General features: G+C 64.5%; 59 protein-coding genes (2 of these 59 running past the window's edge). 35 read left to right on the top strand and 24 right to left on the bottom strand.

The annotated features are described in order from the left end of the window. The 8 genes from tkt to XH79_RS13615 all read left to right on the top strand — a co-directional run. Window positions 1–1,928: the 3' portion of a transketolase gene (gene tkt, locus XH79_RS13650; RefSeq protein ID WP_271582007.1), read on the top strand. Its footprint begins 91 nt before the window's first position; the window shows 1,928 of its 2,019 coding nt (coding positions 92–2,019); the start codon falls outside the window, past its left edge; the stop codon is at window positions 1,926–1,928. A gap of 12 nt (window positions 1,929–1,940) precedes the next feature. Continuing rightward, entirely contained in the window at window positions 1,941–3,026 is a 1,086-nt protein-coding gene (gene fba, locus XH79_RS13645; RefSeq protein ID WP_212347940.1) for a class II fructose-bisphosphate aldolase, read from the top strand. Window positions 3,027–3,057: 31 nt separating this feature from the next. After that, window positions 3,058–4,518, top strand: coding sequence for a form I ribulose bisphosphate carboxylase large subunit (locus tag XH79_RS13640; protein ID WP_212347943.1), 1,461 nt, complete (start codon window positions 3,058–3,060; stop codon window positions 4,516–4,518). An 11-nt stretch (window positions 4,519–4,529) separates the two neighbouring features. Further along, window positions 4,530–4,937: a ribulose bisphosphate carboxylase small subunit gene (locus tag XH79_RS13635; protein ID WP_212347946.1), complete on the top strand. Its 408-nt coding sequence runs from the start codon at window positions 4,530–4,532 to the stop codon at window positions 4,935–4,937. A gap of 99 nt (window positions 4,938–5,036) precedes the next feature. Then, window positions 5,037–5,972, top strand: coding sequence for a CbbX protein (cbbX, locus tag XH79_RS13630; RefSeq protein ID WP_271582006.1), 936 nt, complete (start codon window positions 5,037–5,039; stop codon window positions 5,970–5,972). Continuing rightward, complete coding sequence (gene rpe / locus XH79_RS13625; RefSeq protein ID WP_271582005.1) at window positions 5,969–6,706, top strand: ribulose-phosphate 3-epimerase; 738 nt, start codon at window positions 5,969–5,971, stop codon at window positions 6,704–6,706. Before cbbX ends, rpe begins: the two co-directional genes overlap by 4 nt. 257 nt (window positions 6,707–6,963) lie before the next feature. Then, complete coding sequence (locus XH79_RS13620; RefSeq protein ID WP_271582019.1) at window positions 6,964–8,814, top strand: putative bifunctional diguanylate cyclase/phosphodiesterase; 1,851 nt, start codon at window positions 6,964–6,966, stop codon at window positions 8,812–8,814. Window positions 8,815–8,986: 172 nt separating this feature from the next. After that, window positions 8,987–9,181 (top strand): hypothetical protein, encoded by a 195-nt coding sequence (locus tag XH79_RS13615; protein ID WP_018648730.1) that lies wholly within the window; start codon window positions 8,987–8,989, stop codon window positions 9,179–9,181. A gap of 19 nt (window positions 9,182–9,200) precedes the next feature. On the opposite strand, the gene XH79_RS13610 is transcribed toward XH79_RS13615, so the two are convergent. Then, window positions 9,201–10,037: a universal stress protein gene (locus XH79_RS13610; RefSeq protein WP_212347958.1), complete on the bottom strand. Its 837-nt coding sequence runs from the start codon at window positions 10,035–10,037 to the stop codon at window positions 9,201–9,203. Between the two features lie 206 nt (window positions 10,038–10,243). Between XH79_RS13610 and XH79_RS13605 the strand changes: the two genes are divergently transcribed. Continuing rightward, on the top strand, window positions 10,244–11,791 hold the full coding sequence (locus tag XH79_RS13605) for a Do family serine endopeptidase (protein ID WP_271582004.1): 1,548 nt from the start codon (window positions 10,244–10,246) through the stop codon (window positions 11,789–11,791). Between the two features lie 244 nt (window positions 11,792–12,035). After that, a complete protein-coding gene (locus tag XH79_RS13600; protein ID WP_212348012.1) occupies window positions 12,036–12,398 on the top strand; it encodes a hypothetical protein in 363 nt (120 codons plus the stop codon). Window positions 12,399–12,410: 12 nt separating this feature from the next. Here XH79_RS13600 and XH79_RS13595 read toward each other — a convergent pair whose 3' ends face one another. Both XH79_RS13595 and XH79_RS13590 read right to left on the bottom strand, forming a co-directional pair. Beyond that, on the bottom strand, window positions 12,411–12,677 hold the full coding sequence (locus XH79_RS13595; RefSeq protein ID WP_271582003.1) for a DUF6496 domain-containing protein: 267 nt from the start codon (window positions 12,675–12,677) through the stop codon (window positions 12,411–12,413). Between the two features lie 87 nt (window positions 12,678–12,764). Next, a complete protein-coding gene (locus tag XH79_RS13590) occupies window positions 12,765–12,959 on the bottom strand; it encodes a DUF3072 domain-containing protein (protein WP_212347967.1) in 195 nt (64 codons plus the stop codon). A gap of 115 nt (window positions 12,960–13,074) precedes the next feature. On the opposite strand from XH79_RS13590, the gene XH79_RS13585 reads away from it, so the two are divergent. Together XH79_RS13585 and XH79_RS13580 are read left to right on the top strand one after the other, a co-directional pair. Further along, on the top strand, window positions 13,075–13,296 hold the full coding sequence (locus tag XH79_RS13585) for a hypothetical protein (protein ID WP_271582002.1): 222 nt from the start codon (window positions 13,075–13,077) through the stop codon (window positions 13,294–13,296). A gap of 18 nt (window positions 13,297–13,314) precedes the next feature. Then, the gene (locus XH79_RS13580) at window positions 13,315–13,524 is read left to right on the top strand and encodes a hypothetical protein (RefSeq protein ID WP_271582001.1); all 210 of its coding nucleotides are present in this window, start codon (window positions 13,315–13,317) and stop codon (window positions 13,522–13,524) included. A gap of 87 nt (window positions 13,525–13,611) precedes the next feature. Here the strand turns inward: XH79_RS13580 and XH79_RS13575 are convergent, their stop codons facing one another. Beyond that, entirely contained in the window at window positions 13,612–13,845 is a 234-nt protein-coding gene (locus XH79_RS13575) for a hypothetical protein (protein WP_212347976.1), read from the bottom strand. A 95-nt stretch (window positions 13,846–13,940) separates the two neighbouring features. After that, window positions 13,941–14,210 (bottom strand): hypothetical protein, encoded by a 270-nt coding sequence (locus XH79_RS13570; protein ID WP_212347979.1) that lies wholly within the window; start codon window positions 14,208–14,210, stop codon window positions 13,941–13,943. Between the two features lie 140 nt (window positions 14,211–14,350). On the opposite strand from XH79_RS13570, the gene XH79_RS13565 reads away from it, so the two are divergent. After that, window positions 14,351–14,572 carry a hypothetical protein gene (locus tag XH79_RS13565; RefSeq protein WP_212347981.1) on the top strand — a complete coding sequence of 74 codons (222 nt, stop codon included), beginning with the start codon at window positions 14,351–14,353 and terminating at the stop codon, window positions 14,570–14,572. On the opposite strand, the gene XH79_RS13560 is transcribed toward XH79_RS13565, so the two are convergent. Then, complete coding sequence (locus XH79_RS13560; RefSeq protein WP_271582000.1) at window positions 14,569–16,059, bottom strand: HWE histidine kinase domain-containing protein; 1,491 nt, start codon at window positions 16,057–16,059, stop codon at window positions 14,569–14,571. The genes XH79_RS13565 and XH79_RS13560 overlap by 4 nt on opposite strands. Window positions 16,060–16,072: 13 nt before the next feature. Next, window positions 16,073–22,369: a HAMP domain-containing protein gene (locus XH79_RS13555; protein WP_271581999.1), complete on the bottom strand. Its 6,297-nt coding sequence runs from the start codon at window positions 22,367–22,369 to the stop codon at window positions 16,073–16,075. 282 nt (window positions 22,370–22,651) lie between these two features. Between XH79_RS13555 and XH79_RS13550 the strand changes: the two genes are divergently transcribed. Then, on the top strand, window positions 22,652–22,948 hold the full coding sequence (locus XH79_RS13550; RefSeq protein ID WP_271581998.1) for a hypothetical protein: 297 nt from the start codon (window positions 22,652–22,654) through the stop codon (window positions 22,946–22,948). A gap of 6 nt (window positions 22,949–22,954) precedes the next feature. On the opposite strand, the gene XH79_RS13545 is transcribed toward XH79_RS13550, so the two are convergent. Then, entirely contained in the window at window positions 22,955–23,464 is a 510-nt protein-coding gene (locus tag XH79_RS13545) for a hypothetical protein (RefSeq protein WP_271581997.1), read from the bottom strand. 95 nt (window positions 23,465–23,559) lie between these two features. Between XH79_RS13545 and XH79_RS13540 the strand changes: the two genes are divergently transcribed. The 3 genes from XH79_RS13540 to XH79_RS13530 all read left to right on the top strand — a co-directional run bounded on the left by XH79_RS13540 (window position 23,560) and on the right by XH79_RS13530 (window position 24,292). Further along, window positions 23,560–23,754: a hypothetical protein gene (locus XH79_RS13540; RefSeq protein ID WP_271581996.1), complete on the top strand. Its 195-nt coding sequence runs from the start codon at window positions 23,560–23,562 to the stop codon at window positions 23,752–23,754. Window positions 23,755–23,873: 119 nt separating this feature from the next. Next, complete coding sequence (locus XH79_RS13535) at window positions 23,874–24,005, top strand: hypothetical protein (RefSeq protein WP_271581995.1); 132 nt, start codon at window positions 23,874–23,876, stop codon at window positions 24,003–24,005. A gap of 80 nt (window positions 24,006–24,085) precedes the next feature. Further along, entirely contained in the window at window positions 24,086–24,292 is a 207-nt protein-coding gene (locus XH79_RS13530; protein WP_271581994.1) for a hypothetical protein, read from the top strand. A 201-nt stretch (window positions 24,293–24,493) separates the two neighbouring features. Here XH79_RS13530 and XH79_RS13525 read toward each other — a convergent pair whose 3' ends face one another. Then, complete coding sequence (locus tag XH79_RS13525; RefSeq protein ID WP_212343317.1) at window positions 24,494–24,742, bottom strand: hypothetical protein; 249 nt, start codon at window positions 24,740–24,742, stop codon at window positions 24,494–24,496. A 172-nt stretch (window positions 24,743–24,914) separates the two neighbouring features. On the opposite strand from XH79_RS13525, the gene XH79_RS13520 reads away from it, so the two are divergent. After that, window positions 24,915–25,073 (top strand): hypothetical protein, encoded by a 159-nt coding sequence (locus XH79_RS13520; RefSeq protein WP_018648711.1) that lies wholly within the window; start codon window positions 24,915–24,917, stop codon window positions 25,071–25,073. Between the two features lie 148 nt (window positions 25,074–25,221). On the opposite strand, the gene XH79_RS13515 is transcribed toward XH79_RS13520, so the two are convergent. The 6 genes from XH79_RS13515 to XH79_RS13490 form a co-directional block, all read right to left on the bottom strand. Beyond that, complete coding sequence (locus XH79_RS13515; protein ID WP_212343318.1) at window positions 25,222–25,704, bottom strand: DUF3147 family protein; 483 nt, start codon at window positions 25,702–25,704, stop codon at window positions 25,222–25,224. Beyond that, a complete protein-coding gene (locus XH79_RS13510; protein ID WP_212343319.1) occupies window positions 25,704–26,051 on the bottom strand; it encodes a DUF3147 family protein in 348 nt (115 codons plus the stop codon). Before XH79_RS13510 ends, XH79_RS13515 begins: the two co-directional genes overlap by 1 nt. Next, window positions 26,048–26,617 carry a phosphatase PAP2 family protein gene (locus XH79_RS13505; protein WP_271581993.1) on the bottom strand — a complete coding sequence of 190 codons (570 nt, stop codon included), beginning with the start codon at window positions 26,615–26,617 and terminating at the stop codon, window positions 26,048–26,050. The genes XH79_RS13510 and XH79_RS13505 overlap by 4 nt, the downstream gene beginning before the upstream one ends. Before the next feature lie 71 nt (window positions 26,618–26,688). After that, window positions 26,689–27,579 (bottom strand): SDR family oxidoreductase, encoded by an 891-nt coding sequence (locus XH79_RS13500; RefSeq protein ID WP_271581992.1) that lies wholly within the window; start codon window positions 27,577–27,579, stop codon window positions 26,689–26,691. Window positions 27,580–27,627: 48 nt separating this feature from the next. Continuing rightward, window positions 27,628–28,179, bottom strand: a complete 552-nt coding sequence (locus XH79_RS13495; RefSeq protein WP_212343322.1) for a DUF4142 domain-containing protein — start codon at window positions 28,177–28,179, stop codon at window positions 27,628–27,630. 78 nt (window positions 28,180–28,257) lie between these two features. Next, on the bottom strand, window positions 28,258–28,485 hold the full coding sequence (locus XH79_RS13490; RefSeq protein ID WP_212343323.1) for a hypothetical protein: 228 nt from the start codon (window positions 28,483–28,485) through the stop codon (window positions 28,258–28,260). A gap of 144 nt (window positions 28,486–28,629) precedes the next feature. Between XH79_RS13490 and XH79_RS13485 the strand changes: the two genes are divergently transcribed. The 4 genes from XH79_RS13485 to XH79_RS13470 all read left to right on the top strand — a co-directional run bounded on the left by XH79_RS13485 (window position 28,630) and on the right by XH79_RS13470 (window position 32,183). Next, on the top strand, window positions 28,630–29,004 hold the full coding sequence (locus XH79_RS13485) for a PRC-barrel domain-containing protein (protein WP_212343324.1): 375 nt from the start codon (window positions 28,630–28,632) through the stop codon (window positions 29,002–29,004). Window positions 29,005–29,027: 23 nt separating this feature from the next. Then, complete coding sequence (locus XH79_RS13480; protein ID WP_212343325.1) at window positions 29,028–29,186, top strand: hypothetical protein; 159 nt, start codon at window positions 29,028–29,030, stop codon at window positions 29,184–29,186. 208 nt (window positions 29,187–29,394) lie between these two features. After that, window positions 29,395–30,573: an HlyD family secretion protein gene (locus XH79_RS13475; RefSeq protein WP_271581991.1), complete on the top strand. Its 1,179-nt coding sequence runs from the start codon at window positions 29,395–29,397 to the stop codon at window positions 30,571–30,573. Next, a complete protein-coding gene (locus XH79_RS13470) occupies window positions 30,570–32,183 on the top strand; it encodes a DHA2 family efflux MFS transporter permease subunit (protein WP_271581990.1) in 1,614 nt (537 codons plus the stop codon). The genes XH79_RS13475 and XH79_RS13470 overlap by 4 nt, the downstream gene beginning before the upstream one ends. A gap of 60 nt (window positions 32,184–32,243) precedes the next feature. On the opposite strand, the gene XH79_RS13465 is transcribed toward XH79_RS13470, so the two are convergent. Next, entirely contained in the window at window positions 32,244–32,708 is a 465-nt protein-coding gene (locus XH79_RS13465) for a winged helix-turn-helix transcriptional regulator (protein ID WP_212343328.1), read from the bottom strand. A gap of 161 nt (window positions 32,709–32,869) precedes the next feature. On the opposite strand from XH79_RS13465, the gene XH79_RS13460 reads away from it, so the two are divergent. The 4 genes from XH79_RS13460 (at window position 32,870) to XH79_RS13445 (ending at window position 36,898) form a co-directional block, all read left to right on the top strand. Next, complete coding sequence (locus tag XH79_RS13460) at window positions 32,870–33,607, top strand: SDR family oxidoreductase (protein WP_271581989.1); 738 nt, start codon at window positions 32,870–32,872, stop codon at window positions 33,605–33,607. 62 nt (window positions 33,608–33,669) lie between these two features. After that, window positions 33,670–34,671 (top strand): NAD(P)H-dependent flavin oxidoreductase, encoded by a 1,002-nt coding sequence (locus XH79_RS13455; protein WP_271581988.1) that lies wholly within the window; start codon window positions 33,670–33,672, stop codon window positions 34,669–34,671. Window positions 34,672–34,778: 107 nt separating this feature from the next. Continuing rightward, window positions 34,779–35,198: a hypothetical protein gene (locus XH79_RS13450; protein WP_212343331.1), complete on the top strand. Its 420-nt coding sequence runs from the start codon at window positions 34,779–34,781 to the stop codon at window positions 35,196–35,198. A gap of 125 nt (window positions 35,199–35,323) precedes the next feature. Then, complete coding sequence (locus tag XH79_RS13445; protein WP_271581987.1) at window positions 35,324–36,898, top strand: alkaline phosphatase D family protein; 1,575 nt, start codon at window positions 35,324–35,326, stop codon at window positions 36,896–36,898. Here the strand turns inward: XH79_RS13445 and XH79_RS13440 are convergent. Beyond that, complete coding sequence (locus XH79_RS13440; protein ID WP_271581986.1) at window positions 36,895–37,116, bottom strand: hypothetical protein; 222 nt, start codon at window positions 37,114–37,116, stop codon at window positions 36,895–36,897. The genes XH79_RS13445 and XH79_RS13440 overlap by 4 nt on opposite strands. A 253-nt stretch (window positions 37,117–37,369) precedes the next feature. Between XH79_RS13440 and XH79_RS13435 the strand changes: the two genes are divergently transcribed. Continuing rightward, complete coding sequence (locus XH79_RS13435; RefSeq protein ID WP_212343334.1) at window positions 37,370–38,188, top strand: aldo/keto reductase; 819 nt, start codon at window positions 37,370–37,372, stop codon at window positions 38,186–38,188. A gap of 70 nt (window positions 38,189–38,258) precedes the next feature. Here XH79_RS13435 and XH79_RS13430 read toward each other — a convergent pair whose 3' ends face one another. Both XH79_RS13430 and XH79_RS13425 read right to left on the bottom strand, forming a co-directional pair. Then, window positions 38,259–38,486 carry a hypothetical protein gene (locus XH79_RS13430; RefSeq protein ID WP_212343335.1) on the bottom strand — a complete coding sequence of 76 codons (228 nt, stop codon included), beginning with the start codon at window positions 38,484–38,486 and terminating at the stop codon, window positions 38,259–38,261. A 176-nt stretch (window positions 38,487–38,662) separates the two neighbouring features. Further along, complete coding sequence (locus XH79_RS13425; protein ID WP_271581985.1) at window positions 38,663–39,115, bottom strand: hypothetical protein; 453 nt, start codon at window positions 39,113–39,115, stop codon at window positions 38,663–38,665. Between the two features lie 157 nt (window positions 39,116–39,272). On the opposite strand from XH79_RS13425, the gene XH79_RS13420 reads away from it, so the two are divergent. Together XH79_RS13420 and hpaD are read left to right on the top strand one after the other, a co-directional pair. Beyond that, window positions 39,273–39,545, top strand: coding sequence for a helix-turn-helix domain-containing protein (locus XH79_RS13420; RefSeq protein WP_018648688.1), 273 nt, complete (start codon window positions 39,273–39,275; stop codon window positions 39,543–39,545). 18 nt (window positions 39,546–39,563) lie between these two features. Then, window positions 39,564–40,418, top strand: a complete 855-nt coding sequence (hpaD, locus tag XH79_RS13415) for a 3,4-dihydroxyphenylacetate 2,3-dioxygenase (RefSeq protein ID WP_271581984.1) — start codon at window positions 39,564–39,566, stop codon at window positions 40,416–40,418. A 353-nt stretch (window positions 40,419–40,771) separates the two neighbouring features. Here the strand turns inward: hpaD and XH79_RS13410 are convergent, their stop codons facing one another. Both XH79_RS13410 and XH79_RS13405 read right to left on the bottom strand, forming a co-directional pair. Beyond that, window positions 40,772–42,007, bottom strand: coding sequence for an aminotransferase-like domain-containing protein (locus XH79_RS13410; RefSeq protein ID WP_271581983.1), 1,236 nt, complete (start codon window positions 42,005–42,007; stop codon window positions 40,772–40,774). A 90-nt stretch (window positions 42,008–42,097) separates the two neighbouring features. Next, on the bottom strand, window positions 42,098–42,625 hold the full coding sequence (locus XH79_RS13405) for a DUF3124 domain-containing protein (protein ID WP_212343337.1): 528 nt from the start codon (window positions 42,623–42,625) through the stop codon (window positions 42,098–42,100). Between the two features lie 67 nt (window positions 42,626–42,692). Here XH79_RS13405 and XH79_RS13400 point away from each other — a divergent pair, with 67 nt between their 5' ends. The 4 genes from XH79_RS13400 to XH79_RS13385 all read left to right on the top strand — a co-directional run bounded on the left by XH79_RS13400 (window position 42,693) and on the right by XH79_RS13385 (window position 48,171). Beyond that, on the top strand, window positions 42,693–44,423 hold the full coding sequence (locus XH79_RS13400; RefSeq protein WP_212343338.1) for a cation:proton antiporter: 1,731 nt from the start codon (window positions 42,693–42,695) through the stop codon (window positions 44,421–44,423). A 191-nt stretch (window positions 44,424–44,614) separates the two neighbouring features. Then, window positions 44,615–45,691: a 3,4-dihydroxy-2-butanone-4-phosphate synthase gene (ribB, locus tag XH79_RS13395; protein WP_212343339.1), complete on the top strand. Its 1,077-nt coding sequence runs from the start codon at window positions 44,615–44,617 to the stop codon at window positions 45,689–45,691. Between the two features lie 190 nt (window positions 45,692–45,881). Continuing rightward, a complete protein-coding gene (locus tag XH79_RS13390) occupies window positions 45,882–47,096 on the top strand; it encodes an acyl-CoA dehydrogenase (protein ID WP_036004014.1) in 1,215 nt (404 codons plus the stop codon). Window positions 47,097–47,253: 157 nt separating this feature from the next. Next, complete coding sequence (locus tag XH79_RS13385) at window positions 47,254–48,171, top strand: MBL fold metallo-hydrolase (RefSeq protein ID WP_271581982.1); 918 nt, start codon at window positions 47,254–47,256, stop codon at window positions 48,169–48,171. 136 nt (window positions 48,172–48,307) lie between these two features. On the opposite strand, the gene XH79_RS13380 is transcribed toward XH79_RS13385, so the two are convergent. Next, window positions 48,308–49,162, bottom strand: coding sequence for a DUF1499 domain-containing protein (locus XH79_RS13380; protein WP_271581981.1), 855 nt, complete (start codon window positions 49,160–49,162; stop codon window positions 48,308–48,310). Between the two features lie 197 nt (window positions 49,163–49,359). Then, window positions 49,360–50,988: a fatty-acid--CoA ligase gene (locus XH79_RS13375; protein ID WP_271581980.1), complete on the bottom strand. Its 1,629-nt coding sequence runs from the start codon at window positions 50,986–50,988 to the stop codon at window positions 49,360–49,362. A gap of 65 nt (window positions 50,989–51,053) precedes the next feature. On the opposite strand from XH79_RS13375, the gene XH79_RS13370 reads away from it, so the two are divergent. Then, window positions 51,054–52,133 (top strand): extensin family protein, encoded by a 1,080-nt coding sequence (locus XH79_RS13370; RefSeq protein WP_271581979.1) that lies wholly within the window; start codon window positions 51,054–51,056, stop codon window positions 52,131–52,133. A gap of 39 nt (window positions 52,134–52,172) precedes the next feature. On the opposite strand, the gene XH79_RS13365 is transcribed toward XH79_RS13370, so the two are convergent. Further along, window positions 52,173–52,859, bottom strand: a complete 687-nt coding sequence (locus XH79_RS13365; protein ID WP_018648678.1) for a L,D-transpeptidase — start codon at window positions 52,857–52,859, stop codon at window positions 52,173–52,175. Between the two features lie 326 nt (window positions 52,860–53,185). Here XH79_RS13365 and XH79_RS13360 point away from each other — a divergent pair, with 326 nt between their 5' ends. Beyond that, on the top strand, window positions 53,186–53,904 hold the 5' portion of the coding sequence (locus XH79_RS13360; protein WP_212343344.1) for a magnesium transporter CorA family protein. 259 nt of this gene lie beyond the right edge of the window; 719 of the gene's 978 nt are visible here — the first part of the coding sequence; its start codon is at window positions 53,186–53,188; its stop codon lies beyond the right edge, outside the window.

Genomic DNA, 53,904 nt, shown 5'->3' with positions numbered 1-53,904 from the left:
TCGAGACCTCGCAGTCCGGTCATCCCGGCCTGCCCATGGGCATGGCCGATGTCGCAACCGTGCTGTTCTCGCGCTTCCTGAAATTCGACTCCGCGCATCCGAACTGGCCGGACCGCGACCGCTTCGTGCTGTCGGCGGGGCACGGCTCGATGCTGCTCTATGCGCTGCTGCACCTCACCGGCGGCGATGTCAGCCTCGATGACATCAAGGCCTTCCGGCAGTGGGGCTCGAAGACGCCGGGCCATCCCGAATATGGTCACACGCCTGGTGTCGAGACCACGACGGGACCACTGGGGCAGGGCATTGCGACCGCGGTCGGCATGGCGCTCGCCGAGCGCATGGGCAACGCGCGGCATGGCGATGGCCTCGTCGATCACTTCACCTATGTCATCGCGGGTGATGGCTGCCTGATGGAGGGCATCAGCCAGGAGGCGATCTCGCTCGCCGGCCATCTCGGGCTCGGCCGCCTGATCGTGCTGTTCGATGACAACGGCATCTCCATCGACGGTCCGACCTCGCTCGCAACGTCGGACGACCAGCTCGCGCGTTTCGCTGCCTCCGGCTGGTCGGTGCGCCGCGTCGACGGACACGATCCCGAAGCCGTTGCGCAGGCGATCGCGGAGGAGCGTGAGACCGCAAAGCCATCGCTGATCGCCTGCCGCACCATCATCGGCTATGGCGCGCCTGATAGACAAGGCACCGAGAAGGCACATGGCGCGCCGCTCGGCACCGAACAGACGGCGGCGGCGCGTCGGACGCTCGGTTGGGACTATCAGCCGTTCGTGGTGCCTGTCACGATCCAGAAGGCGTGGCGCATGATCGGGCAGCGCGGACAGGTCGATCGGCTCGCCTGGCTCGATCGCTATGAAGACGCGACGCCGGAGCAGCGCGACCTGTTCGTCGAGGGCAAGGCCGTGGCTCTGCCGGCCGCGTATGCGCTGGCTGCGGCGAAATTGCGCGAGCGCTTTGCCAGCGAGCGGCCCAAGCTTGCGACGCGGCAGGCCTCGCAACAGGTGCTCGATGGCATCGCCGGAACGATCCCCGGCCTGGTCGGCGGCTCCGCGGACCTGACCCATTCCAACCTGACGCATGCGAAGGCGCAGGCGCCGGTCAAGAGCGGTGCATTCGCCGGCGACTACATCCACTATGGCATTCGCGAGCATGGCATGGCCGCCGCGATGAACGGCCTCGCATTGCATGGCGGCTTCATCCCTTACGGCGGCACGTTCCTCGCGTTCTCCGATTACAGCCGGCCCGCGATCCGCCTTGCGGCCCTGATGCGGCTGCGCGTCATCCATGTGATGACGCACGACTCCATCGGTCTCGGCGAGGACGGCCCGACGCACCAGCCGGTCGAGCATCTCGCGGCACTGCGCGTCATTCCGAACCTGCTTGTGTTTCGCCCGGCCGACGCAGTCGAAACGCTGGAAGTCTGGGATTGCGCGCTTGCGGCGGAGCATCGTCCGTCCGTGCTGTGTCTGTCGCGGCAGGCCCTGCCGACCTTCCGCAGCGATGCACGCGGCAGAAACCGCGTCGCACGCGGCGCCTATCTCGTGGTCTCGCCCGACGGCGGCCGCGACGTGACGCTGATCGCGACCGGCTCGGAAGTATCGATCGCCCTGGAAGCCGCCCGCCTGCTTGCGACCGAGCACGTCCGCGCGGCCGTGGTCTCCGCGCCCTGCTTCGCGCTGTTCGAAGAGCAGCCGGAGGATTACCGCGGCTCGGTGCTCGGCACCGCGCCGCGCGTCGGCATCGAGGCGGCCGTCGCCGGCGATTGGCGTCGCTGGATCGGCACCGACGGTGAATTCGTCGGCATGCGCGGTTTCGGCGCCTCGGCGCCGGCGCCGGTGCTGTACCGCGAATTCGGCATCACGCCGCAAAGCATTGCGGAAGCGGCCCGCCGGGCGATCGCCCGCAAGAGCCAATAAGGAGGACGACCCTTGGCCCGTATCACCCTTCGCCAACTGCTCGACCACGCCGCAAGCCACGGTTACGCCGTGCCGGCGTTCAACATCAACAACATGGAGCAGGGCATCGCGATCATGCAGGCGGCGGCCGAGGTCGACGCGCCCGTCATCATCCAGGCCTCGCGCGGCGCGCGCAGCTATGCCGGCGATCTCATGCTTTCGCACATGATCGACGCGCTGGAGCGGACCTATCCGGACATTCCGCTCTGCATGCACCAGGACCATGGCAATGACGAGGCGACCTGCGCCTCCGCCATCGCCCACGGGTTCACCTCGGTGATGATGGACGGCTCGCTCAAGGCTGATGCCAAGACGGCGGCCGACTACGACTACAACGTCGCGATCACGCGTCGCGTTGTCGATCTCGCCCATTGGGTCGGCGCCTCCGTCGAAGGCGAACTCGGCGTGCTCGGCTCGCTCGAGCATGGCGGCGGGGAACAGGAGGACGGCCATGGCGTCGAGGGCAAGGTCAGCCACGACCAGTTGCTGACTGATCCTGATCAGGCCGTCGATTTCGTCCGCGCCACGAAAGTGGATGCGCTGGCGATTGCGATGGGCACCTCGCACGGCGCCTATAAGTTCAGCCGCAAGCCTGACGGCGACATCCTGGCAATGCGGGTGGTCGAGGAGATCCACCGCCGGCTGCCGAACACGCATCTGGTCATGCACGGCTCCTCCTCGGTGCCGCAGCCGCTTCAGGACATGTTCAACCAGTTCGGCGGCGAGATGCCGCAGACCTGGGGCGTGCCGGTCGAGGAGATCGTCCGGGGCATCAAGAGTGGCGTGCGCAAGGTCAATATCGACACCGACTGCCGCCTCGCGATGACCGCGGTGTTCCGGAAAGTCGCCGCGCAAGCACGCTCCGAGTTCGATCCGCGCAAATTCCTCAAGCCGGCGATGGACGCGATGCGCGAGCTTTGCCGCGAGCGGTTCGAGCAGTTCGGCACCGCGGGCCATGCCAGCAGGATCAAGGTGGTCCCGATGAGCGAGATGGCACGGCGCTATCGCGCCGGCGAGCTCGATCCACGCATCGGCGCCCGCGAGCCGGTCGCCGCCTAATCATTCAGAGAGAGAAGAGCAGGAGAGAGCCATGAATGCACATGCTGGAACGATCCGCGGCAAGGAGCGCTATCGATCGGGCACGATGGAATACGCGCGCATGGGCTATTGGGAGCCCGAATACACGCCGAAGGACACCGACGTCATCGCGCTATTCCGCGTCACGCCGCAGGACGGCGTCGATCCGATCGAGGCGTCGGCTGCTGTTGCCGGCGAATCCTCGACTGCGACCTGGACCGTCGTTTGGACCGACCGCCTGACCGCTGCGGAGAAGTACCGCGCCAAGTGCTATCGCGTCGATCCGGTGCCCGGCACGCCAGGCTCGTATTTCGCCTACATCGCCTATGATCTCGACCTGTTCGAGCCCGGCTCGATCGCCAACCTGTCGGCCTCCATCATCGGCAACGTGTTCGGCTTCAAGCCGCTCAAGGCCCTGCGGCTCGAGGACATGCGCTTCCCCGTCGCCTATGTGAAGACGTTCCAGGGACCGGCGACGGGCATCGTGGTCGAGCGCGAGCGGCTCGACAAGTTCGGCCGGCCGCTGCTGGGCGCAACGGTGAAGCCGAAGCTCGGCCTGTCCGGCCGCAACTACGGCCGCGTGGTCTACGAGGCGCTTAAGGGCGGGCTCGACTTCACCAAGGACGACGAGAACATCAACTCACAGCCCTTCATGCATTGGCGCGATCGCTTCCTCTATTGTATGGAGGCGGTGAACCGCGCGCAGGCGGCCTCCGGCGAGGTGAAGGGCACCTACCTGAACGTCACCGCGGGGACGATGGAGGACATGTACGAGCGCGCGGAGTTCGCGAAGGAGCTCGGATCGTGCATCGTCATGATCGACCTCGTGATCGGCTACACCGCGATCCAGTCGATGGCCAAATGGGCGAGGCGCAACGACATGATCCTGCATCTGCATCGCGCCGGTCACTCGACCTACACGCGGCAGAAGAGCCACGGCGTGTCGTTCCGCGTCATCGCCAAATGGATGCGGCTCGCCGGTGTCGACCACATCCATGCTGGCACGGTGGTCGGCAAGCTCGAAGGCGATCCCAACACCACGCGCGGCTACTACGATGTGTGCCGCGAGGAGTTCAACCCGACCAAGCTCGAGCATGGCATCTTCTTCGACCAGTCCTGGGCTAGCCTGAACAAGATGATGCCGGTCGCTTCCGGCGGTATCCATGCCGGCCAGATGCACCAGTTGCTCGATCTCCTGGGCGAGGACGTCGTGCTGCAGTTCGGCGGTGGCACGATCGGCCATCCGATGGGCATCGCGGCCGGTGCGATCGCCAACCGCGTGGCGCTGGAAGCAATGATCCTCGCCCGCAACGAGGGGCGCGACTACGTCCACGAGGGTCCGGAGATCCTGGCGAAGGCAGCGCAGACATGCACGCCGCTGAAATCGGCGCTCGACGTCTGGAAGGACGTCACCTTCAACTATCAATCCACCGACACGCCGGACTTCGTGCCGACGGCGCTGGAAACCGTTTGAGGAGTTATGAGATGAAACTGACCCAGGGCTGCTTCTCGTTCCTGCCTGATCTGACCGACGACCAGATCACCAAGCAGGTGCAATATTGCCTCGCTAATGGCTGGGCGGTGAACATTGAGTTCACCGACGACCCGCATCCCCGCAACACCTATTGGGAGATGTGGGGCTTGCCGATGTTCGATCTCCAGGACGCCGCCGGCGTGATGATGGAGCTCGCCGAATGCCGCCGGGTGTATGGCGACCGCTACATCCGCATCAGCGGCTTCGATTCCAGTCATGGCTGGGAGTCGGTGCGGATCTCCTTCCTCGTCAACCGTCCGCCGCAGGAAGCGGAATTCGAGCTGGTGCGGCAGGAAGTTGGCGGCCGCGCGATCCGCTACACCACGGTGCGGAAGCCGGCTGCCCACGCCACTCAGTAGCCATTTTCCCTCCGCGCGGAGCGCTCCCTGCTCCGTATCCTTGGCGGACCACTGCTTCGCCGCCTCCCCCGCGGCGAAGCCCTTTTATTCGAGGTGCCGATGCTCGATGTCCCCCATGCAACGACGACCGATCAAAGCGAGACGCAATTCGATCTTCGCAAGGAGGCCGAAGCCGCCGGGATCACCGATACGCTGCAACAACTCGAGCAGGAGCTGATCGGGCTCAAGCCGGTGAAGAGCCGCGTACGCCAGATCGCCTCGCTGCTGCTGATCGAGCGCATCCGGCAGCGCGCGGGCCTCGCCGCCGCGCCGCCGACGCTGCACATGTCGTTCACGGGCAATCCCGGCACCGGCAAGACGACTGTCGCGCTGCGCATGGCCAAGATCCTGCACGGCCTCGGCTTCGTGCGGCGCGGGCAGGTGATCTCGGTGACGCGCGACGATCTCGTTGGCCAGTACATCGGCCACACCGCGCCGAAGACGAAGGAGATCCTGAAGAAGGCGATGGGCGGCGTGCTGTTCATCGACGAGGCCTACTATCTGCATCGTCCCGACAACGAGCGCGACTACGGCCAGGAATCCATCGAGATCCTGCTCCAGGTGATGGAAAACCAGCGCGAAGACCTCGTGGTGATCCTCGCCGGCTATGGCGAGCGGATGACGAGCTTCTTCGCCTCCAATCCCGGCTTCCGCTCGCGCATCGCGCACCATATCGAATTCCCTGATTATGCAGAGGCCGAGCTGCTCGTCATCGCCGAGCTGATGCTGAAGGAGCGGGGCTATCGCTTCTCGGCAGCGGCACGCGAGGCGTTCGAGAAATACATCGCGTTGCGCCGGACCCAGCCGTTCTTCTCCAACGCCCGCTCGATCCGCAACGCGGTCGACCGCATCCGCCTGCGGCAGGCCGACCGCCTGGTGTCCGATCTCAACCGTATGCTCGATGTCGCCGATCTCGAAACCATCGACCCGGCCGATGTCCTCGCAAGCCGCGTCTTCAGCGGTGGTCCGGTCGCGGAAAGGAGCGTGAAGGCATGACCAGCGAGATCCTTATTGCCCCCTCGATCCTGGCTGCGGACTTCGCGCGTCTCGGCGAGGAGATCGCCGCGATCGACGCTGCCGGCGCCGACTGGATCCATTGCGACGTGATGGACGGACATTTCGTCCCGAACATCAGTTTCGGTGCCGATGTGATCAAGGCAATTCGGCCGGTGACGAAGAAGGTCTTCGACGTGCATCTCATGATCGCGCCGGTCGATCCCTATCTCGAGGCGTTCGCGAAGGCCGGGGCCGATGTCATCACTGTTCATGCCGAGGCGGGCGCTCATCTCGACCGCTCGCTCCAGGCGATCCGCGCGCTCGGCAAGAAGGCCGGCGTCAGCCTGTGTCCCTCCACACCGGAGAGCACGATCGAGTATGTGCTCGATCGTCTCGACCTCGTGCTGGTGATGACGGTCAATCCGGGCTTCGGCGGCCAGTCCTTCCTCGATTCCCAGCTGGCGAAGATCGCACGGATCAAGGCCATGATCGGCGACCGGCCGATCCGGCTCGAGGTCGATGGCGGCATCACGCGCGACAATGCCGCCGCCGTGGCCGCAGCGGGCGCCGATACGCTGGTGGCGGGTTCCGCCGTGTTCCGCGGCAAAGGTGATGCCGACTACGCCGCCAATATCGCAGCGATTCGCCTCGCCGCCGAGGTCGGCCGAGTTCCGCATTTGCAAGAAAGTTCCGCGCAGCGGATGCGCGTCAGTGATGGAGGCCGCACCCGGTAGATTACGGAAGGTCTACGCATCGGAACATTCGACGTGCCGGTTGTCTCAAGGCGTGGCACTTTCAACGAAGTTAGCGCGATAAAGCGGGCTCTTTCAGGCCAGGGTAACCAACGGGTTTGACACGAGGCCTCGATTAACGTCCGGGCAACGCTGTACGTCGCAGTCTGCGGTCCAGGAACGCGAGAGAGCGCGGGGATGCGGATCCAGCATATTGGCAGGCATGAGGCCCGCGCTCGGCGCGGGGCGATGCCGTGAGCATGCATCGCTTGTTCGCCGAGCAGCTTCGCTGCGCCACCAATGCGGCCGGGCAGGTCGACATCGTGAGGCTGGGTGAGCTCGTCAGCGGAGCCTATGAGACGAGCGATCGTGAGCGCCAGCGGATGATCGAAGCACGCGCGCACACGCGGGATGAGGTCGAGCAAGATCTGCTGCGGACCCAGGAGTTCCTCGATACTATCGTCGAAAACATCCCGATCGCCGTGTTCGCGAAATGCGCGAAGGATTCGCGCTACATCCTGCTCAACCGCGCCGGCGAGAGATATTATGGCATGCCCCGCGAACAGATGCTGGGCCGGACACCCGACGAGATCTTTCCGGCCGACGTCGCCCGCATCGTCAACGAGCAGGATCGTCGAGTCGTTGCCAGCGGCATGCCGATGTTCCTCGAGGAGCATCTGCTCGAAATTGGCGTCAAGGGTCACGACCGCGTCGTCAATTCACGCAAAATGCTGATCACGGATGGTGCCGGCGATCCGCAATATCTGGTCGGCGTGATCGAGGACGTCACCGAGCGCGTCACCACGCGGGAACGCATCAGCCACCTGGCATATCATGATGCGCTGACCGACCTGCCGAACCGTAGCGCCTTCAACGCGGCGCTGGACGAACGGCTGGAGCGCGCGCAAAAGGCCTCGACCGGTTTTGCCGTGCTCAGCCTCGATCTCGACCGCTTCCGGGAGGTCAACGACGTCTTCGGACATCCGGTCGGAGGCATGCTAATGCGGGCGGCGGCCGATCGTCTCGCCGCGGAAGCCGATTGCGCCTTCGTCGCCCGTATCGGCGGCGACGAGTTCATGATTCTGATGCCCGACAACGTCCGCCGCGAGGACGTGCTGACGCTCGCCGAGCGCCTGGTCGAGGTGATCGGCAAGGAACTCGAGATCGACGACTATCTCTCCCAGGTCGGTGTCAGCGTTGGCGTCGCCGTTTACCCCGATGACGGCGTGGATGCGGCGACGCTGCTCGCCAATGCCGATTCCGCGCTCTACCGCGCCAAGCGCGAAGGGCGGGGCAGGGTCTGCTTCTTCGAATCCGAGATGGACCAGGAGCTGCGCGACCGCAGGCTGTTGCAGCACGATCTGCGGCAGGCGCTGGAGCAGAACCAGCTCCTGGTCTATTTCCAGCCGCAGGCGCGGATGGACGGCGAGGTTATCGGCTTCGAGGCGCTGGTGCGCTGGGACCATCCGACGCGGGGCTTCGTGCCGCCGGACCAGTTCATTCCGCTTGCCGAGGAGAACGGGCTGATCATCGAGATCGGCGAATGGGTGCTGCGCGAGGCCTGCCGCGAAGCGGCATCCTGGCCGCGGCCGTTGCAGGTCGCGGTCAATTTGTCGCCGGTCCAGTTCCAGGCCGGTGACCTCGAACGCTCGATCCACCAGATCCTGCTGGAGACGGGGCTTTCGCCGACGCGGCTCGAGGTCGAGATCACCGAGGGCGTGCTGATCGGAGATTTCACCCGCGCGCTCAACCTGCTGCGGCGGCTGAAGGCACTCGGCATCCGCATTGCGATGGACGATTTTGGCACCGGGTACTCCTCGCTGTCCTATCTGCAGTCGTTTCCGTTCGACAAGATCAAGATCGACCGCAGCTTCATCTCCAATCTCGAGGCGACGCCGCAATCGGCCGAGATCGTCCGCGCGGTCCTGAGCCTTGCCCATGCGCTGAATATCCCGGTCGTCGCCGAAGGCGTGGAGACGGAAGCGCAGCGTGACTTCCTGGCACGCGAGGCCTGCGAGGAGATGCAGGGCTATCTCGTCGGCCGGCCCGAGCTGATCGAGCGCTATCTCGACCTGGTCGGTGTGATCGTGGAGCGCCGCCTCTATGCCTAGCGCGTTGGGCGTCAGAGTTCTGCGCGGACGTTTGGAACTAAAATTCCTGCCGGATATTCTCGAAAGTTAACCGAGGTTAGGCGCGTGGTGCACGCAGCAAATGTTTTGCACAAACGCCATCGGCCTGACGCAAATCAGGGCAATAAGCGCTGTGAATGCGAGGGAGGGTCTCATGGAGAACGTACGTCGCTACCGGGCGTTGGCGTCCCTCTGTCGTCAGCAGGCCGCCTATAGGCCGCTTCAAAACTGGGAACTCCTCGGTCAGGCCGAACATTTCGAATATCTCGCCGAGGTCGCGCTGAAGGCGCATTTCGACGCGTGCAATGCGCAACGCGACGAGGATGCAGAGGCCCCCGTCGCGGCGTGAGAGCGTCGGGCCGGCTTCGCTAATGCGACATCAGCGTCGGCACCGTCATGGCCTCCAGCATGGCGCGGGTGACGCCGCCGAGAAAGCGCTCCTGCAACCGCGAATGGCCATAGCCACCCATCACCAGCAGATCGAGTCTCTCGTCGGCCGCCAGTGACAGGATGGTCGGCTGAATATCGGAGCGCGCGGCTGACAGGCCGACCGTGTGGGTTGACAGGCCGCGCCGGCCAAGATGCCTCGCCAGATTGCGGGCCGATACCTCGCTCGGGACCGTGTCGGCCTCGTTGATCGAGATGAGCAGGATCTCCTCGGCACGCGCCAGGAACGTCGCTGCGTCGCGCATCGCGCGGGCGGCGACGCGACTACCGTCCCAGCAAATGCCGATCCGCTTCGCCTTGAAGGCACCGCGGAAGGTGTAGGGCAGGAACAGCACCGGGCCGCCGGCCTGGAACAGGATTTCGCCGGGCACGTCGTTGTCGAACGAGCCTTGCGCCGGATCGGGCTGGAGCACGACGCTGAGGTCGTGCAGCCGCGCCATCTCGCCGAGCGAGCTGGCTGCATCCGCGGGGATCGCGCCGAGCGGATGGCAGTCGTAGGAAATTCCGGCGTTCGCCGCCTCGCTTTTGAACACCTCGAGCGCGGCCTCGGCCCGCTCCAGGGCGCGCTCGCGCTCCAGCTCGAACACGGCCGCCAAGGCGGCACCGCCGTCCATGACGTAAGCTGCGCTGCTCGCGACATAGCCGACCGCAACCGCGTCGAGGTGGGCGTTGAGATGCGCCGCGAGCGTGATCGAGCCGTCGATCGCGGCGCGCATCGGCCGCTCGGTCGGGATGTGGACGAGAATGTCTTTGTACATGGCGCGCCTCCGATCGACCATCGTTGATGGAGGCAGTCTTCCACTGCGGCGAGGGGCGGCCTTGAGCTGCATCAAATGTGCAGGCGCGATCTTGGCCGGCCGTCGCCCACCTTTGCCAAGATTTAATCGCGTGGACGGAACGCCGTAAGGTGGCAACGGCCATGTTGGGTGCAAGGCGACACCTGACCCAACATGGACATTTCGACATGAACGATCGCGTCAATTCCCACACCACCACGACCGGGAAGATCCTGAGACCGCGCCGGCTTGCGCTGCTCGGCACCGTGGCCGCGCTTGGCGTGGCCGTGCTGGCCGGCTCTCCCGGTTCCTCGCAGTTCGGCATGACCTCCTTCGTCGCGCCCGCGCAGGCCGCGGAAACCGCCGCCACGCCGCCGGGCTTCGCCGACCTCGTCGCCAAGGTCAAACCCGCCGTGATCTCGGTGCGGGTCAAGATCGACCGCGACAACGACAAGAATGCGATGCTGCAACAGAACCGGATGGATTCGGACGAGGACTCGCCGTTCGACCAGTTCTCGCGGCAGTTCGGCTTCCGCGGCCCAGGCGGCATGAACGGTATGCCGCGCCAGCGTCACCAGATGGTCACGGGCGAAGGCTCCGGCTTCTTCATCTCCGCCGACGGTTACGCCGTGACCAACAATCACGTCGTCGATCATGCCGAGTCCGTGCAAGTCACCATGGACGACGGCACGACCTACACGGCCAAGGTGGTCGGCACCGATCCGAAGACCGATCTTGCGCTGATCAAGGTCGACGGCAAGAAGGACTTCCCCTTCGTCAAATTCTCCGAGCAGAAGCCGCGAATCGGCGACTGGGTGGTGGCGGTCGGCAATCCCTTCGGCCTCGGCGGCACCGTGACCGCCGGCATCGTCTCGGCCAGTGGCCGCGACATCGGCAACGGGCCCTATGACGATTTCATCCAGATCGACGCGCCCATCAACAAGGGTAATTCCGGCGGCCCGGCCTTCGATATGAACGGCAACGTGATCGGCGTGAACACCGCGATCTTCTCCCCGTCGGGTGGCTCGGTCGGCATCGGCTTCGACATCCCGGCGACGACCGCAAAGCTCGTCGTCGCGCAGCTGAAGGACAAGGGTGCTGTGACCCGCGGCTGGCTCGGTGTGCAGGTGCAGCCGGTGACCGCCGACATCGCCGACAGTCTCGGCCTGAAGGAGGCGCGCGGCGCGATCGTCGACAATCCGCAGGACGGCAGCCCGGCGGCGAAGGCCGGCATCGTGGCGGGTGACGTCATCACCGCCGTCAACGGCACCGCGATCAAGGACTCCCGCGATCTCGCCCGTACCATCGCGACGCTGGCGCCGGGCAGCTCCGTGAAGCTCGACGTCTTCCGTAACGGCGGGAGCAAGACGGTGACGCTCGCACTCGGCGAGTTGCCGAACGAGCGGCAGGCCCAGGGAAACGGTAAAGCCGACGAGGGCAAGGCGCAGCCGGGCAAGGGCACGCCGCGCCTCGGGCTCAGCCTGGCACCGGCCGGCGAGGTGCAGGGCGCGGGCCAGAAGGGCGTCGTCGTTACCGAGGTCGATCCGCAAGGGCCGGCAGCACAGCGCGGCATCCAGACCGGTGACGTCATCCTCAATGTCGGCGGCAAGCCTGTGGCCAACGTCGGTGACGTCCGCGCTGAATTGGCGCAGGCAAAATCGTCCGGCAAGAACAGCGTGCTGCTTCAGGTGAAGGGCGCGGAAGCGACCCGGTTCGTCGCGGTGCCGCTCGCCTAAGTCTCTCGCTTTGAACGTCAATTCAAAAGGCGGCCCGCGGGCCGCCTTTTTTCGTGCCGGCGTGAAAGATACCCACAGGCCGGCGATAACATTCTCGTTAACGGCAGCATTGATGACGGGTTAGTCCGAAAAAGCCGCGTTCGCTCGTCAGACTTGAGTCCATATTACTTGCAGGGGGTGGGAATTCCGAACGTCCGGCTGCTTTCGTGGAACCGGCCGGTGTTCGCATTTGATCGGTGCCGACATGGATCGATTGAAGCTCTCGCTGAGACGTGCGCTGCTCGTGGCGCCGCTCGTGCTGGCGGCCGGAAGCGCCCTCGGGCGCGACGATGGCCGCTACGCCGATTCACCGCTCAAGCCGTGGTTCGACAGTCTGCGCAGCCATCTCGGCCCGTGCTGCTCGGATGCCGATGGATTTGCCGTCTCGGATCCCGATTGGGAATCGCACGACGGGCATTATCGCGTGCGCCTCGACGGTCAATGGGTGGATGTGCCGGATGAAGCCGTCATCACCGAACCGAATCGGGCGGGACGCACCATGGTTTGGCCAGTGAAGACGGCGTTCGGGATTTCGATCCGGTGCTTCATGCCGGGCAGCATGATCTGACGGGTGTCAGCGTCACCGCTTGCTGGATTTGCGCTTCGACGATTTCCTGGTCGCCTTCTTCTTGGACGTCTTCCGCTTGGAGGCCTTCTTCGGGACCTTCTTGCCCTTCTTGCGGGCCTTCGAGAGTCCAATCGCGATCGCCTGCTTGCGACTCTTCACGCGTCCGCCACGACCACCACGGCCGCTTTTCGCGGTACCTTTCTTGTAGCGGCGCATTTCGCTCTCGACGTCGCTGCCGGAGCTGCGCGAGTAGCGGCGCTTCTTTGCCTTGCGTGCCATGCATTTTCTCCCTTCGCCGGACCAAACCACTCGACACAGGCATGGTTCCGAAAATGCGTAAGCAAAGCTGCGGACGTGCGGCGTCGCCTAGTACGAATTCGCCAGCTCGATTTCCGCTTCCAGCACCTGGATGCGCCGCGCTGCTTCGGCGAAGGACAGATCCCGCGCATATTGCGCGGGCTGATACGCTTCTTCGCTCAGCCGCTTCAGCCGCAAGCCTTGGGCCCGAGTCATTTGCTCCATGAGAAAAGCCTTGGCGTCGTATTTACCCTGAACCTGCATGTCCGCTCTCCATCCTGAAATCGCGACTTGACTATATGTTCTTATTTTGTTCTAACAAGCCATGGACAACCGAATTAATGAAATTCGACGTAAAATCAGCGCCTTGAGGCTGGAGATGGCCGACGTCGAGGCATCCGTGCGCGACCTGGTCGACCGGGGGCGCGACTGCACGGAAAAGGCCCTGGCGCAGATGGATCTGCGCCGGAAAATCAACCTGATGATCGGCGAATGGAGAGCGGCCGGCGGCGGCGATGTCCTGCCGGATGTCCGCGATCGTGTACGGCTTCGTCCACTGAAGAAAGTCGTAGATCCCGCGCGGACGATCGCGCGCCGCTGAGAGCTTTGGGAGCGCGTCATGGAGGAAGACCCGGACACGTACCGGATCCTGAGGCTGCGCGCCGAGATTCTCGAACTGGGCTCCGCGATCCGGCAATTGCAGCGGGAGGGGCTCGACGACGCCGCGGCCCAGCTCCTGATTACGCGCAAGCGGGCGCAGCTCGATCATCTCGTGAAGATGAATTCCGCGAAAGGCGGACTGAACATCGCCGATATGCAACGCGATTAGCGCGTGCGATGTGGCGTCTAGGGAATCGCATCGAATACAAAGGCGAGAAGGCCCCGCGATTGCGAGGCCTTCGATGAGCGGCTGCGCTTACTTGGCGGTGCTCGTGCCCTTGGTCATGGTGCCGCCCTGATCGGAGCCGGGGCCAGAGCCGCCCTGGCCGGAGGGATCGGGACTCTTGGTTTTCGTGTTGGCGCCGGTCGTCTGCGAGGACGAGGTCGAGGATTCATGTTTCTGCTTGTGCGACTTGGCCTGCGCGGCAAACGGGGCAGCGGCGAGGCCGGTTGCCAACATCACGGCGAGAGCGAGCTTGGTCGTCTTCATGCGCGGGAACTCCCTGAGTTAAATTGACGCAGGCAGCCAACTGCCGTTCGTCACAGGAGTTCCCGACAAAGTCGCCGGCGTGTTTCACGCCCGCTTCAAAATTCCTTGTCCTCATCGATGATGAAGACGGCGCCGGTGAGCGTCGCGCCGATCGCGAACGTCGTCACCAAGGTGAGGGCGAAGACCAGAATCGCCTGGCTCCCGCCGTGATTGAGCAGATTGGCGACCGCCGGATTGGACAGAGTGAGCGCGAGGCCGAATGCAAGCCCAAGAGCTGCGCCCATCATCGCATGCGTCACGAGCTTGATGAGGCCAGTGGGAGAGATCAGGCTCGGTGGCTTCTTGGGCGACTTGTTCGCACGCATGGAACCGACCTTCGAATTGCACAAGCAACGCGCGCGATGCTCGCGGGTTCCATTCGCATGAAGGAATTGTCATCCGCCGCTTCATCCAGCGTTCATGCCGGGCTTGCGAGGATGAAGGCCATCAACATGGGACACTCGACATGGGTAAGGTCGTCTATCTCTATCGCTCGCTGGCCTATCGGAATGCGGCCGCGGACATGTTGCGCAAAGCGCGCAAGCTGCCGCACGGTGCGGAGCGAAGCGCCGCGCGTCGCTACGCGATGGCGCTGCGCGATCTCGCACAAACGGAAGCCTGGCTCGAAGGGCGCGTCCCCGACGAACCCCGCTCGATCCTGCGCACGAAAGTTGCCGCGTCCGGTTAACCCGACGCGCGCTGCAGTTCGGGGGAGGTGTCGGCGTCGAACTTGCCCTGCGTTGCCGAGGAAGGGGTCTTGCGAGTCAGCGGCACGTCCAGGCGGCACAACAGGCCCTCGGCCCGCCAATCGAATTGCGCCCGTCCGCCGAGCTGGGACTCGACGCTCGCAAGCAGGCTCCGCGTACCGAAACCGCGAGACTTCGGCGTCCTCACGAGCGGGCCGCCGGATTCCTCCCAGGTCAGGGTGAGATGGTCTTCCTCGACCTGCCAGCCAATCAAGAGCCGGCCCGATCGCGTCGAGAGCGCGCCATACTTGGCGGAGTTGGTGAATAGCTCATGCAGCGCCAGCGCCAGCGTCTGGGCGGTTGCCGGCAGCAACTGAACCTCCGGGCCTGCGAGCTTGATCTGGTCGCCGAGCGAATAAGGTGCAAGCTCCTCGTCGATCAGCTTGGAAAGCTCGGCGCCCTGCCAGCTCGACAGCGACAGGATCGTGTGCACGCGCGCCAGCGCATTGATGCGCCCCTCGACGGCGTTGACATAGGCCTTGACCTCGTCGGCACGGGTGAGGCGCACGATCGATTGCGCCAGCGCCAGCGCATTCTTGGCGCGATGATCGACTTCCCGCGCCAGCAGGTTCTGTCGCTCCTCGGCGCGCTTGCGTTCGGTGATGTCCACGGTGACGCCGCTCACGCGCACCACGCGGCCGGCCTGGTCCACGGTCGCGGCCGCCGTGCCGACGCACCAGCGCACCTCACCGTCGGGCCGGCTGACGCGAAACTCCCCTTCATAGGCGCGCGCCCCGCTATTGAACGCGGCAATCGCCTGGCCGAACCGGTCGACGTCATCGGGGTGCAGCAGCGCCTGAATGTTCGCCGAGGTGACGTTGAAGGTCTCCGGCGTCACGCCGAAGATGCGGTACTGGCCTTCGTCCCACATCCAGTCGCCGTTGATCCAGTCCCAGTCCCAGGACCCCATCTTGCCGGCGGCAATCGCCATGCTGCGACGCTGCTCGCTCTCGCGCAGCTTGGCGGTGGAGTTCTCCAGTTCCGCCGTGCGGGCGCGGACACGGTCCTCGAGTTCCTGATTCAGCCGTTCGAGCTCGCGGGTCTTGCGATAGAGCTCGGAAAACACCTTGATCTTGGCGCGCAGCACCTCCGGCACCACGGGCACCGGCACGTAGTCGACCGCGCCCATCTCGTAGCCGCGCAACCGGTCGATGTCGCTCACTTGAATGGCCGAGATGAAGATCATCGCGGTCTTCTGGAAGCGTGGATGTTCCCGGATCATCGCCGCCAGCTCGAAGCCGTCGAGCTCGGGCATGCAGACGTCGACCAGGATCACCGCGATCTCGGTCTTGAGCAGCACCTCCAGCGCCTCGCGCCCCGACGAGGCGATCACGAGATTCTCGCCGAGATCCTTCAAGATCACCTCATAGGCGAGCAGCTTGGCCGGCTGGTCGTCGACGAGGAGGATATTGACCTTTTCATGGTCCATTCGCGGATCCAGCTCAGCGGTGCAGCCACATGCGGATCGCAAGCAGCAATTGATCGGTGTTGACGGGTTTGGCGAGGTAGTCGGAGGCGCCGGCTTCCAGACATTTCTCGCGATCGCCTTTCATCGCCTTTGCGGTCAGCGCGATGATCGGAAGGCGGGCGAAGGCCGGGTTCTCGCGGATCACCCCGATGGTCTGATAGCCATCCATCTGCGGCATCATGATGTCCATCAGCACGATGGCGATTTCCGGATTGGATTCGACCAGCGTCACGGCTTCGCTGCCGGTGGTCGCCGTCAGCACCTTCATGCCGCGCCGTTCCAACACGCTCGATAGCGCAAAGATGTTCCGAGCGTCGTCGTCGACGAGCAGGGCGGTCTTGCCGATCAGGTCCTCGTCGGAACTGTTCAGCTTCTCCAGCATCCGCTGCTTCTCGACCGGCAGTTCCGTGATCACGCGGTGCAGGAACAGCGCGGTTTCGTCGAGCAGACGTTCCGGCGATTCCACGCCCTTGACCACGATGCTGCGCGCCATGGTGTGCAGCTCGGCATCCTCCTCCGCCGAAAGCTCGCGGCCGGTGAAGACCACCACCGGAACGTTCGAGAGCGCCTCGTCATTGCGGATCTGGTCCAGCACCTCGAAGCCGCTCATGTCGGGCAGGCGGAGGTCGAGGACCACGCAATCGCACGGCGCTTCGCGCAGCATCGAGAGTGCTCCGGCGCCGGTGTCGGTTGCCACGATCTCGATGTCATCGTGATGCAGCAGCTCGCGGATCGAGAGCTGCTCGGCCTCGTTGTCCTCGACGATCAGGAGCCGCTTGCGCCTGGGACGCGCATATTCCTTGATCTGCGTCAGCGCCGCCGCGACGCCTTCGGTCGTGGTCGGCTTGTTGACGAAGGAGAAGGCGCCGCGCGCCAGCGCATGCTGGCGGTCCTCGTCCAGCGTGATGATCTGTACGGGGATGTGGCGGGTCAGCGGATTGTGCTTGAGCTGGCTCAGCACCGTCCAGCCGAGCATGTCGGGCAGGAACACGTCGAGCGAGACCGCGCGCGGCTGGTACTGCTTGGCAAGCTCGAGCGCCTCCGCGCCGCGCGCGGCGACCAGCACCTTGAAGCCCTTGTCGCGTGCGAGATCGACCAGCACCCGCGCATAATGCGGATCGTCCTCGACGATCAAGAGGATGCTGTCGCCGGGCTCGAGGTTGAGACGGTCGTCGGGCAGCTGCTCGATGACGCGCTGCTGCTCCGGCGCGGCCGGCTGCAGCGCCGGCGGCTGGCTGTATTGCTGCGGCGCCGGAGCGGCACGCGGCGCCAGCGTCGGTCCGGAATATTTCAGCGGCAGATAGAGCGTGAAGGTCGAGCCCTTGCCCGGCGCGCTGCGCAGATGGATTTCGCCGCCGAGCAGGCTCGCGAGCTCGCGGCTGATGGCAAGGCCAAGACCGGTGCCGCCATATTTGCGGCTGGTGCCGGCGTCGGCCTGCTGGAACGCCTCGAAGATCAGCTTCTGCTTCTCCAGGGGAATGCCGATGCCGGTATCGGACACCTCGAACGCGATCACGGCGGGTGCTGAGTTCAGCACCGGGTGATCCGTTCCCCAGCCGCCGAGGGCGGCCTCGACCTTCAGGCGCACTTCGCCTTCGGCGGTGAACTTGAAGGCGTTGGAGAGCAGATTCTTCAGAACCTGCTGTAGGCGCTTGGAGTCGGTGACGATGCTGCGCGCGAGGTTCGGATCGACGTCGATCTTGAACGAGAGGCCGCGGTTCTCCGCCTCGTGGCGGAACGGCCGGCCGACGGTCTCGAGCAGGTTGGCGGTCAGGATCTCCTCGGCATCGACCGTCACCGTGCCGGACTCGATCTTGGAGAGATCGAGGATGTCGCTGATGAGGTTGAGCAGGTCGGTGCCGGCGCCGTGGATGGTGCGGGCGAACTCGACCTGCTTGGCCGTGAGGTTGCCGTCCGGATTGTCGGTGAGCTGCTGTCCCAGGATCAGGATCGAGTTCAGCGGCGTGCGCAGCTCGTGGCTCATATTGGCGAGGAATTCGGACTTGTACTTCGAGGTCAGCGCGAGCTCGGTCGCCTTTTCCTCGAGCGCGCGGCGGGCCTGCTCGATTTCCTGGTTCTTGCGCTCGACCTCGACGTTGCGCTCGGCGAGCTGCTGCGCCTTCTGTTCGAGCTGGTCGTTGGTCTGCTGCAATTCGCGCTGCTGGGTCTGAAGCTCGCCGGCGAGCTGCTGCGACTGCTTGAGCAGGCCTTCGGTCTGCATCGTCGCCTCGATCGAGTTGAGCACGATGCCGATGGAGTCGGTGAGCTGCTCCAGGAACGTCATTTGCGAGGTCGTGAAGGACGCGAGCGAGGCGAGTTCGATCACCGCCTTGACCTGGCCTTCGAACAGAACCGGCAGCACGACGAGATTCTTCGGGGCGACCCGGAACAGCGCGGAATTGATCGGCACCACATCCGTCGGAATGTCCGCGACGACCCGCGGGCGCCTGTCGAGCGCGCATTGGCCGATCAGGCCCTCGCCGAATTGCAGCACGCGCTGGTAGGGATAGATGCCGTCGCCGGCGTAAGAGGCGAGCAGCAGGAGCTGCGGATTGTCCTCGCTTTCGATCTGGTAGATCACGCCGGTGTGGGCGTTCACCAGCGGCGACAGCTCGGTCAGCAGCAGCCGGCCGACGGTGGCGAGGTCGCGCTGGCCCTGCAGCATGTTGGTGAATTTGGCGAGGTTGGTCTTCAGCCAGTCCTGCTCGGTGTTCACGTCCGTCGTGAGACGGAGGTTCGTGATCATCGTGTTGATGTTGTCCTTCAACTCCGCGACTTCGCCGCGGGCATCGACCTGGATCGACCGCGTCAGGTCGCCCTTGGTCACGGCGGTCGCGACTTCCGCGATTGCGCGGACCTGCGAGGTGAGGTTGGCCGCCAGAAGATTGACGTTGCCGGTGAGGTCCTTCCAGGTGCCGGCCGCGCCGGGCACGTCGGCCTGGCCGCCGAGGCGCCCTTCGACGCCGACCTCGCGCGCCACCGACGTCACCTGATCGGCGAAGGTTGCGAGCGTTTCGGTCATGTTGTTGATGGTGTCGGCGAGCGCGGCGACCTCGCCCTTCGACTTCACGGTGAGGTTCTGCTTGAGATCGCCGTTGGCGACCGCGGTCACCACCTTGACGATGCCGCGGACCTGCTCGGTCAGATTCGCCGCCATGAAGTTGACGGTGTCGGTGAGATCCTTCCAGGTGCCGGCCACGCCGGGCACCTGGGCCTGGCCGCCGAGCTCGCCCTCGGTGCCGACCTCGCGGGCGACGCGCGTGACTTCGCCGGCGAAGGCGTTGAGCTGATCCACCATGGTGTTGATGGTGTTCTTCAGCTCGAGGATTTCGCCCTTCACGTCCACGGTGATCTTGCGGGACAAGTCGCCGCGCGCCACGGCGGTGGTCACTTCGGCGATGTTGCGGACCTGCGTGGTGAGGTTGGCAGCGAGCAGGTTGACGTTGTCGGTGAGGTCCTTCCAGGTGCCGCCGACGCCGGGCACGACGGCCTGACCGCCGAGCCGGCCTTCGGTGCCGACCTCGCGTGCGACGCGCGTCACTTCGGCGGCGAAGGAGCGGAGCTGCTCGACCATGGTGTTCAGCGTATCCTTCAGCAGCAGGATTTCGCCGCGCACGTCCACGGTGATCTTCTTGGAGAGGTCGCCGCCGGCGATGGCGGTTGCGACCTCGGCGATGTTGCGGACCTGGGCCGTCAGGTTCGACGCCATGAAGTTGACGTTGTCGGTGAGGTCCTTCCAGGTGCCGGCGACGCCGGGTACCTCGGCCTGGCCGCCGAGCTTGCCTTCGGTGCCGACCTCGCGCGCCACGCGCGTGACTTCGCCGGCGAAGCCGTTGAGCTGGTCCACCATGGTGTTGATGGTGTTCTTCAGCTCGAGGATTTCGCCCTTCACGTCCACGGTGATCTTGCGGGACAAGTCGCCGCGCGCCACGGCGGTCGTCACTTCGGCGATGTTGCGGACCTGCGCGGTGAGGTTGCCCGCCATCGAGTTGACGCTGTCGGTGAGATCCTTCCAGGTGCCGGCGACGCCGGGCACGTTGGCCTGGCCGCCGAGGCGGCCTTCGGTGCCGACCTCGCGCGCCACGCGCGTCACCTCGCCCGCGAAGCGGTTGAGCTGGTCGACCATCGTGTTCAGCGTATCCTTGAGCTGAAGGATCTCGCCGCGCACGTCCACCGTGATCTTGCGCGACAGGTCGCCGCCGGCGATGGCGGTTGCGACCTCGGCGATGTTGCGGACCTGGGCGGTGAGGTTGCCCGCCATCGAGTTGACGTTGTCGGTGAGGTCTTTCCAGGTGCCGGCGACGCCGGTCACCTGCGCCTGGCCGCCGAGCTTGCCTTCGGTGCCGACTTCGCGGGCGACGCGCGTGACTTCGCCGGCGAAAGCGTTGAGCTGGTCGACCATGGTGTTGAGCGTTTCCTTCAGCTGAAGGATTTCGCCCGAGACGTTGACGGTGATCTTCTTGGACAGGTCGCCCTTGGCGACTGCGGTGGCGACTTCGGCGATGTTGCGGACCTGGCCGGTCAGGTTCGAAGCCATCGAGTTGACCGAGTCGGTGAGGTCTTTCCAGGTGCCGGCGACGCCGCGCACCTGGGCCTGGCCGCCGAGCTTGCCTTCGGTGCCGACCTCGCGCGCGACGCGCGTGACTTCGCCGGCGAAGGCGTTGAGCTGGTCGACCATGGTGTTGATGGTGTCCTTCAGCTCCAGGATCTCGCCGCGCACGTCCACGGTGATCTTCTTGGAGAGGTCGCCGCCGGCGACCGCGGTCGTCACCTCGGCGATGTTGCGGACCTGTGCGGTCAGGTTCGACGCCATCGAGTTGACGCTTTCGGTGAGGTCCTTCCAGGTGCCGGCGACGCCGAGCACGTTGGCCTGACCGCCGAGCCGTCCTTCGGTGCCGACCTCGCGCGCCACGCGCGTGACCTCGCCGGCGAAGGCGTTGAGCTGGTCGACCATGGTGTTCAGCGTTTCCTTCAGCTGAAGGATTTCGCCCGAGACGTTCACGGTGATCTTCTTCGACAAGTCGCCGCCGGCGATGGCGGTCGCGACGTCGGCGATATTGCGGACCTGCGCGGTCAGGTTCGACGCCATGAAGTTGACGTTGTCGGTGAGGTCTTTCCAGGTGCCGGCCACGCCAGGCACCTGGGCCTGGCCGCCGAGCTTGCCTTCGGTACCGACCTCGCGCGCCACGCGCGTGACTTCCGAGGCGAAGGAGTTGAGCTGGTCCACCATGGTGTTGATGGTGTCCTTCAGCTCCAGGATCTCGCCGCGCACGTCCACCGTGATCTTGCGGGAGAGGTCGCCGCGCGCCACGGCTGTGGTGACGTTGGCGATGTTGCGGACCTGCGCGGTGAGATTGCCGCACATCGCGTTCACGGAGTCGGTGAGGTCCTTCCAGGTGCCGGCGACGCCGGGCACGATCGCCTGGCCGCCGAGCTTACCGTCGGTGCCGACCTCGCGCGCCACGCGCGTCACTTCGGAGGCGAAGGAGCGGAGCTGGTCCACCATCGTGTTGATGGCTTCCTTGAGCTGAAGGATCTCGCCGCGGACGTCGACGGTGATCTTCTTGGACAAGTCGCCATTGGCGACCGCGATCGTGACCTCGGCGATGTTGCGAACCTGGTTGGTCAGGTTGTTCGCCATCGAGTTGACGCTCTCGGTCAGATCCTTCCAGACGCCGGTCACCTCCGGCACCTGGGCCTGACCGCCGAGCTTGCCTTCGGTGCCGACCTCGCGCGCGACGCGCGTCACCTCGGAGGTGAACACGCCGAGCTGCTTGATCATGGTGTTGACGATGTTCGCCGACTGCAGGAACTCGCCGCGGAGCGGACGGCCGTCGACATCGAGCTTGACGGTCTGCAGCAGGTCGCCCTGCGCCACCGCCGCAACCGCCCGCGTCACCTCGCGGGTCGGCCACAACAGGTCGTCGATCAGCGTGTTGACGGAGCCTTCCATGTCCGCCCAGGAGCCGGAGGCGAGGCCGAACTTCACCCGCTGCCGGGTCTTGCCCTCGCGCCCCACCACCTGGCCGACCAGCTCGAGCTGCTGCGCCATGCGCTGGTTGGCGGCGATGATTTCGTTAAAAGTGTCGGCAATCTTGCCGTCGATGCCGAGATAGTCGCCGCTCATGCGCACAGAGAAATCGCCGCTGCGCATCGCTTGCAGCGCGAGCAGCAATTCCGGCCGCGAATCAGGATCAGACATTCCGTTGGTTTTGGGTTTCGGGACGCGACGACCGGAGCGTGATGTAGTTCCGGGATCGAGGTCGCTCATACTTGATTCCCCCGCACGCGCCGGCCGAATCTCAGGCGAGACGCAATTGATCAAAATAGAGCGTCAGCCTAATTCGAAATCAAGCGCCAAGGTTGCGACGCCAGGAAATGGAACCTGCTTTGCTCAGCCCGGCTAAAGCAACGGCGAAGACTGCCGATGGTTCCATGAGGTTTCGGAGATTTCTGGCTCCGGCTGTTAACCATTTTCGAGGCTCCCGGATCCACGGTTCTCAGGAGGGCAACGGGCCCCGAGGTTGAGCCAGCAGATACAGGGAGAGTACATATGAGCGCCGCGTTCGCCGTCTTGATCGTTACAGTATTTGCTGCGGGGGCGGCGCTTGCGCAGGCTGGCGCGCCCAGTGGGCGCGGAGCCGTGACCGGCGATCCCGCTGCGAGCGCTGCCACCCCGCGTGCGGATTCACAGACCACGGGAGCCGCGACCCGGTCCAACCCCAGCGGCAGCGGCACGTCGACCTCGGGCGGCAAGGACGACAACGGGGATGCGGGCCGGGACAAGATGCCGGAGAGCGACCGCACGGTGCGACCGGAGAGCCAGCAGCGTCATCCGAACGACAAGTGAGGGCGGCTACTTGTCCGCCATGGTGCGCTCGGCGTCCTTGATCTGCGAGCGCAGCAGCGGCAGTTGCCCGCGCGCGAACACTGCAAGCGCCGCATTGTCGGGGGCTTTCAGATAGCGTTCGAGCAGGGCGATGGTCGACTGATATTCGGGGATCTGCGCGGCGTAGAAAGTCCGGACGTAAGCCGGTCCGTCCGAGCTATCGGGCTCGGCGAGGCCGGCGCTCGCCGCCGTCTTGCCGATGCGGGGCTCGGCGCCGATTGCCTCTTGAATGTCCTTCAGAGTCTTGTCGCGTTTCGCAGCTTCTTCGGCGCGCAAGACGGCGAGGTTTTTCACCTCTGCATTGCCCTTCAGGTCGGTGCTCTCCAGAAGGCCGTGCTGAAAGCGGCTGAACGCGTAGAGGCCGCTGATGACGTCAATGGCCGTCGGCGCACGGTTGTCAGGCCTTTGCTCGCCGGTGCTGTCGGCCAGCGCTGCGCTGCCAATGAACACCAGGATGATCGCGACAAGAACTCGCATCCAGGTCAATGACCGATGCCGTGCGAAGTTCCCGAACGTTACGATCCGGTAAAGGGCGGTTGCGACGCGGGAGTTCCGTCCCCACGTCTTCCTCCATGAAACAGTCTGACGTTTTCAGGGATAACGCCGAGAACTGCCTGCATCTCGCCGAGCGAGCGGAAGGGCAACCCGCCTACAAGCGCTATTCGCGCATGGCGGATGCCTGGACGGCACTCGCAAGGGAGCAGGACTGGCTCGATGGTGAAATCCCGCCCGTTACGGTCCGGATCCTCCCAAAGCAGGAGGCATAGGCGGCTCTCGTCTTCGTGAATCCGTGTGTGAGACGACACACGGAACGCAGCCGACCAATCCAGGATCATCCGGGAACAGTCGATCGCATGGATTTCGACTCCAGAAGGAGGTTTTTGCAATGGCTCCGCGTCTTGCCCTTCTTTCACTCATTCTCGCCTTTGGCGTCTCGGTCGCGTTCGCGACGGTGACGACGGTACGGCAGCTGCACCTCGAGAAGGCGTCGGCTGCGGTTCATGCCGCGCATAGCTAGCGCTGCTGCTCGCGTCCGGAACAATCGGCGCTGACATGCGTAGCCGCTTCGAGACATCGAGAGAGAAGCGAGAGCATATCATGGCCCATTCCGACCACGGCATCGTCAGGGACAAGCGCGCGGAGGAGCAGCCCCGCGACAAGCAGCGTGCCCAGACGGTTCACAAGACGGACCCGAAGGGCTCGCCATCGCGAGAGGCGACGCGCGATCCTGACCTCACCGACAAGAACAAGACGCCGGGCTCCGGTGTGATGCCGGACGATTCCGGCGACGCGCCGACGGGGTAGAGCATGATCCGGAAAAGCGTGAAGCGGTTTTCCGGAAAAATCATGCTCAAGCGCTAGAGGGTTCTGGCAAGGAACGAATCCGCGCGCGAAGAGTCGATGGATTGCTTCCGGTTTAGCATGCCCCCGGTGCGCCGGAAGCAATCTCCAAGGACGGCCCTGGCACCCACCGTGCCGGGGTCGTTTTGCTTTGCGAGGCGTTGATCAGTCCTCTTTGCCGTCTTCGGGGTCGGTTTGAGTGTGGCCCTCAGGTCCGCGGCCGAATACGCCGAAACTGCTCGACTTTACGCCGGCAGCAGCATCGACGCCCGCTGCCGCCAGTCCGAACTTGAGCAGTTCGCGGACTGCCGCAGCGCGGGTCGGCATGCGGTGCTTGAACCGGAAATCATCAACTGCGGCCAGCTCGTCGGGTGAGAGCATGACCTGGAGGCGCTCCGCGCGAAGGTCATTCATGGTCGATCACGCAAAATGAGTAAGTTGAGTAGTCTGCTCAACAAACGAACTTGGCGGGAGTTCCACAAGAGTCGATAAAACTGCCAAATGAGTAAAAATAGCAAGCAAAATCAATAAGTTATATTGAAACGAGTCCCGTGCTGGCGCATTCTCTTGCAAAGGGAGATGGGCCATGACGGATGAGGTCAGGTTACCCCGCAAGCTTTCCGAAGAGCCAGAAGCACCCAAGCCGGTGCGGCCGAGCCACCAGAAGGTCATCGATCAAGTCGAGCGCTGGGCCAACAGCCCGGGCCTGCAACCCCCGAGGACGGACGATGCGAAGACGGTCTGAACCCCACACATTCGAACAACGTCTCGACGCGCAGAGGCTGCGGCTCGAGCACGAACTCGCAAGTCTGCCGATCGGCGTTCAGCGGGACTCCGTTGCCGCGCGCATCGAACAGCTTCATGCCGCCGCGGAGATGTTTGAGTTTCTGAAGTTACGGGACGCTACGACGCCGCGCTGATCGCGACCAGGATTCGGAGGGCAGGCGATGCGAGACGGTGCGGAATTTCCGTCTCATCCACCACGCCGAGACTGAAACCACGGCCCAGGCGAAAACGGCGGCGATGAAGGCCGCTACGCTGCTCACGGGGACCGTGACGTAGAAGACGGCGGCAAACGCAGCGAGACCGATGCTTCCCAAGCCGGCGCCGGCGGCGTCGAGCGCCGCGGCCTTTTGCCCGCGCCGGCGGCCGTCGAGACCTGCCTTTTCCTTGGCCCGGCGCTCATGACTTTCGATCAGCGTTGCACTGGCGCAGAAGATGGCGGGAAGGGCAAGGAAGAGCCCACCTATGGAGGTGCCGAAGCTGGCCCCCATGATGCCTGCCAGCACTGTCGCCAGTCCGCCGAGCACGAAGCGAATGGCGTATTCGTACCAGCGCGTTTGCTTCAGCGCCGATGGGGACAGCTTGACCAGCATCAGGCGGCGCCTCCGAAGCTTGCGAGCAGGCCGAGGGCGACGACCAGCCATACTGCGAAGGTCAGAATGGTGGCGGGCAGCGCGGCAAGACGAAACCTCATCAGCAGGTGGCACACGGCGACGCTGTAGCAGGCAAGCGCGATCGCGCCATAGATCATGGTCCAGCTTTCGGCTGCGGCGTAAGCTCTGCCATGCTGCACGATCGCGATTGCGAGCGTGGCGAGCGCGACTGACGGTGCGGCGCCGAGCAGGCCGGCAAAACTCTTCGGCCGCAGCATGTCGCCAAGGATCGCGAAGGCTGAGACGATCATCCCGCCGGCGATGAAGCGAACGACATATTCGGTCATGACCGTATCCGCTTGTGGCGCCGGGGCAGCGTGAGCGGCCTGAGAAGTCGTTCGATGACAACGCCGAGCGAGAATCCCACCAGCACATCGCTCGGCCAATGCGCCAGAATCGCGACGCGCGTTAGCGAGAGTGCGACCGTGATGACGCGTATCGCGCGGCGCGGTCCTGCCGGCAGAAGGCCCGCGGCCGAGGCGAGCGCACCCATGTGCATGGCGTGGCCGGAGGGGAAGGCATCCCGCGGTCGCCCGGAGAAGGGAACGCCATTCCGGTGGCCGCGAACGGTCGTGCGATCGGGTCTTGTCTGGTCGAACACGGATTTCAGCGCGTGCGGCAGCACCGCCGTCGCCAAGGTCACTGCCAGAATATGATTGGCGGCGGCGCGGGCCTCAGGACGCCGCGATTGGGCGTAGAGCCATCCTGCAGCTGCAAGCGCCAGAAGCACGTGCTCGTCGGCCGCCCAGGTCAGCGTCTGCGCTGTCTGCTCCAGCCCTGTATTGGTGTGGTCGGCGATCTCATTTGCGATCGCAGTGTCGATCCGAGTGGGTTTGACTGTTGCGAGTGCCATCGGTCCGCAATCGGAGAAATGCCCTCCATGACACTGTTGTAAAGCATGGGTGACGATGATGGTTCCTGCGGCTACGGCTGTCCGGATCCGCCTGCAGCGCCATAGACCTGACCGGTCGCGTAGCTCGCATCGGCCGCGGCAAGCTGCACGTAGATGGAAGCGAGTTCGACGGGCTGGCCGGGGCGGCCGAGCGGCGTCATGCCGCCGAACTTCTCGAGCTTCTCCATCGTCGCGCCGCCGGAGACCTGGAGCGGCGTCCAGATCGGGCCGGGTGCCACGCCGTTGACGCGAATGCCCTTCGGACCCAGCTGCTTGGCCAGCGACTTCACGTAGTTCATGGTCGCGGCCTTGGTCTGCGCGTAGTCGTAGAGTTCCGGAGACGGATCATAAGCCTGCTCGGACGTCGTGCCGATGATGCACGAGCCCGGCTTCAGATGCGGCAGCGCCGCCTTGATGATCCAGAAGGGAGCGTAGATGTTGGTCTTCATGGTCGCGTCGAAGTCCTCGGACGACACGTCGAGGATCGACTCGCGGGTCTGCTGTCGCGCGGCGTTGCAGACGACGATGTCCAGGCCGCCGAGGCCCTGCACGGCTTGCTCGACCAGCTTCCTGCAGAATTCCTCGTTGCGGAGGTCGCCGGGGATGGCAAGCCCGATGCGTCCCTCCTTCTTGATCAGCGCGATGACGTCTTGTGCATCGGGTTCTTCGTTCGGGACATAGTTGATGGCGACGTCGGCACCTTCGCGTGCATAGGCGATCGCGGCGGCGCGGCCCATGCCGGAATCGCCGCCGGTGATGAGTGCCTTGCGGCCGGTAAGGCGGCCGGAGCCCCTGTAGCTGGTCTCGCCATGGTCCGGCCGCGGCTCCATCTTGCCGGCAAGGCCGGGCCAGGGCTGCGACTGCTTCTTGAACGGCGGTTTCGGATAGCGGCTGACGGGATCTGTCGACTTCTGCTCGGCCATGGGCGTGTCTCCTTTCGCTGCCGAAGGCGCCAGCGAAGCTGCAGCATATTACTTCGACTGGCCGACGCTCGGCGCCTTGCCAAGCTCTTTCGCCATCTGGAGATGGTGCTTGAGCGCGGGCAGCGTCTTGCCGGCCCAGTCCTTCAGCTCGGCGTTATCGCCGCCCTTGGCGTACCGCTCGAACAGCGACACCGCGTCCTCGTGCGCGCTGACCTGGTAGGAATTGTAGTCGGAGCTGAAGTCCTTGCCGGTCGCGCCCTTGAGCTTGTCGAGCTTGCTCTGGTGCGAGCTGTCGAGCGCCGTCGGCAGCGTCGCCTGGACCTTGCCGTTGCCGACCAGACCCTTGAGCTCGCTGCTGGTCTTGGTGTGGTCGGTCACCATCTGCTGCGCGAAGGATTTCTCCTGCGCGTTTCCCTTCTGCTCCGCGAGCTTGCTCGATTCGATCTCGAACATGTCGCTGATGGCGACTTCCTTGACGAAGTCGGCGGTGGCGGGCGCGACGCCCAGCGCCGAATTGACGCCGGTCTTCTCGCCGAGCGACTGGGCAAGCGCAGGGCCTGCGAGAAGCACGCAAGCAAGGGCGATGATCGTTCGTTTCATGGTCCGGTCCCTCTTGATTGGCGCAGCCGCTGGCCGCGGGTCTTTGCGCCGACCAACACGCCGCAATTGTCGAGGTTCCTAGTCCGTAGGATTGCGGCCGGTGCGCGGGTTGATCGGATCGGTCGGTTTCCGCCGAAGCCGCTCCGGCAGGAACGGCTCTGCCGAAGACGCCGATGGCTCGGCACGCACATCGGCATGGTGTTGCGCCCGTTCATGCGAGGTCTGATTGCTGTTGATATGATGCTTCACATCGACGCCATCGACGGGATCGTTGACGCCATGCTGGATGTCGCGGAAGTCGCTCATGGCCATCTCACTCCCGGTTTCCTGATGGACCCTTTGAGAACGGCGCTTTCTCCGTGATGTTCCTGCTTGGCCGCGAGATGCCGCACCCGCACGCTGGAACGATCACCATCAGGGCAGGTTGGTCCACACATGTGGAGAATTGCAATGTTGAATCAAGGCGAGCTGGATCGCAGCGAGATGGGCCGGTTGATCGGCAGCGACAAGGTCGAGGGAACATCGGTCTACGGTGCCGACCGCAACAAGATCGGCTCGATCGAGCGCGTGATGATCGACAAGATCAGTGGCAAGGTGTCCTACGCCGTGCTCGGGTTCGGCGGATTTCTAGGTCTCGGCAATGATCACTACCCCTTGCCCTGGCAGTCGCTGAAATACGACACGGAGCTCGGCGGCTATGTCACCGGCATCACGGCCAAGGAGCTGGAAGGCGCGCCGAAATACGGCGCGAAGAGCGACTGGAACTGGAGTGATGAATCCGCCGTTCGCGGCATCAACTCGTACTACGGTGTTCCGTTCGCGTAAGGCGCTTCACGGAAGGAGATCCGATGAGCAAGGAACGGCCCAACGACGATCCCCGTCAGCAGAATGACTGGGGATCTCATTCCCAGACGGACAAGCCCTGGAAGGGCAATCCGGAGAAAGAGCAGGGATCGGACAAGGCGAAGCCCGATCTCGAGAAATGGCACGAGACCAAGACGCACTGAGCCAAGACGCACTGAGCCAAGTGCGTCGGCACGACCATCGAGGCGAGCGCGGCACGGTGAGTGCCGCGCTTGTTTTTTGACCCTTGCAATCACGAATGGCGATGATGCGCTCGGGTGCGGAACCATGCCTCAGTGCCAAGGTTAGGCTGGCGGCGCGAAAGCTCGCTTTGTCGTTCTGCGCCGCTCAAGCCCGAGAAAGGTATGCACCGTGGATGCTCAAACCCGGGAGCGTGGGGCGCGCGCGGAGCAGCCGTTGCCGCCCCGGACGGAGGAAGCTCCGAAGCATTCTCCGGATCAGGTGAGTGAAGCCAAAGGTCAGTCGAAGGAACAGTCGGGCAACCCGGCGAAATCGCCGTCACTGCGCGACCGGCTCCGCGAGCACTGGCTCCTCGCCATCGTCGGCGCGATCGTGCTGGTCGCCGCACTCGTCGGCGGTCTGCTCTATTGGCTTGAAGTGCGTCACTACGAGTCAACAGACGACGCCTTCGTCGCCGCTCGCAGCTTTTCCGTGGCCTCGAAGGTCGGCGGCTACGTGACCGACATACCGGTCACGGACAATCAGCATGTCAATGCCGGTGACCTGCTGGCGAAGATCAACGAGCGCGACTATCGCATCGCCATCGATCAGGCCAATGCTCAGCTCGCGGTCGCCAAGGCGAACGTCGCCAATGTCGAAGCGCAGATCGATTCGCAGCAGGAACAGATCAAGCAGGCTCAGGCGCAGCTCGAACAGGTCCAGGCCCAGCTTCAATTCTCGCAGGAAGAGTTCAAGCGCGCTGAGGATCTGGTCGAGAAGGGCGCCGGTACCGTGCAGCGCCAGCAGCAGACCCGCTCCGACCTTCAAGCGCAGCAGGCCAACACCGAGCGGACCAAAACCGCGGTGACGGCCACGCAGCTCGGCATCAAGACACTGCAAGCCCAGCTGGAAGGCGCCAAGGCGCAGGTCGAGCAAGCGCAGGCGCAGCTCGATCAGGCCAAACTGAATTTGCAGTACACGAGCGTCGTTGCGGCGCAGTCCGGCCGGGTGGTCAAGCTCTCGGGCGCCAGGGGGACCTTCGTCACGGCGGGCCAAAGTCTGATGATGTTCGTGCCCGACGAGGTCTGGATCGTCGCCAACTACAAGGAAACCCAGCTCAACGACATGCGGCCGGGTCAGCCGGTCGAGATCCGCATCGATGCCTATCCGGGCCGCAAGCTCACCGGCCATGTCGATTCCGTGCAGCCGGGCTCCGGCACCGCGTTCAGCCTGCTGCCTGCAGAGAACGCCACCGGCAACTACGTCAAGGTGGTGCAGCGCGTGCCCGTGAAGATCGTGGTCGACAACTGGCCGGCCGATCTGCCGGTCGGTCCCGGCATGTCGGTCGTGCCCTGGACCAGGGTGCGATGAGTGACGTCGCGCAAGGTGGCGCGACCGGCTGGTCACCGGAGCGCTCGGCAGCCGGCGGGCGCAATCCCTATCTGATCGCCTTCGTGGTTTCGATCGCGACCTTCATGGAGGTGCTCGACACCACCATCGCCAATGTCGCGCTGCGGCACATCGCGGGCGGGCTCGCGGTGGGCATCGACGAGAGCACCTACGTCATCACCAGCTATCTCGTCGCCAATGCCATCGTGCTGTCGATCTCGGGCTGGCTCTCGACCGTGATCGGCCGCAAGCGCTTCTACATGATGTGCGTGGCGACGTTCTCGGTTGCCTCGCTGCTGTGCGGCTTCGCCTGGAATTTGCAGTCGCTGGTGCTGTTCCGCATCCTGCAGGGCCTCGGCGGCGGCGGCATGGCCACCAGCGAGCAGGCGATCCTCGCCGACTCCTTTCCGCCGCACAAGCGCGGCCAGGCCTTTGCCATCTATGGCGTTGCCGTCGTGGTCGCGCCGGTGATCGGCCCGACGCTCGGTGGCTGGATCACCGATACCTATAGCTGGCACTGGGTGTTCCTGATCAACGTGCCGATGGGGCTGCTCTCGCTGTTTCTGGTCGGCACGTTGGTCAAGGAGCCGTCGGGGGCGGAGGAGGAGAGGGCGAAGCTCCTGAGCAGGGGTTTGCGCGTCGATTATATCGGTTTCCTGCTCGTCGCGATCGGGCTCGGCTCGCTCGAATACGTGCTCGATGAAGGCCAGCGCAACGACTGGTTCGGCTCGACCACGATCGTCGTTTTCGCGGTGCTCGCCGCGGTCTCGCTGCTCGCGCTGATTCCGTGGGAGCTGACGCGCGAGGATCCCATTGTCGACATCCGCCTGCTCGGCCGGCGCCAGTTCGGCGCATGCTTCCTGGTGATGCTGGGCACCGGCGCGGTACTGATCTCGACGACGCAGCTGCTGCCGCAACTACTCCAGACCGAGCTGAACTACACGGCCATGCTGGCCGGCCTTGCCTTGTCGCCCGGCGGCATCGCAACCCTGGTGCTGATGCCCGTGGTGGGCCGCCTCGTCAGCACGGTGCAGCCGAAATATCTCATCATGTTCGGGGCTGCCATCGTCGCCTTCTCGATGTGGCATCTCACCGGTCTGACCGGCGACATCACCTATGGCTATGCGGCGCTGTCGCGCATATTTCTCGCGCTGGGCTTGCCCTTCCTGTTCCTGCCGGTGACGACTGCGTCCTATGACGGCGTGCCACCCGACAAGACCAACCAGGCCTCCGCGCTGATCAACGTCGCCCGCAACATCGGCGGCTCGATGGGTGTCGCGCTGGCGCAGACGATCTTGGCGCAGCGCCAGCAATTTCATCAGAGCCGCCTCGTCGAGCACGCCGCGCCCTCCGATCTCGGTTACCAGCAGACCATCGATGCCATGACGCGCTACTTCCAGGCGCAGGGCTCGAATGCAAGCGATGCGGCAGCGCAGGCGGTCGCATGGGTCGGAAAAACACTGCAGCAGCAGGTCGATCTGCTCGCCTATATCGATGTGTTCTGGACGCTCGCGATTGTCGCGGTTCTGATGATCCCCACGGCGGCCGTGCTGCGCCCGATCGACTTGAGGGCGCCGGCACGGGGGCATTGAGCCCCCGTGTCGTCCTGGCCTAGTGCGCGATTGCGCACTAGGCCAGGACGACATTGGGGCTCACCCCACCGCCTCCTTTCGCCCCGGACCCGCGTGCACATGGACCTGCTTGGCATGCAGCGGCTCGCCGCATTCCGAGCACACCATCACGGGATCGAACAGCTTGCCGCAATTCTTGTGCTCATGCAGCAGCGGGCGGCCGCGCTCGTCGCCCATGTGGGTGTCGCCCCAATGCACCATGGCCATGATGATCGGGTAGAGGTCGAGGCCTTTCTGGGTGAGGATGTATTCGTAGCGCTTGGGCGCCTCCGAATAGGGGACGCGGCGCAGGATGCCGAAGCGGACCAGCTTCTTCAGCCGCTCCGAGAGCAGGTGTCGCGTGATCTGAAGCGAGGATTGAAATCCCTCGAAGCGGCGCACGCGCAAAAAGCATTCACGCAGGATCAACAGCGTCCAGCGATCGCCGACGACCGCGACGGTGCGGGAAAGCGAGCAGGGCTCCTCGTCCAGCGTGTCCCACTTCATGATCCGGTCTCCGGCGCAGGCCTAGTCAGTCAGAAAAAGGAACTGACTTGAACGATCAACGCAATTTCCGGCCCAAGCTAGCACTCAGCCCGGCAGTTTGACAGTTCTATTTTAGAACTATAGCCTTCCGGTCAATCACACGCTCATCGGAGGAGGCGACCTTGCCCAAGCGGAACGCGACAGCAGCCGTCATCGGGGCCGGCGATTTCATCGGCTCCGAGATCGCCAAGAAATTCGCCGCGGAAGGATTTTCGATCTTCGCCGGCCGCCGCAACGGCGACAAGCTGGCGCCGCTGGTGAAGGACATCGAGGCCTCAGGCGGCGAGATCCACGCGCGTTCGCTCGATGCACGCAAGGAGGACGAGGTCATCTCGTTCCTCGAGGACGCCGACAAGCATGCGCCGCTCGAGGTCTGCATCTTCAACGTCGGTGCCAACGTGAATTTCCCGATCCTCGACACCACCGAACGCGTCTTCCGGAAAGTGTGGGAGATGGCCTGCTATTCCGGCTTCCTCGCAGGCCGGGAAGCTGCGCGGCTGATGCTGCCGCGCGGCGGTGGCAACATCTTCTTCACCGGCGCGACTGCCTCCTTGCGCGGTGGCAGCGGCTTTGCCGCCTTCGCCAGCGCCAAGTTCGGCCTGCGCGCGGTGGCGCAGGCGATGGCGCGCGAGCTCGGGCCGAAGAACATCCACGTCGCTCATCTCATCATCGATTCCGGCGTCGACACCGAATGGGTGCGCCAGCGTCGGCTGGAGGCGCTCGGCCCGAACGCGCTCGACAATCCAGATCTCCTGATGCCGCCGTCGTCGGTCGCGGACGCCTATTGGCAGCTCTATCAGCAGCCCAAGAGCGCCTGGACCTTCGAGATGGAGATCAGGCCGTTCGGAGAGAAATGGTGACCACGGCGCAAGACTGCGGTTAGACTGATCCCATACAAACCAAAATCCGGGAGGCGACTTACGTGAAGACCGCGATCACCGAACTGTTCGGCATCGAGCACCCTATCATCCAGGGCGGCATGCATTTCGTCGGCTTTGCCGAGCTTGCCGCCGCCGTCTCGAATGCCGGCGGGCTCGGCATCATCACGGGCCTCACGCAGAAGACGCCGGAATTGCTCGCGAAAGAGATCGCGCGCTGCCGCGACATGACCGACAAGCCGTTCGGCGTGAACCTCACCTTCCTGCCGACCTTCTCCGCGCCGCCCTATCCCGAATATATCGCGGCCATCGTCGAAGGCGGCATCAAGGCGGTCGAGACCGCGGGCCGCAGCCCGGAAGCCTACATGCCCGCGCTGAAGGCCGCGGGCATCAAGGTGATCCACAAATGCACCTCGGTGCGACACTCGCTGAAGGCCGAGAGGATCGGCTGCGACGCCGTCAGCGTCGATGGCTTCGAGTGCGGCGGCCATCCCGGCGAGGATGACATTCCCAACATGATCCTGCTGCCGCGCGCGGCGGAGGAGTTGAAGATCCCGTTCGTGGCTTCCGGCGGCATGGCCGACGGGCGCAGCCTCGTCGCGGCGCTGTCGCTCGGCGCGGCCGGCATGAACATGGGTACGCGCTTCATCGCCACCAAGGAAGCACCTGTCCATCAGAACGTGAAGAACGCGCTTGTCGCGGCCACCGAGCTCGACACGCGCCTCATCATGCGCGCGCTGCGCAACACCGAGCGCGTGCTGAAGAACGCCAATGTCGATCGCCTGCTCGAGATCGAACGGGAGAAGGGCGCCAAGCTCACCATCGACGACATTCACGACCAGGTCGCGGGCGTCTATCCCAGGATCATGCTGGAAGGCCAGATGGACGCGGGTGCCTGGAGCTGCGGCATGGTCGCCGGCCTCATCCACGACATCCCCTCCTGCAAGGAACTCATCGATCGCATCATGGGCGAGGCGGAAACCATCATTCGCGGGCGCCTGATGGGGTTCCTGGACGGGACGGGGGCGACGCGAAAGGTCGCGTAACACCGGCAAACTTCTTAACCACGGCGGCAACCGGCCGCTGGAATTCCGCGCGACGCCTCCTAAATAGGGATAAATTACGCCCCAATAATCAATTTCAGGAGGCGTCCGTGGTCCTGAAAAGCGTTCCTTTTGCGGTTGCCGTCGCCCTCGTCATTGCGTGGGGCGGCATCGCGCGCGCTGACGACTACAAGCCTGACGAATATTTCGGTCTCGATCTCTCCAAGGCGGTGCTGTCGCCGAAACGGCTCGGGCCCGAGACGCAATTCGCGCCGGTCGCACTCGAAGCGAAGGGCGGCAACGAGGCGCAGGCGCGGATCGAGCCGATCGACGTGCCGAAGAAGGTCGCGGCCGAACGCGTGCATGTGCCCGAGCCGAAGGTCGCGCATACGAAGAGCACCCAGCCCCGCGGCGCCGCCCGCACCAAGCTCGCGCATCGCCGCGGCAATCCGCTCGACGCCCAGGCGATGGACACGCGCATTCAGACTTGGCCGTGTCGCTCCGGCGGCATCTGCAACTGGAAGCGCTAGTCGGGCGTAGCCATTCGACCGTCATCCCAGCGTCGCAAAACCGTAGGCGCGGAGTCAAGAAACCGTCAGGATAGGAGTCAAGGAGCGCAGGCACCTTCCGTCGCGATTCGACGAAGGTCTCCTGAATGGCAACGCTCCGCGCCCCGCGCGCATGGACCCGGCGGCAATTCCTGGTCCGCTCAACTTCAAGCCTCGCCGTCGCCTCGCTCGGCACACTCGCAAAGCCCCACATCAGCCGCGCCTCCGACCGGCCCCAGATCGCGGGCGGCATCCAGTCCGGCGATGTCTCGGATGGGTCTGCCGTGATCTGGGCGCGCGCCGACCGGGCCGCACGCATGCACGTGGAGTGCTCGACCGTCGAGAGCTTCAAGACCATCATTGCGTCGGCTTCGCGCGACGCCCTGCCGGATGCGGATTTCACGGCAAAACTGCAGCTGAACGACCTGCCGCCCGGGCAGGACATCTTCTATCGCATCCGCTTCGACGACATCGCCACCGGTATCGCCGGCGACAGCCGTATCGGCCATTTCCGCACCGCGCCGGCAGCTGGCCACTCGATCTCGTTCCTGTGGTCCGGCGACACCGCGGGGCAGGGCTGGGGCATCGATGTCTCGCGCGGCGGCTACCGTAGCTATCGAACCATGCTCGACAACCGCCCGGACTTCTTCATCCATTCCGGCGACCACATCTACGCCGACTGCACGATTCCTGCCGAGAAGACGCTGCCGAACGGCGAGACCTGGCGCAACATCGTCACTGAGGAAAAAGCCGAGGCCGCACACACGCTGGCGCAGTTCCGCGGCAATTACAAATACAACCATCTGGACGAGCACTTTCGCGCCTTCCACGCGCAGGTGCCGATGTTCGCGCAATGGGACGACCACGAGGTTACCAACGACTGGTCGCCGTCCGGCAGCTACGATGAGGCGGGTTTCGAGGACGATGGCACCTCGCGCCTGGTTGCGCGCGCCCGCCGCGCTTTCTTCGACTTCATGCCGATCCGCGACATCGGCGCGCCGCAGGGTCGGGTCTATCGCAAGATCGCCTACGGCCCGCTGCTCGACGTCTTCATGATCGACATGCGCAGCTATCGCGACGAGACCTGGAACAAGGGCCAGGATCATCGCGGCTGGATTCTCGGCGCCGAGCAGTTCGCCTGGCTGAAGCGCGAGCTTGCCGCCTCACGCGCGACCTGGAAGGTGATCGCGGCCGACCTGCCGATCGGCCTCATCAGCCTCGACGCGGTCGCGCTCGGCGATGGTCCGCCGGACCGGCGCGAGCACGAAATCGCCGATCTCCTTGCCTCGATCAAGCGCGCGGGCGTGCGCAACATCGTCTGGCTCACCGCCGACATGCACTACACTGCCGCGCATTATTACGATCCGAACAAGGCCCAGTTTCAGGACTTTGAGCCGTTCTGGGAATTCGTCTCCGGCCCCCTCCATGCCGGCACCTGGGGGCCGGGCGCGCTCGACAACACGTTTGGTCCGGTCGCGATGTACCAGAACGGCTGCAGCGCGGCGCAGGGCGAGAATCTCGCTCCCTGCTTCGGCCTGCAATTCTTCGGTCGCGTCGATATCGACGGCGCGAGCGGCGTCATGACCGTGACCCTGAAGGACGTCGACAACCGCGATCTCTGGTCGGTCGACATCGAGCCGCGGCCGCAGACGCGCCCGGCGGTGGTGGCGCAGCACTCCTAGGGCATCCGCAGGCCGATACCGCCGCGCACCTGGCGGGCCACGGGCTGCGGAGCTTCTGCGCGCGCATTCATCCAGGCCGGCTTCTGTGGCGCAGTGGGTTGCCGGACATAGAATTCGCCTAGCTTGGGCGAGCCGGTATAGGCGAAGCCGTCGGCATGCACAGGTGTGGCGCCGGCAAGGGCGGCCGCCAGAACAGCCATCGTCAAAATCGTCCTCATGATCGTCTCCGTGTCGCGCGGCCGGAATGACCGCGATGACGGGATGCTGGCAGGAGAGGGCAATGATCTGAAATGCCGTTTGGCTGTTGCGGTGATAGCGGCCGGCTATCTCGCTAACCCGATCTTGATTGGCCGCTCCGGCGCCTCCCGCGCTATAGTGCGTCCTCCCGCCATCTCTTTTCCGTCACCAAAGAGTCTGTCCCCGCGGCCTCACCGCGCGTCTGGCGGGCTGAAATACTCAGGAGCCTGTTTCATGGACAATCTGAAGACACAGGGCATCAGCATGCCCAAGCTCGGCCTCGGCACCTTCCGCATGCAGGGCGATGCCTGCCGTGCGGCGGTCGAGAGCGCGCTCGCGATCGGCTATCGCCACATCGACACCGCCGAGATGTACGCCAACGAAGAACCGATCGGCGCGGCGCTTGCCGCAGCGCGCGTGCCGCGCGGCGAGCTGCACGTCACGACCAAGGTCTGGCACGAGAACCTCAGCCCTGATGCGATCCGCCGTGCCTTCAATGCAAGCCTGACGAAGCTGCGGCTCGATCATGTCGATCTCTATCTCGTGCACTGGCCGTCGCAATCCGCGAACTGGGGCGCGGTGTTCGAGACCTTGATGAAGCTGAAGGAGGAGGGACGCACGCGGGCGATCGGCGTCGCCAACTTCACCACCGCACTGCTCAAGATTGCGGTCGAGGACATCAAGGCGCCGATCGCCTGCAACCAGATCGAATATCACGCGATGCTCGATCAATCGAAGGTGCTGGCCTATCTCAAGCCCAAGTCGATCCCGCTGGTCGCCTATTGCCCGCTCGCGCAGGGGCGCATTGCCTCGGATCCCGTGCTGGCCGAGATCGGCACCAAACACAATGCGACCGCAGCCCAGGTCGCGCTGAAATGGCTGCTCGACCAGGACGGCGTTGCGGCCATCCCGAAAGCCTCGCGCCGCGAGAGCCAGCAGGCCAATCTCGATGCACTGAAGATCACGCTCGACGAGGCCGATCGCAAGAAAATCGCGGCGCTGCCGAAGGACAGGCGCTGCGTCAATCCCGGTTTCGCGCCGGCGTGGGATTGATTCCGCCGAACGTTTCGAGCATGCAAAGAAATGGCCCCGTGAGGGGCCATTTCCACGTTTGCGTTGCGCATTAGTCCCAGTGGTGACGATGGCCGCGCTTGATCACGACGACTTTGTCGCCATGATGACGCCAGCCACGATGCCAGCCGTGGTCACGATGCATGCCGTATTCGGCACGCGCGGCGTACGGGCCGTGGTGATGACCACGCTTGATCACCACCGTCTCCGCGCTCGCCAGCGTCGGCGCTGCGATCGCGAGCGCGCCGAGGGCCGCAACCACATAACCAAGCTTCTTCATGATGTCCTCCTCCAATCGAATGCCAATTTAAACTGCGCATTCGCATGAACGTTCCGGAGGAATCGCAGGAGAATTCTGAATGGATGTTCAGACAGCGCGTGATCCCGACCCGATAGGGCCGCGCTCGTGCAAAGTTAAGGAGCGGCTTTCCGAAAGGTCATGCTCAAGCGGAATGCTCAATCGCAGCGCTGCTGCGCGGGCGTCGGCGCGCCGCTGGCGACGTACTTGCCGTCCCTGATCGTGTACTCGCCGCGCTCGCTGCGATTGTAGATCGCGCGCAGGCTGCCGTCCTTGTCCAGCAGCAGCCCGAACTCGCGGGCCTGATGCAGCGAGGGGAAGTACACCATCACATTGAGCAGGCCTTCGGCGTTGACCGTGGCGGACACCACCTCGTTCTCGTCCCTGGCATCGCCGAAATTGCGCCGGTACATCACCCGGCCGTCCTTGCGGATCTCGTAGGTCAGCAGCGAGCCTTTGTCGCGATCCGGCCGAACCGCGCAATCGACTGCCCATGAGCCGAGCAGGCCCCATTGCTCGACGGTCGCCGCAAGCGTCTCAGCGCGGGCCAAAGATATGAAAGCAACCCATAGCAATGCAGCCGTGGTCCAGCGGCTCAAACAACGCGTCATGTCCCGAAAAGCCCCGCCTCGAAGAATTCCAAAGTTTAGCATCCCCGGCGCGGCCGTCCACGCCGGCTGCCGATCGCGCGCGAATTTGATCCGCGTCAATGAGGCTGGCCGAGGCGGGGGTAGGATGGCAGCTCCGAAGGCGAACGTGGATACACCAATGCTGAATCAAGTCATGGATTTTGCGGGCGAAGTGCTGCCGGGGAGCTGCGCCGTGCCGCCCTATTCGGAGACCGCGTTTCTGGCCGAGCTGGGTGACCGCCTGAGGTCCTCGCGCACCCGCTGCGACCTGTCGCGCCGGGAGCTTGCCCGCCGCTCCGGGATTTCCGAGCGCTACATCGCCCAGATCGAGGCCGGCAAAGGCAATGTCTCGATCGTCCTGCTGCTGCGGCTGGCCTCGGCGATCCACAGCAGCCAGCCTCAGGCGGCCTGACGCTTCGGGGTGGCCGCCATGGGGCAGCTCGTACTCGCGGCCAAGGTAACCCATGTTCCATCATTGATGCTGTCGGAGCAGCCCGGCAGCCCGTTACGCGACGCGCGCAAGGCCGCCGTTGAATCCCTGCGCGAGCTTGGGCGGCGGGCGAAAGCGCGCGGCGTCACCAGCTTCGTGGTGTTCGATACCCACTGGCTCTCGAATTTCGGCTATCACATCAACGCAAATGCGCGGCATCGCGGCTCGTTCACCAGCCACGAGGCACCGCAGATGATTCAGGATCTGCGCTACGATCTGCCCGGCGATACCGGGCTCGCCGAAGCCATTGCGGGCAGGGCCGAAGATGCCGGTCTGAACGTCATCGCCCACCAGGTGGCGGGCCTCGGGCTCGAATACGGCACCATCGTCCCGATGCACTACATGAACCCGAACGGTTTTGCGAAGGTCGTCTCGGTCGCCTCGCCGCTGTTCACCTCGTTCGAGGAGAGCCGGGTTCTCGGTGAAGCGACCCGCCGGGCCATCGACGAATCCGGCGAACGGGTCGCGATCCTCGCCAGCGGTTCGCTCTCGCATCGGCTCTGGCCAAACAAGAAGCTCGGCCCGGAAGCGTGGACGTCGGTCGCCAGCGAGTTCAACCGCCAGGTCGATTTGCACGTGCTCGAGCTCTGGCAGAGCCGCCGCTACCGCGAATTTCTCGACATGCTTCCCGACTACGCCATCAAATGCAATGGCGAGGGCGGGATGGCTGATACCATCATGCTGTTCGCGGCACTCGGCTGGTCCGACTACCGCGGTGCCGCCGAGCAGCTCTGCGACTATTTTCCGTCATCGGGCAGCGGCCAGGTCAATGTGGAATTCCACGTCGAGGCGTGAACACCAGTTCAGCGCTGATCATACGGTTCGAAGAGTTCATCGCGGCCTAGTGACCAGGCTTCCGAATTTGATGGGAGGTAGCTCACCATGGTCACGATCTGATCGCCATTAGACCGATCCCTCCAAAGAAACCCATAGGTCCGTTCTGGCGATTTGATTCTTTGTGGTCCTTCAAACTGGTCGGGAGCGATCCCGCGTCTCACGCACTCTCGCCGAAAGGTGAGTAGCGCTTCTTCACGAGCGCTCGCTTCAGTGCTCGTTGCGAAGTCCAGGATTTCATCAGCGACGACCACCAGACCAAGAGCGACGAAGATTCCGAGTATCCAAAACGTGATCCGCGCCGCCCGTCTCATCTACGCCTTCGCCTTCTCCACATTGGCGCTACGCGACGGCACGCCGAACTCCTTGCGGCAGACCTCAGCCAGCACGGCGACGCCCTCGCGGATCTGCTGATGCGTCGGGCTTGCAAAGCAGAGCCTGAGGCGCGAGCTGGAATGGCCCTTGTTGGTCGACCATTCCGGTCCCGGATTGATCGAGACGCCGGCGGCCAGCGCAGCCTTATAGAGTTTGAGCGTATCGACCTGCTCGGGCAGCTTCACCCAGAGGAAGATGCCGCCTTTGGGCTCCTCGAACTCCGCTGCCGTTCCGAACTGCTCGTTGAGGGCCTCCATTAGCGTGTCGAGCTTGGTGCGCAGCGCCTTCGTCAGCGCCGGCACGTGGGTCGAAAAATGCGGCTTGCAATAGGCCGCGAGCACCATCTGCTCCAGCGCGCCGGACCCGGCGTCCGTCTTCAGCGACAACATCCGCGACATCACATCCCAGGGTGCGACGATGAAGCCGACGCGTAGCGCCGGCGCGATCGATTTCGAGAACGAGCCGATATGGATCACGCTGCCGTTCGGGCTCATCGCATGGATCGCCGGCGGCCGCTGGCCCGACCAGACCAGGTCGGCATAGCAGTCGTCCTCGAAGATGGGCACGCCATATTCGGCGGACAGCCGCACCAGCTCGGCGCGGCGGCTCTCCGGCATGATGCTGCCGGTCGGGTTCTGCACCGTCGGAATGGTGTAGATGTATTTCGGGCGGATGCCGCGGCTCTTCAGATCGGCCAGCGCTGTGGCCAGCGCGTCCATGCGCATGCCGTCCCTGTCGAGGGGAATGCCGACGACATTGACGCCGAGCCGCGCCAGGCGTGTCAACGAGCCCTGATAGCTGTCCTGCTCGAAGATCACGGTGTCGCCGCGCGTCAGCAGCGTGTTGTTGACGAGGTCGAGCGCCTGCAGCGAGCCCGAGACGATCAGGAGATCGTCGACCGTGCAGCTGATGCCGGCATGGCGTTTCAGCTTGGTGACCAGAAATTCGCGCAAGGGCAGGTAGCCCTGCGGACCATGCGCCAACCCGTAAGTGGCGAGGGAGCGGCCCTCGCGCCGCAGCACCGTGTTGGTTGCTTCGATCAGCTCGTCGAGCGGCACCTGTTCGGAATCATTGTTGCCACCGACGAAGCTGTATTTGGCAAGGCCCGTCCAGCGCGCAGTCGGGGCCGGCAGCCCTGCAGGGAACAGGGGCGCGAAATCGAAGCTGGACGTCATGGGGGCGTTCCTCGTTTTGTTCTTGTTGAGCGGCCGGCTTTGCACCGGCCTGCTTTACGACTTTGCTGGCCGCCCGGGGTCGGACGGCTGTTACTTTTTGCCGGCCGTCCGGGTCGGACGGCCCTGGCTGATGAAAGCGTAATGCGCATTGGCGACGCCGCCAACCATCAGGGCCTCGACCACCGGTTCGGAGATCTCGCCCGTGGCGGCCCAGTCGACGATGAAATTGGCGCCCGTGCCGCCGCGCACGTCGTCGGTCGGGATGAAGATCGAGACGGTGGCGAGGGGTTTTAGTGCCACCGGCGCCTTCAGATAGCTCTCGACCTGCTTGCCTGCGGTGTCGAAATAGGCGATGCGTTTGAGGACCAGCGGTTGGGTCTCGGAGGCGTTGTGCACGCTCAACGTCACCGAGAAGTCGACACGCAGCTTGCCCTGGCTCATCGCGACGCTGGAATAGGCCGGCACGTAGAATCCGCCGGACGCGGCGAGCTCCTCCTTCGGCAGCGCAGTGAGCGAATCGGCAAAGGTTTGTTCGATATTGACCTTGGATTGCGCGGCGGCTGGCAATGCGGACGCGAATGGACCCAGCAGGGCTATCAAAGAGAGCACGAACCGCATGTGACGAATTGCTCGCTTGCCGCGCCGCAACCCGCCACTAGGGTGCGGCAAAACGGACCAATTTGGCATGCATGAGCTCATTCGCGACATCACCCTCTGTATTCTGTTTGCCTGGGGGCTGGGCCTGCTCGCCCATTTCTCCCGGCAACCCCTGATCCTGGCCTACCTTATCGCCGGCTTCTGCATAGGTCCATTCGGTGCCGGCTGGGTCCATTCGCAGGAGTCGATCAGCGTCATCTCGGAGCTTGGCCTGATCTTCATGCTGTTCATGATCGGCCTGGAGATCGACCTGAAGAAGATCGTCCGGGCCGGAAGGGTGATCCTGTTTGCCGCGGGCGGCCAGCTGCTCGGCGGCTGTGTGCTCGGCGTGCTGTTCTTCGTCGGCATCGGCCTGTCGCTCGGTGGCGGCCATTTCGACGCGGTCTATCTCTGCGTCGCCTGCGCGCTGTCGAGCACGGTCATCATCGTCAAGGTGCTCTACGAGAAGCGTGAACTCGACACGCTGCCGGGCCGCATCACGCTCGGCGTGCTGGTGCTGCAGGACATCTTCGCCATCCTGTTCCTGGCGGTGCAGCCGAGCCTTGCCAATCTGGAAGTCACCGTCATCCTGCTCTCCATCGGCCGCGTCGCGGTGCTGGTTGCGGCTGCGCTCCTGGTCAGCCGTTACGTACTGCCGCGCCTGTTCCACCAGATCGCCCGGCGCCCCGAGCTGATCCTGCTCGGCGCGCTCGCCTGGTGCTTTCTCGTCGCCGAGACCGCCGAGCGGCTGTCGCTGTCGCGCGAGATGGGCGCCCTGATCGCCGGCGTCTCGCTCTCGACCTTTCCTTACGCGCTCGACGTCACCGCCAAGGTCACCACGCTGCGGGACTTCTTCATCACGCTGTTCTTCGTCGCGCTCGGCATGACCATTCCCGTGCCCGGCCTCTCCGTGATCGGGCTTGCCTTGATGATCGCGGCGTTCACGGTGGTGAGCCGCCTCGTCACCACCTTCACGCCGCTCTACCTGATGAAGCAGGGGCTGCGCGCGAGCCTGTTGCCGGCGCTCAACCTCGCGCAGATCTCCGAGTTTTCGCTGGTGGTGATCCAGACCGGCGTCAACGACCACCACATCGCAGCCGAGACGGCGAATGCCGCCTCTTTCGCCTTCGTGGTGCTGGCGGTGCTCTCGACCTTCGCGATGAGCCGCAGCGACGAGATCACCCGCTGGGCGATTGGCCCGTTGAAGCGGATCGGCCTGCGCGATCTCGATCACGGCAACGGCCATGCCGAGGAGAGCCACGAGGGCGGTCATGGCGAGGCCCGCCGCATCGTCATCCTCGGCTTTTTCCGTGCGGCGAGCGCGCTGCTGGCGGAGATCGAGCGGCAGGCGCCGGTGCTGCTGGAGCAGATCACGGTGGTCGATTTCAACCCCAATGTGTACCAGACGCTGTTATCGCGCGGCCTGCACGTGATCTATGGCGACATCAGCAGCGCCGACACGCTGCTCCATGCCGGCGTCGGCAAGTCCGAGATGATCATCCTCAGCGTGCCGGACGCGCTCTTGAAGGGCGCCAGCAACGAGAAGCTGGTCCGTCACGTCCGCACCCTCAATCCGACCGCATTGATCGTTGCCACGGCCGATCTGCTGTCGGATGTGGGGGAGCTCTATGCGGCCGGCGCCAGCTACGTCACGGTGACCCGGCTCAGCGATGCTCATGAGCTGTTTACCGTGATCGAAGCCGCCCAGGCCGGCCTGCTCGACGACAAGCGCGCCGAGCTCGATCTGCGGCTCGGCGAGCGGCGCGAGGTGCTGCCCTGACGGGCGGTTTGCCGTCTTCCGTCCGGGCCTCGCGCACCTATATCCTTGGTATCTTCGGTGCAAGCCTGAGGCCCGCGGGCCGGCCCGCCATCAGGCATATGCGGTTGCGTCCAGGACACTAGCGCTTGGAGCCAAGTCCGGCTAAGGCGTCCGGCTAAGCCTCCGGCCCCGTAACCGATAGAGATTGGGACATGCCCGATACCGTCCAGGAAGTCTTGCAGGCCTTTGCCAGGGGCGAGCTCGTCGTCGTCACCGACGACGAGGACCGCGAGGGCGAGGGCGACCTGATCGTCGCCGCCTCGCTCTGCACCGCCGAGAAGATGGCGTTCATCATCCGCCATACCTCCGGCATCGTCTGCGCCCCCGTGACCACCGAGGACGCCCGCCGCCTGCGGCTCGATCCGATGGTCGCCCACAACGATTCCGCGCACACCACCGCCTTCACGGTCTCGGTCGACTACAAGCCCGACGGCGGCACCGGCATCTCGGCCGAGGAGCGCGCCTCGTGCTGCCGGGCGCTCGCCAACCCCAATGTCGGCGCCAACGACTTTGCCCGGCCTGGCCACATCTTCCCGCTGATCGCCAAGGATGGCGGCGTGCTGCTGCGCTCCGGCCATACCGAGGCCGCCGTCGATCTCTGCAAGCTCTCCGGCCTGCCGCCGGTCGGCGTCATCAGCGAGCTGATGAACGACGACGGCAGCGTCATGAAGGGCGAGCAGGTCGCGCAGTTCGCCGCCAGGCACAAGCTCAAACACGTCACCATCGCGGACATGATCGCCTACCGCCAGGCGCGCGAGAAACTGATCGAGCGGGTCTCGACCTTCGTCATCGATAGCCCGATCGGACCCTTGCAGGGCTATGCCTACCGCTCGCCGTTCGATTCCATCGCCCACGTCGCCTTCGTCTACAACGGTGTCGGCGACGGCAAGAACGTGCTGACGCGCTTCCACAAGCCGAACATCGTCAAGGACACCTTCACCGGCCACAAGCGCATGGCCGCCGTGCTCGAGCATTTCAAGAAGACCGGCCGCGGCGTGCTGGTCTACTTGCGGGACGGCGCTGCCGGCGTGCCCGTGTCCCCGCTTCCGGACGAGACCTCGACCGAGGCCGACCGCAACCGCCAGTGGCGCGAGATCGGCGTCGGTGCGCAGATCCTGCGCGATCTCGGCGTCACCTCGATCCGGCATCTCACCTCCTCGGTGCACGACTACAAGGGCCTGTCGGGCTTCGGCATCGAGATCGTCGCCAACGAGCAGCTCGAAACCTGACACGCAGTGTCATTCCGGGATGGCGCTGAAAGCGCCAGACCCGAAATCTCGAGGTGGTAAGCAAAGACATGCCGGGTTCGCCGTTGCGCGACCCGGAATGACCGAAACCAGGATGCATTTGCACTTGTTGCCGCGGCGCTTTAATTTGTCGGGCAATTATTAGACGGAACCAGACGCGAAAGGACGTTTCATGAGCGTGCGCCCTCAGGCCAAGGACAAGCCGGCTGCGGCTTCTTTCCAGTGGGACGATCCGTTCCTGCTCGACGAGCAGCTGACCGAAGACGAGCGCATGGTGCGCGACACCGCCCGTGCCTATGCCCAGGACAAGTTGCTGCCCCGCGTCTCCAAGGCCTATCTGGAAGAGAAGACCGACCGCGAGATATTCAACGAGATGGGTGAGCTCGGCCTGATCGGCATCACGCTGCCCGAGGAATATGGCTGCGCCAACGCGAGCTACGTCGCCTATGGCCTCGTCGCGCGCGAGATCGAGCGGGTCGATTCCGGCTACCGCTCGATGAACTCGGTGCAGTCCTCGCTGGTGATGTATCCGATCTACGCCTATGGCGACGAGAACCAGCGCAAGAAGTACCTGCCGAAGCTCGCCAGCGGCGAGTGGGTCGGCTGCTTCGGCCTGACCGAGCCGGACGCCGGCTCCGATCCGGCCGGCATGAAGACCCGCGCCGAGAAGGTCTCGGACGGCTATCGCCTCACCGGCAGCAAGATGTGGATCTCGAACGCGCCGATCGCCGACGTGTTCGTGGTCTGGGCCAAGTCGGCGGCGCACGACAACCAGATCCGCGGCTTCGTGCTGGAGAAGGGCATGAAGGGCCTCTCCGCGCCGAAGATCGGCGGCAAGCTCTCGCTTCGCGCCTCAATCACCGGTGAGGTCGTGATGGACGGCGTCGTGGTTCCCGAAGACGCGCTGCTGCCCAACGTCTCCGGCCTGAAAGGCCCGTTCGGCTGCCTCAACCGCGCCCGCTACGGCATCTCCTGGGGCGCGCTTGGCGCGGCCGAGGACTGCATGCACCGCGCCCGCCAGTACACGCTCGACCGCAAGCAGTTCGGCAAGCCGCTCGCCGCCACCCAGCTGGTGCAGAAGAAGCTCGCCGACATGGAGACCGAGATCGCGCTCGGCCTGCAGGGCTCGCTCCGCGTCGGCCGCCTGATGGACGAGGGCAAGTTCGCGCCCGAGATGATCTCGATCATGAAGCGCAACAATTGCGGCAAGGCGCTCGACATCGCCCGCACCGCCCGCGACATGCACGGCGGCAATGGCATCTCGATCGAGTACCACGTGATGCGCCACGTCCATAACCTCGAGACGGTCAACACCTATGAGGGTACCCACGACGTCCACGCCCTGATCCTGGGCCGCGCCATCACGGGCATCCAGGCGTTTTTCTGATCTGATCATCCGTCATTCCGGGGCGCGCGAAGCGCGAACCCAGGTGCGCAATTGCGCACCTGGGAATCTCGGGCCGCATTATTCCTGTTCCATCGAGATTCCGGGTCTGGCCCTGACGGGCCATCCCGGAATGACGTCAAAGAACAAAGAAGAAGCCATGTCCGACAACGACGACGTCCCGTTCAACCGCAACTTTCCGCTTCAGCCCGGAATCGTCGAGGAAGTCCGTCCCGGCGTGCGGCGCGTGCTCTGTAACAATCCGAGCCCCTTCACCTTCACCGGCACGGTCAGCTACATCGTCGGCAAGGGCAACGTTGCGATCATCGATCCCGGTCCTGATGATGCGGCGCATGCGGCGGCGCTGCTCGAGGCGGTGCGCGGCGAGACCGTGACGCACATCTTCGTCACCCATACCCACCGCGACCACTCGCCGAACACCGCGCGGATCAAGCAGGCGACCGGCGCGCCGGTCTATGCCGAAGGTCCGCACCGCGCCTCGCGCCCGCGCTTCGAGAGCGAGAAGCACAATCCGGAATCCGGCGTCGATCGCGATTTCGTCCCGGACATCAGGATCGTCCATGGCGACGTCGTCGAGGGCGACGGCTGGCGGCTCGAGGCGGTGGCGACGCCCGGTCACACGGCCAATCACCTCGCCTTCGCCTGGCCGGAGCGGAAATTCAATTTCGTCGGCGACCACGTGATGGGCTGGTCGACCTCGATCGTGGCGCCGCCCGATGGCTCGATGATCGACTACATGGACTCGCTCGACCGCCTCGCCGCGCGCGAGGAGGATCTCTACTTCTCCGGTCACGGCCCCGAGATCCCGGACGGCCCGCGCTTCGTGCGTTTCCTGATCCGCCACCGCAAGGCGCGCGAGGCCTCGATCCTGCACCGCCTCGCCAAGGGCGAGGCCGATATCCCGACCATGGTGCGCGCGATCTATATCGGCATCGATCCGAGGCTGACGACGGCCGCCGGCTATTCCGTGCTGGCGCATCTGGAAGACCTCGTCGCCCGCGGCGTGGTGGCGACGGACGGCGATCCCGTGATCACCGGGACGTACCGGATGGCCTAGCTCGTCATTCCAGGGCGCGCGTCAGCGCGATCCCGGAATCCATCGGGCCGCGGCGTTGGTGGAAGGATGGATTCTCTGATGCGCAATTGCGCATCATAGTTCGATGCTGCGCATCGCCCCGGAATGACACCAGGGGCTATTTCTTCACCGTCTTCGCCGGAGCCTTCGGCGGCGCGACCGGGGTCTTCTTCACCGGCTTGAGCGCATCGGCGTCCGCAGCGGTGTTGAGATCCTCGATGAATTTCCTCACACGTGCGGCATTGCTGCCGAGATCGCTATCGAAATAGCGCGAGGCGGAGCGGATATCGACGCGGGAATCCTCGCCGTCGGGCACGACCCTGATGGAAATGTCCTCGCGCAAGCCCATGATCGGCGTGCGGGCCACCGCCTCGATGCGGCCGATACGGCGCGGCGGCTGCGGCGCGCGCTCGTCGATGACGAGCCATTTGCGCTTGTTGACCAGCTGGAGCGCGATCGCATAGGCGCGATCGACCGGGATCTCGAGCTCGATCGGTTCGATATCGGGGTAGAAATGGCGCTGCTGCTCGGCCGAGTAGAGACCGGCATAGACGGCCGTGTTGGCGCCGTCGCCGGTGCGCAGCCGCGCCAATGCGTCGAAGCGGGGCGGGTCGATCGGGTCGGTGGTGATGTCGTGGATCGCCGGCAGCTTGCGGTATTGCAGGGCGAGATAGGCGGGGTAGGCGAGGATCGCGCCGTCGATCAGGAACGCGAGCAGGATGCGCGCCATGCCGCGCGAGCCGTTCTGCCAGATCGCGGCGAAGCCCGCGAGCCCGAACAGGATCGAGAGCCCCGCGATTGCGAGGCCTCCAAAGAAGGTGACGAGCGCCGGCTTCGGCTCCAGGAAGCCGAAGCGGACGACAATGATCGACACCAATACGGCCACCACCGCGAACACGGCGAGATTGCGCGCCCAGCTGGCGAGGCTGGACACGGGCTCCGTCTGGTAGGGAGCGGAAAACCTGCGGGCCATCGGGTGAAGCTCTGCCGGGGTCTTGGTGCCGGCCGATCTGGCGCGACGATGAGCCGTTGAGACCACGGCCCGCGGGCAAATTCAAGGGTTCCGGCTCTTCATTGCCCGTCATTCCGGGGCGCTCAAAGGGCGAGCCCGGAATCTCGAGATTCCGGGCTCGATGCCGTTGGCATCGCCCCGGAATGACGTGTACGTCCCTACGCCGCCGCGTTCGGGAAGCGGTAATCCTTGAACTGGTCGCGCAGCGCCGTCTTCAGGATCTTGCCGGTGGCGGTGTGCGGGATGCCGTCGACGAAGGCGACGTCGTCGGGCATCCACCATTTGGCGATCTTGCCGTCCATGTATTTCAGGATGTCCTCGCGCGTAGCCTGCTGGCCCTGCTTGAGCTGCACGATCAGGAGCGGCCGCTCGTCCCATTTGGGATGGAACACGCCGATCACGGCGGCTTCCGCCACGGCCGGATGGCCGACCGCGAGGTTTTCGAGGTCGATCGAGGAGATCCACTCGCCGCCGGACTTGATCACGTCCTTGGAGCGGTCGGTGATCCGCATGTAGCCGTCCTCGTCGATGGTCGAGACGTCGCCGGTGTCGAAGAAGCCTTCCTCGTCGAGGATGTTGGTGTCGACGCGGTAATAGGCCTTGGCCACGGCGGGGCCGGAGACCTTGAGGCGGCCAAAAGTCTTGCCGTCCCAGGGCAGCTCCTTGCCGACATCGTCGGTGATCTTCATCTGCACGGCGAAGGGGGCATAACCCTGCATCTGCAGCACGTCGAGCTTGGCGTCGCCGGTCGCGTTCTGGAACGGCGGCTTCAACGCCGCGACGCTGCCGATCGGGCTCATCTCGGTCATGCCCCAGGCGTGGCGGACGTTCGAGCCCATGTCGAGGAAGGCCTTGATCATCGAGCGCGGCATCGCCGAGCCGCCGCAGATCACCATCTTCAGCTCCGGCAGCTTCAGATTGTTGGCGGTCATGTGCTGGAGCAGCATCAGCCACACCGTGGGCACGCCGGCAGTGTGCGTCACCTTCTCGGTCGAGAGCAGCTCGTAGACCGAGGCGCCGTCGAGCTTGGCGCCGGGCATGACCAGCTTGGTGCCCTGCGAGGGCGCGGAGAACGCGATGCCCCAGCTGTTGGCGTGGAACAGCGGCACCACCGGCAGCATCGTCTCGGAGGCGCTGGTGCCGAGCGCATCGACATTGTTGGCCATCAGCGCGTGCAGCACGTTGGAGCGGTGCGAGTACAGCACGCCCTTCGGGTCGCCCGTGGTGCCCGACGTGTAGCACATCGCGGCCGCCGTGTTCTCGTCAAAGTCCTTCCATTTGAATTTGCCGTCGGCCTGCGCAATCCAGTCCTCGTAGGCCACCGCATTCTTCAGCGTGGTCTGCGGCATATGCGCCTTGTCGGTGAGCACGATGTAGCGCTCCACGCTTGGCAGCTTGTCGGCGATCTTCTCCAGGATCGGAACGAAGGTGATGTCGGTCATCACGATGCGGTCCTGCGCATGGTTGATGATCCAGGCGATCTGCTCGGGGAAAAGGCGGGGATTGACGGTATGGCAGATGGCGCCGATCCCCATGATGCCGTACCACACCTCGAGATGGCGCCAGGTGTTCCAGGCGATCGTTGCGACCCGGTCGCCGAGCTTGATGCCGTCGCGCTCCAGCATCTGGGAGACCTTGAGCGCGCGCTTGTGGATCTCGGCATAGTTGGTGCGATGGATCGGTCCCTCGATCGATCGCGTGACCACCTCCTGCTTGCCATGAATCCTGGCGGCGTGTTCGATGATCCGGTGGCAGAGCAGGGGCCAGTCTTGCATCAAACCAAGCATTCCGACGTTCCTCCGAGAAGTCGCTGGGCGCGTTTTTGCTCTCAGCGTTGGGCCAAAGAATTGTCATGAATTTTAGCCTGCCGGACTTTCGCCGCAAATGGTCTTGTCGCGGCTATATGTCCGCCGGCGCGGCAATGGTTACCGTCGCGCTGGGACTGTCGCTTGTGCTGACGGAGCAGGCAGAGGCGCGAAAATATGCTGCGCCGTTCGATATCTTTGGCCTTGGTACACCACGGCCGCGTGCGAGGGTTCATTCGGTCAGGATCCCGCTCCCGAGACCGCGCCCCGAGGAGGCCCCGAAAGCATCCGACGAGGCCCCGCCGGAGGCCGAGGGCAAGCCGTCCCCGGACAAGCCGGGTGACACCAAGCCCGCCGAGGCGGCGCGACCGCCCGAGAAGCAGCTCTCCGCCTGCCGCCTCGCGCTGACCGAGGAGATCGCCATCGCACCCTCCATTCCCGATATTCGCGGTCCCGGCGCCTGCGGCGGCGGGGATCTGGTGCGGCTCGAGGCCATCGTGCTGCCGGACAAGCGCAAGGTGACGGTGAAGCCTGCTGCGATCCTCCGCTGCACCATGGCCTCCGCGATCGCGGACTGGGTGCGCAAGGACATGGTGCCGCTGGCCGCGAGCCTCGGCACCACCATCAGCGATCTCGACAATTTCGACAGCTTCGAGTGCCGGGGCCGCAACCGCATCGTCGGCGCGATGCTGTCCGAGCACGGCAAGGCCAACGCGCTCGACGTCCGCGCCATCAAGCTCGCCAACGGGCAGTCGATCGGCCTCACCGACCGCTCCATGTCGCGCGATGTGCGCGAGCGCGTGCTGCATTCGGTCTGCGCGCGCTTCTCCACCGTGCTCGGGCCGGGCTCGGACTGGTACCACGAGGACCACATCCATCTCGATCTCGCCCAGCGGCGCAACGACTACCGGATCTGCCAGTGGAATGTCTGGGATCCCCTGCCGCAGGTCGCCCCGCTCTTGCCGGCGGAGCGCCCCGAGGAGGCGCCGCCGCGCGAGGTCGCGGCCAAGCCTGAGGCAAAGGAAGGCGCCGATGACGAGGCGGCCGAGAAATCCTCTCGGCCTGTGGAGAAGTCGACACCCGAGAAGGCTCAGCCGCACAAGCCGGCAACAAAAAAGCGCCGGTAAAACCGGCGCTTTTGGATTTCAGAGATCAGGAGGCGGCGATCAGTAGCTGCCCGCCTGGCCGGTTCCGCCGGCGCCGAGCGCCAGACGGGAATTGTAGGGGGAATCACCGTGCTTGGGCTCGAGCACCACGACGATGGTGCCGACCTTGACGCGATCATAGAGATCGATCGCGTCCTCGTTGGTCAGGCGGATGCAGCCTGACGAAATCGAGGCGCCGATATATTCCGGCTGGTTGGTGCCGTGGATGCGGAACAATGTGTCTTTCCCGCCGGAATAGAGGTAAATCGCGCGGGAGCCCATCGGATTGTCCGGACCCGGTGCGACATAGGTCGGCACGCCCAGGCGCGAAATTTCGCCGGGGGTGGGGTGCCAGGCCGGCCACTCGGTCTTGCTGCCTACCTTGGCGATGCCCGACCAGGCCATAGCCTCTTCGCCGACGGTGATGCCGTAACGGATCGCCTTGCCGCCATCCTGCACGTAATAGAGGTAGTGATTGTCGGAATCGACCACGATCGAGCCCGGCGATTCCTTGCGGTGATATTCGACGATGGCGCGGCGGAACGGCTCCGCGACAGGGGTGTTCTCATACCGGACCTTGGCAAGGAGTTCCTTGTCCTTCGGCTTGAATGCCTTGGTGTCGGTCGCCTCGAAATGCGTGGCCTGCATGCAGCCCGACAGCATCAGGCCCGCGGCCAAAATTCCCAACTTAACTTTCAGCGACGACATGGTTTGGTTCCAATCAAAACAATACCGTGCGGAAGGCCCGGGCTTAGCGCCCAAGTTCCTCGACTCCGTTAGTCCCATTATCGTTGAAATCTGCCACAATTCCAGCGCTGAAGGCCTTTTCCCGCGCTGCGAGACCCAAGCTGTGGCTTTTCTGCCGCAAGTTTTGCAAGGCTATGGGGTTTTTTTGGCAAGGGAGGTCCGGACTGTCGATTCTGCGCCACAGTAGCGCCACAAATGCAAACCCTCCGTTAATGTTGTTGTCATCGTGAACCTGTCAGAATCGCGCTAAGGGCTGTCATTCTGTCGCAGGTTCTCTGGAGTTGTTCATGTTTTCGGTGTTTGTTCCCTCCGAGTCCTCCCTCAAGAAGGCGGTCATCGAGGATCTCACGGTGCTGCCGGAGAACGCGGTCTGGATCGACCTCGTCAACCCCTCGGCTGCCGAGGACAAGGCCGTGGAGCGGCTGGCGGGGATCGCCATCCCGACCCGGGAAGACATGCAGGAGATCGAGATCTCCAGCCGCCTCTATATCGAGAACGGCGCGCGCTACATGACCGCGACGCTGATGTGCCACTCCGATACCGACATGCCCCGGACCACAGCGGTGACCTTCATCCTCGGCGACCATCGCCTGGTGACGGTGCGCTACGACCTGCCGAAGCCGTTTGCGCTGGTCGAGGCCAAGCTGGCCCGCTCCTGCACGCCGTCCGTCACCGGCGAGATGGTGCTGATGGAACTGCTGGACGCCGTGATCGACCGCTGCGCCGACATCCTGGAGCGCTGCGGCGCCGAGATCGACCAGGTCTCGCACGACATCTTCGAGCCCGAAAGCGAGCGCCACGGTCACGCCAAGCAATATTCCCAGATCCTAATCTCGATCGGCCGCAAGGGCGATTTGACCTCGAAGGTTCGCGAGAGCCTGGTCTCGATCGGCCGCGTCGCCGCATTCCTCTCGGCGGTGGTGGAAGGCGTCAAATGGTCGAAGGACATGCGCGAGCAGCTCAAGACCATGCAGCGCGACGTCGTCTCGCTAACCGACCATGCCTC

The sequence above is a fragment of the Bradyrhizobium sp. CCBAU 45389 genome (assembly GCF_028128625.1).
Taxonomy (GTDB): domain Bacteria; phylum Pseudomonadota; class Alphaproteobacteria; order Rhizobiales; family Xanthobacteraceae; genus Bradyrhizobium; species Bradyrhizobium liaoningense_B.
The sequence above is the reverse complement of the archived record's forward strand: the minus strand, read 5'-3'. Positions and strand labels throughout refer to the sequence as shown.

What these genes read in the sequence shown, in the direction of transcription:
- XH79_RS13640 (WP_212347943.1), top strand. Translation starts at nt 3,058, where the DNA reads ATGAATGCACATGCTGGAACGATCCGCGGCAAGGAGCGCTATCGATCG.
- XH79_RS13635 (WP_212347946.1), top strand. Translation starts at nt 4,530, where the DNA reads ATGAAACTGACCCAGGGCTGCTTCTCGTTCCTGCCTGATCTGACCGAC.
- cbbX (WP_271582006.1), top strand. Translation starts at nt 5,037, where the DNA reads ATGCTCGATGTCCCCCATGCAACGACGACCGATCAAAGCGAGACGCAA.
- rpe (WP_271582005.1), top strand. Translation starts at nt 5,969, where the DNA reads ATGACCAGCGAGATCCTTATTGCCCCCTCGATCCTGGCTGCGGACTTC.
- XH79_RS13620 (WP_271582019.1), top strand. Translation starts at nt 6,964, where the DNA reads ATGCATCGCTTGTTCGCCGAGCAGCTTCGCTGCGCCACCAATGCGGCC.
- XH79_RS13615 (WP_018648730.1), top strand. Translation starts at nt 8,987, where the DNA reads ATGGAGAACGTACGTCGCTACCGGGCGTTGGCGTCCCTCTGTCGTCAG.
- XH79_RS13610 (WP_212347958.1), bottom strand. Translation starts at nt 10,037, where the DNA reads ATGTACAAAGACATTCTCGTCCACATCCCGACCGAGCGGCCGATGCGC.
- XH79_RS13605 (WP_271582004.1), top strand. Translation starts at nt 10,244, where the DNA reads ATGAACGATCGCGTCAATTCCCACACCACCACGACCGGGAAGATCCTG.
- XH79_RS13600 (WP_212348012.1), top strand. Translation starts at nt 12,036, where the DNA reads ATGGATCGATTGAAGCTCTCGCTGAGACGTGCGCTGCTCGTGGCGCCG.
- XH79_RS13595 (WP_271582003.1), bottom strand. Translation starts at nt 12,677, where the DNA reads ATGGCACGCAAGGCAAAGAAGCGCCGCTACTCGCGCAGCTCCGGCAGC.
- XH79_RS13590 (WP_212347967.1), bottom strand. Translation starts at nt 12,959, where the DNA reads ATGCAGGTTCAGGGTAAATACGACGCCAAGGCTTTTCTCATGGAGCAA.
- XH79_RS13585 (WP_271582002.1), top strand. Translation starts at nt 13,075, where the DNA reads ATGGCCGACGTCGAGGCATCCGTGCGCGACCTGGTCGACCGGGGGCGC.
- XH79_RS13580 (WP_271582001.1), top strand. Translation starts at nt 13,315, where the DNA reads ATGGAGGAAGACCCGGACACGTACCGGATCCTGAGGCTGCGCGCCGAG.
- XH79_RS13575 (WP_212347976.1), bottom strand. Translation starts at nt 13,845, where the DNA reads ATGAAGACGACCAAGCTCGCTCTCGCCGTGATGTTGGCAACCGGCCTC.
- XH79_RS13570 (WP_212347979.1), bottom strand. Translation starts at nt 14,210, where the DNA reads ATGCGTGCGAACAAGTCGCCCAAGAAGCCACCGAGCCTGATCTCTCCC.
- XH79_RS13565 (WP_212347981.1), top strand. Translation starts at nt 14,351, where the DNA reads ATGGGTAAGGTCGTCTATCTCTATCGCTCGCTGGCCTATCGGAATGCG.
- XH79_RS13560 (WP_271582000.1), bottom strand. Translation starts at nt 16,059, where the DNA reads ATGGACCATGAAAAGGTCAATATCCTCCTCGTCGACGACCAGCCGGCC.
- XH79_RS13555 (WP_271581999.1), bottom strand. Translation starts at nt 22,369, where the DNA reads ATGAGCGACCTCGATCCCGGAACTACATCACGCTCCGGTCGTCGCGTC.
- XH79_RS13550 (WP_271581998.1), top strand. Translation starts at nt 22,652, where the DNA reads ATGAGCGCCGCGTTCGCCGTCTTGATCGTTACAGTATTTGCTGCGGGG.
- XH79_RS13545 (WP_271581997.1), bottom strand. Translation starts at nt 23,464, where the DNA reads ATGCGAGTTCTTGTCGCGATCATCCTGGTGTTCATTGGCAGCGCAGCG.
- XH79_RS13540 (WP_271581996.1), top strand. Translation starts at nt 23,560, where the DNA reads ATGAAACAGTCTGACGTTTTCAGGGATAACGCCGAGAACTGCCTGCAT.
- XH79_RS13535 (WP_271581995.1), top strand. Translation starts at nt 23,874, where the DNA reads ATGGCTCCGCGTCTTGCCCTTCTTTCACTCATTCTCGCCTTTGGCGTC.
- XH79_RS13530 (WP_271581994.1), top strand. Translation starts at nt 24,086, where the DNA reads ATGGCCCATTCCGACCACGGCATCGTCAGGGACAAGCGCGCGGAGGAG.
- XH79_RS13525 (WP_212343317.1), bottom strand. Translation starts at nt 24,742, where the DNA reads ATGAATGACCTTCGCGCGGAGCGCCTCCAGGTCATGCTCTCACCCGAC.
- XH79_RS13520 (WP_018648711.1), top strand. Translation starts at nt 24,915, where the DNA reads ATGACGGATGAGGTCAGGTTACCCCGCAAGCTTTCCGAAGAGCCAGAA.
- XH79_RS13515 (WP_212343318.1), bottom strand. Translation starts at nt 25,704, where the DNA reads ATGCTGGTCAAGCTGTCCCCATCGGCGCTGAAGCAAACGCGCTGGTAC.
- XH79_RS13510 (WP_212343319.1), bottom strand. Translation starts at nt 26,051, where the DNA reads ATGACCGAATATGTCGTTCGCTTCATCGCCGGCGGGATGATCGTCTCA.
- XH79_RS13505 (WP_271581993.1), bottom strand. Translation starts at nt 26,617, where the DNA reads ATGGCACTCGCAACAGTCAAACCCACTCGGATCGACACTGCGATCGCA.
- XH79_RS13500 (WP_271581992.1), bottom strand. Translation starts at nt 27,579, where the DNA reads ATGGCCGAGCAGAAGTCGACAGATCCCGTCAGCCGCTATCCGAAACCG.
- XH79_RS13495 (WP_212343322.1), bottom strand. Translation starts at nt 28,179, where the DNA reads ATGAAACGAACGATCATCGCCCTTGCTTGCGTGCTTCTCGCAGGCCCT.
- XH79_RS13490 (WP_212343323.1), bottom strand. Translation starts at nt 28,485, where the DNA reads ATGAGCGACTTCCGCGACATCCAGCATGGCGTCAACGATCCCGTCGAT.
- XH79_RS13485 (WP_212343324.1), top strand. Translation starts at nt 28,630, where the DNA reads ATGTTGAATCAAGGCGAGCTGGATCGCAGCGAGATGGGCCGGTTGATC.
- XH79_RS13480 (WP_212343325.1), top strand. Translation starts at nt 29,028, where the DNA reads ATGAGCAAGGAACGGCCCAACGACGATCCCCGTCAGCAGAATGACTGG.
- XH79_RS13470 (WP_271581990.1), top strand. Translation starts at nt 30,570, where the DNA reads ATGAGTGACGTCGCGCAAGGTGGCGCGACCGGCTGGTCACCGGAGCGC.
- XH79_RS13465 (WP_212343328.1), bottom strand. Translation starts at nt 32,708, where the DNA reads ATGAAGTGGGACACGCTGGACGAGGAGCCCTGCTCGCTTTCCCGCACC.
- XH79_RS13445 (WP_271581987.1), top strand. Translation starts at nt 35,324, where the DNA reads ATGGCAACGCTCCGCGCCCCGCGCGCATGGACCCGGCGGCAATTCCTG.
- XH79_RS13440 (WP_271581986.1), bottom strand. Translation starts at nt 37,116, where the DNA reads ATGAGGACGATTTTGACGATGGCTGTTCTGGCGGCCGCCCTTGCCGGC.
- XH79_RS13435 (WP_212343334.1), top strand. Translation starts at nt 37,370, where the DNA reads ATGGACAATCTGAAGACACAGGGCATCAGCATGCCCAAGCTCGGCCTC.
- XH79_RS13430 (WP_212343335.1), bottom strand. Translation starts at nt 38,486, where the DNA reads ATGAAGAAGCTTGGTTATGTGGTTGCGGCCCTCGGCGCGCTCGCGATC.
- XH79_RS13425 (WP_271581985.1), bottom strand. Translation starts at nt 39,115, where the DNA reads ATGACGCGTTGTTTGAGCCGCTGGACCACGGCTGCATTGCTATGGGTT.
- XH79_RS13420 (WP_018648688.1), top strand. Translation starts at nt 39,273, where the DNA reads ATGCTGAATCAAGTCATGGATTTTGCGGGCGAAGTGCTGCCGGGGAGC.
- hpaD (WP_271581984.1), top strand. Translation starts at nt 39,564, where the DNA reads ATGGGGCAGCTCGTACTCGCGGCCAAGGTAACCCATGTTCCATCATTG.
- XH79_RS13410 (WP_271581983.1), bottom strand. Translation starts at nt 42,007, where the DNA reads ATGACGTCCAGCTTCGATTTCGCGCCCCTGTTCCCTGCAGGGCTGCCG.
- XH79_RS13405 (WP_212343337.1), bottom strand. Translation starts at nt 42,625, where the DNA reads ATGCGGTTCGTGCTCTCTTTGATAGCCCTGCTGGGTCCATTCGCGTCC.
- XH79_RS13400 (WP_212343338.1), top strand. Translation starts at nt 42,693, where the DNA reads ATGCATGAGCTCATTCGCGACATCACCCTCTGTATTCTGTTTGCCTGG.
- ribB (WP_212343339.1), top strand. Translation starts at nt 44,615, where the DNA reads ATGCCCGATACCGTCCAGGAAGTCTTGCAGGCCTTTGCCAGGGGCGAG.
- XH79_RS13390 (WP_036004014.1), top strand. Translation starts at nt 45,882, where the DNA reads ATGAGCGTGCGCCCTCAGGCCAAGGACAAGCCGGCTGCGGCTTCTTTC.
- XH79_RS13385 (WP_271581982.1), top strand. Translation starts at nt 47,254, where the DNA reads ATGTCCGACAACGACGACGTCCCGTTCAACCGCAACTTTCCGCTTCAG.
- XH79_RS13380 (WP_271581981.1), bottom strand. Translation starts at nt 49,162, where the DNA reads ATGGCCCGCAGGTTTTCCGCTCCCTACCAGACGGAGCCCGTGTCCAGC.
- XH79_RS13375 (WP_271581980.1), bottom strand. Translation starts at nt 50,988, where the DNA reads ATGCTTGGTTTGATGCAAGACTGGCCCCTGCTCTGCCACCGGATCATC.
- XH79_RS13370 (WP_271581979.1), top strand. Translation starts at nt 51,054, where the DNA reads ATGAATTTTAGCCTGCCGGACTTTCGCCGCAAATGGTCTTGTCGCGGC.
- XH79_RS13365 (WP_018648678.1), bottom strand. Translation starts at nt 52,859, where the DNA reads ATGTCGTCGCTGAAAGTTAAGTTGGGAATTTTGGCCGCGGGCCTGATG.